We start from the raw sequence: 57,671 nt of genomic DNA, 5'->3' as shown, positions 1-57,671 counted from the left end.
TTCGTTCCGGGCGCGGGCTGGATCACATTCGATCCGACAAACTGCAGCATGGGCAGCGCCAACCTCATCCCGGTGGCCGTGACCCGCGACATCGCCTCGGCCGTTCCGGTTTCGGGGAGTTTCACGGGCGCGACGGACGCCTTCCTGTCGATGGATGTGACAATCGAGGTTGAGGCAATGACCTAACGTCAACCGAGCGCGGCTAAAAGACTGGACCCCTCGCCCCGTGATGGTTTCCTCATCTATTAGGCGCGCTACTCTCTGTTCCGGCACTCTGGCGAGAGGGGATCGTTTCCTGGGAGGGCCGCCACCGAAGCGCGCGAACGGGTAACTGACACGATCTGGCGGACTGCGAACAACTGATAAGGATTGATCATGCTGACGGCGACCACTTCTCCGAGATTTGCCAGAGCACAATGATCAACGATCATGGTCGCAAGGGCCTTCGCCTGGATGAGAGCGACGGACGCTCAGCTCGCCGTAGAATAAGCAATATCATGACAAGGCCGGTTCTGGAGATTTGTTCGCCGTTTTTGATCGAACGTGAGAACTTCAGACGGCGCAACTCATCATGGTTGCTGCGAGCCTAATCGGGCGGCGCGCTACCTAACGGTACGCCGTCGTCTGTCGTCGATGCCGCCAGGCCGTAATCGGCGAACGCTGGCGCATAGCGGCAATCACTGCTCGGCAATCAGCATGATCACATGGCCAAGATGGGTCTCAAGGCTTGGTAGCGTTTCCTTGGCAAATCCCACAAGCGACTGATCATCGCCGGAGCCCGCATAAGTCCTGAACAGACCGACCGCCTCCATATGGGCCTGCGCCTGCATGTCGAGATAAAGCGTATCGAAGTCCTTGCCTTTGGCACCCTGAAGTTGATCGAGCATCTTCTGGTGCTTGGGTGCAAGCTTGACGGGCTCTGTGGTTGCGCCCTTGGCGTCGAGCGTTGCCTTCAGCTTGTCACCGGCCTTTTTGTGGTCGGTGATGATCATGTCGGCCGCCATCTTGATGCCGGCCTGATCGGCGTTTTGCTTCGCCAGTTCGCTGGAACGAATTTCAAACTCGTTCGAACTTGTCACCATCCTGACGAAGGTCGGCTTGTCCATGGCCATCATCGGCACGGCGTCTCCGGCCGGTTTCGCTTTCATCTCCTGCGCCATTAGCGGTTGGACAGTGAGGGTCACGGCGAAAGCCGCGAGCTGTAGGGTTGTCAATTTCATGGATGCGCTCCTTGGCGACTGGTCACTTGCTCTTGGCAAAGGCTTTGAGGAGATCGGCATTCGCGGCGTCGACGGCAGTTTTGGCTTTGTCCACAACCTTGGCCATGCCGAAGAATTCGTGCGTGACGCCGTCGACGTTGATGAGGTTCACGGCGACGCCCGCTGCCTTCATCTTGTCGGCGTAGGCCTGACCCTCGGAACGCAGCGGATCGATCTGCGCCGTGACTACCGTTGCGCCCGGGAGCCCGTTCAAATCACCGCGTCCGACGAGATTGATCCGTGGATCCGACGTCTGGTCCTTGGATTTGAAGACGTTCGCCACGAACCACTCCATGTCGGCCTTGCCGAGCGGCGAAGCGTTGGCGTTCTCCTGGTAGGATGGAGTATTCATGTCGTTGCCAGCGATCGGATAGACGAGGAGCTGGTGCACAGGCATCATGGTTTTCTTTTCCTTCGCCATCAACGCGACATTGGCAGCAAGGTTGGCGCCGGCACTTTCGCCGGCCACCGCGATCCGGCTGGCATCGCCGTTTAGCGTGTGAATATTTTCGACAGTCCAGGTATAGGCCGCCCAAGCGTCGTCATGTTGCGCCGGGAATTTGCTCTCCGGGGCATGATGATAGTCAGCCGATACAACGATTGCTTTGGCGCCAAGTGCCAGGGCACGCGGCGTCGCATCATAGGTGTTGATGTCGGCCACAACCCAGCCGCCGCCGTGGAAATAGAGCACGACCGGGAAAGGGCCCTTGCCCTCGGGAATATAGACGCGCGCCGGCAGGGCTCCGGCGGCATTCGGGATTGCAATGTCCTTGGTTGCGATCTTCGCCTCAGGCAAAGGGGAGATCTTCTTGTCACGCTGAACGGTGCGCGCTGCATCGGCGGCACTTGACTGCGTGCGGGCGTCCATCACGCTCAGTGTGTGCAATGGCTTGGCATCAAGCGCCTTCATCGCGTCGAGTACGGCCTGCATCTGCGGATCGGCCTGGGCCTGTTGAGCTTGGGCCGCGGCGGCGGAGGAGAGCAGAACAACGGCGAGGCCAACGGCCCGGAATTTCATCAATGACACGAACATGGGATTTCCTATCGAAAACGGGGTTGATCCGGCTTGCCGTTTACTGCTTTGGCGGCTCGATCTTCTGCTGATAAAGGCCGACCAGTTCGCCCTTGGCCAGGACATGCCCGGAAGCGGCTGCCAGGAATGCGTCGCGATCGGAGGTCGGCGGAATGTCGAGCATCGAGTCCAGCGCCAGTACCTGGAAATGATAGTGGTGCTCGGCATCCCCTACCGGAGGCTTTTGCCCGAAATAGCCGTGGGTCCCGGAACTGTTGCGCCCCTGCAGAACACCTTCAGGTTCCATAAGGCGGAGTTGCTCTTGCAACCCCTCCGGAAGACTGGTGACGGTCGAAGGAATATTCCACGCGACCCAATGGACGAACGGTTTGATCGGCTTGGAGTCCGGATCTTCCATGATGATCGCATAAGAGACCGCGCCGGGTACCGCATCCCAACGGAGCGCTGGCGACACGCCATCGGCATATTCGCTGTGCTTCATCGGAATGGCACCACCCATGGCAAACGCGGTCGACGAAACTTTGAGCGCGCCCTTAGCGTCCGTCTCGGGCCGGTCCTTTGCCAGAGGCACGCCGACACCTTTGGCAGCCTGCGCTTCCATCACGTCTGCGGGAGCCGCTTTCTGTTCCGTCACCTTCTGGGCACTTCCCGTATAGGCGACGCGATAGATCACGCCATTAGCGTCATCCGCCATCAGCAGCGATCCGTCCTTGGCGACCGCCAGGCCGACCGGGCGGGCGAAATGCGTCTTGCCGCCATCGGTCAGGAAACCGGTGAGAAACGGCTCGATCGATTTCGGCTGGCCGTTTTCGAAGTGGATGCGGACGATCTCGTAACCGGACGCCGGATTGCGGTTCCAGGAACCGCGCATCGTAGCGAATGCATCGCCGGCATATTCCGCCGGGAAAGATGTGCCGCTATAGAACTTCATCTGCATGGGCGCAGCGTGCGCGGTGTAGCCGAGCACCATAGGCACGCTCTGGTCGCGCCACTGTTCTTTCGTCAGGCCACCGACAGGCGTCGACTGCGGGTAGATATCGCCTTTGCCGTAGACGTGCGGCCAGCCGTATTGCTTGCCCTGTTCCAGCTTGTTGAGCTCTTCGGGCTGAACCTCGTCTCCCAGCAGGTCGATGCCATGATCGAGACCCCAGAGTTCGCCGGTCTGACGGTTCCAGTCGAAGCCGATCGTGTTGCGCAGACCTGACGCGAAGATCGTCCGGCTCTTGCCGTCAGGCGTTGCCCGCAGCATCGTTGCGTTCTCCGCATTGCTCTCGTTGCAGGCATTGCAGGTCGAGCCGACGCTGATATAAAGCATGCCGTCTGGGCCGAAGGCCATGACGCGGTTCGGGTGCTGGCCGGAGTCCGGCAGGTCACCGATAATCATCTCCAGCGGACCGAGCGTGCCATCCGGCTTGATGTCGGCGACGAAGACTTCCTTGACGGTCACGAGATAGAGCTTGTTGCCTTTGATCGCCAGGCCGTGGGCCTGGGCGCGCGCCACAACCTGTACCGGCGGCTTATCGGCCCTGCCGTCACCGTCTTCATCCTTCAGCAGCAGCACGTCGCCTTCTTCGCGGCGGCTGACATAGACAAAGCCTTGCTCGGAGACGGCAATAATTCGGCTATTGCCGAGCCCCTGCGCGAACGGTTCGACCGTAAAACCCTCTGGCAGTTTTAGCTGGGCGATCCGGTCGCTGGTCGGCTGCACCTTGTTGGGTTTGAAGACGTTGGTAGTGATCTGGACTTCCGTGCCGTCGCCCTGCTGAGCCATGGCGGCTGTGCAGGCGAGTAGTGCGGCCGCAACAGATGCGGCGCCAAGAAGTCCAGTGTTCATGTAATTTTCCTCCAGGTAGGGTGCGGCTGAAACCTCCGTTGAGCGGATTTGTTCCGTCGTGCTCGCGGCATAGCCGGTCAAAAGTGTATGATCGCTTTCCAATCCGTGGGTTAAGTGGCATTCAACAAACAAGCATCAATTACAAAGTCGGCCTGGGACGTCATCAAGCGTCCGGGCAGACGCCCTTTCGATTTGTGCGAGAACCTCCAGATAAAGCGAAAGGCCGCCCGTACCTCAGTGTATCGCGAGAAATTCCTCGGTCTTCATCAGATCAAGCTGGACGGAGAAGCGATCGCCCAGCACATCGACCGCGGCATCGTGCGTTTCGTCCGCCCCGCTGCAGACAGCGTCGCTCAGCACGATCACATGGAAGCCGAGATCGATGGCGCCGAGCACGGTCGCCAAAACGCAAACATCTGTCTCTCCACCGGTGACGACAACGGTCTCAACGTCTTCCTGCCGCAGGTGGGTGAACAGCCGGCCATCGACCCAGGGCGAGTAGGTCATCTTGTCAAAGATGCGAGCCGGCGGGACCAGCATCTGCAATGATGGCGTTGAGCCGAGCAGTTCCTGGGGGAGATGCTCGCCCGTCATCATCGACCATTTCTGATAATAATCCCTCCAGCTACCGAGCGCGTCGTCGGCGCATTTTGGCGGAATGAAGCGCGTAAAAATCGTCCTTTCGGCGTGGCGCTCAGATACCTCGAGAAGCTGAGGGAGTAGCTTCGCCATCCAGGATACATACCAAGGCGTGTCTTCCGCAAACATCCTTTGGGCATCGACGCATATATGCCGCGAGTTGCCGATTTCCTTCATCTTTACTCCCGTCGATGTCAACGAACCCCAATGGGGTTGGGAAGTTCCGTGTTGCTTATTCGGGAACGTTTTCCTTCAGCTTCTTCAGCCACACCCGCGCATTGCCGTCTGATGGCGCCCGCCAGTCGCCGCGGGGAGTATCTGACATCCTTCGATCGTCTCACCGACTTGCCGAACCGCTCGCGGTTTCTCGAACTGATCGAAGAGGCGCTGCAAACAGGAACGAAATTCTCGGTCCTGAAGATTGGTCTGGACCGTCTGGGCGAGGTGAACGGATCGATGGGCATGGCCGCCGGCGACGCCGTCCTCAAGCAGACGGCCGACCGGATCCGCGAGAGTGTCGGGCGAGATGCGGTCGTTGCCCGGCTCGGAGGCGATGAATTTGGGGTTCTGCTTAAACACGGCATTGATGTTCCAGAGACTGCGGCCATTATCCGTCGGCGTCTCCAGGAGCCATTTACGGTCTTTGGATTCGTCGCCCATCTCGGCGCCAGCATCGGCGGCGTCCTGTGCAATGGGCCAGATCGGTTCGATGATGCCAATGCTGTGCTCAGAGCCGCCCTGCTCGCCCTTCATGAAGCAAAGGTAGGCGGCGGGCAAACCTATGCCCAATTCCGCTCGACGCTCAGCGAGCGCGCCGACGAGCAGCGCCGTCTTGCCGACGATATCCGCCGCGCCTTCACGGCCCGGGAATTCGAGCTTCATTATCAGCCGCAGGTCGATCTGGCGACAGGCCGTATTATCGGCGCGGAGGCTCTCATCCGCTGGCGCCATCCGAAAAAGGGTTGCTGTCACCAGCGGTGTTTCTGCCTGTGCTTGAGATTAGCAGCATCGCCGTCGATGTCGGCCGCTGGATCCTCGACACCGCTTGCGCCTTTGCCGGTGAACTGGCGACCTCCGGCTACCCCGTCAGAATGGGTGTCAATCTGTTCGCCGCCCAACTCCGGGACCAAGCGTTCACTGCTGACGTCCTGAGCGCTCTGGCGAGAAATCGTCTTCCCGCACATTTGCTGGAGCTGGAAATCACCGAGACGACAGTCCTTGGTGTAGACGCGGACACCCTGCAGCCGCTTCAGGCGCTACGGGCGGGTGGCGTCGGCATCGCCTTTGACGACTACGGCACCGGTTTTGCCTCACTCAGCCTGCTCAAGAAATATCCCCTCACCCGACTGAAGATCGACCGGGAGTTCGTTCGCGATATCGAAAAAGACCCCGATGATGCGGCGATCGTCGAAGCGGTGCTCGCGATGGGCAGAAGTTTGCGGCTGGAGGTGATTGCCGAAGGGATGGAGACGCAGGCACAGGCCGACATTCTCAAGCAGCTTAGGTGCTCCGAGGCGCAAGGGTATTTGTTCGGCAAGCCGATGCCGGCGGATGAGTTTCGCAGCCGGATTGCGCGGAAATTGGATGCAAGGGCGCGAGTCGCACCGGTCTGACCAGGCCCCACCTTGCGGATCGCGCTTCGGAAAATTTCGCCGCGCAACGACGCCCCTGGCTTCGCCGAATTCCTGGCGCAGGTTGTCGGCATCGCCCACGCGCGTCAAATGAACTCGGCCGAACGCGTGTCATGGCTGGAAGAGCTTCAGCGCAATCGCTCGAAAGCGCTCGATGCGCCTTCATGGCTGTGGAACAGCGTCGTCGATCTCGTTTCGGCGCACGGGGCAGCCTACCTCCAGTGTTGCCGCAGATACGCTATTGAGGAAAATGCCGCGTAGACTCCGCACGAGACCCTGCCGTTCAAAGCGGACGGCGATCCAGCGGCGTCGGCACCTGACGGAGCTCTATCAGAAAACCTCGACGGAACAACCGCGCTTTCCGCTGGTTAACGGCGTATCAGGCGAACCACTGGCGCTCTGCGCCTTACGTCCTGGAAGTTCTGCCGATCGAAGGTCCTTGCTTGGCCGGATTGAATCGACCTCCGAACAGAGGCCGTCACACTGACATCAGTCAAACCGCGCGGAACATCCGCGTCAACCGCCACAGGAGATCACCATGGCTACCGAAAAAACTCTTAACGACCTCTTCCTGGATACGCTCAAGGATATCTACTTCGCCGAAAAACAGATCTTGAAGGCATTGCCGAAGATGGCGCGCGCCGCACAGTCGGAAGAAGGCAAGGCCGGCTTTCTGCAGCACCGCGACGAGACCCAGGAACAGATCGCTCGCCTCGAACAGGTGTTCGAACTCATCGGCAAGCCGGCTCGCGGCAAGACCTGCGAAGCCATCCAGGGCATACTGGCCGAAGGCGAGGAGATCATGGAGGAGTACAAGGGCACCGTTGCTCTCGACGCCGGTCTCATCTCCTCGGCGCAAGCCGTCGAGCATTACGAGATGGCCCGCTACGGTACATTGGTCGCCTGGGCCAACCAGCTCGGTCTAACTGAGGCCGTGCCACTCCTTCAGGCAACCCTCGATGAGGAAATTGCTACGGATCAGAAGCTGACCCAGCTCGCTGATGCATCTGCGAATCCCAAGGGTAAAGGCAAGAGCGTCAAAGCTGCCTGATCGTTGCCAACGACACGGCCGCCGAAAGGCGGCCGTTCACTTTCAGCTTGGCTTGAGCCTCGCTCACACTCGTTTCGACCAGCGATGCGGAGTGTGAACCTTTTCTTTTGCAACGATCTCAACGACAGAATTCAACCGTGAGAATTGCATTTCCCGCGGATTGGCTGTCTTGGGACCGTGCAGGGAGAGGACGGCCGACAGTATGATCGCCATGCCTAGGCACCGAACCTAGCACCATTGTTGCGATACTCACTCGCGAAAATAAGGAGAAGGCAAATGCGCTTTATACCGACGCTCGTGCATGGCGTGATCGACTATATCGTGGGTTTTATCGTCATCGCGCTGCCATTCGTCCTGGGCCTCCAAGGCGCCACGAGGATGACGTTAATCGCCTTAGGGATCATTGCCATTCTCTATAGCCTCATCACGGACTACGAACTTGGCGTGGTGAGATACCTCAGAATTCGTTTCCACTTGCTGCTGGACATCGTGTTCGCCGTTGCGATGCTGGCCTTGCCGTCACTCCTCGATTTCCCGCCGGACCTCCGGTGGCCCAACTATCTCATCGGCGTAGCCGCGCTCGTCCTGGTAGCGGTCACGGAAATCCGGGCGACCGGGACAGCCGAACACAACGACAACAAGGAGATCATTCAATGAAGGCACTGTGCTGGCACGGCAAAGGCGATATCCGCTGCGACAATGTTCCCGAACCAAAGATCGAAGACGGCCGTGACGTTATCATCAAGATGACGGCCTGCGCGATTTGCGGATCCGATCTTCATCTCATGGACGGCTATATCCCTTTCATGGAAAAGGGCGACATTCTCGGACATGAATTCATGGGCGAAGTCGTCGACGTCGGGCGCGACAATAAAAAGCTCAAAGTCGGCGATCGGGTCGTTGTGCCCTTCACCATCTGCTGCGGCGAGTGCCCGCAATGCCTGAAGGGCAACTGGTCGGTGTGCGAGCGCAGCAACCGCACTGCCGACAACGCGACCAAGGCCTTCGGTTATCCGACGGCTGGCCTCTTCGGATATTCTCACCTCACCGGCGCCTATGCCGGCGGCCAGGCGGAGTATGTTCGCGTTCCCTATGCGGACGTCTCCCCCATCATTATTCCGAACGGCATGAGCGACGAACAGGCGCTGTTCCTCGGCGATATCTTCCCGACAGGCTGGATGGCGGCTGCCAATTGCGAGATCGAACCTTCCGACATCGTCGCGATCTGGGGCTGCGGCCCCGTCGGCCAGTTCTGCATCAAGAGCGCCCTGATGCAAGGCGCAGCCCGCGTCATCGCGATCGACAACGTGCCGGAGCGGCTTGCATTGGCCCAGCAGGCCGGCGCCGAGATCATCAACTTCGATGACGAGGATGCGACCATTCCCGACCGGATCAAGGAGATGACGAACGGTCACGGAGCGGACAAGTGCATCGATGCTGTCGGAGCCGAGTCCCACGCCACCGCTTCGTTCGATGCCGTCATCGACAAGGTCAAGGCGGCGACACTCCTGGGCACTGACCGCCCTCACGCCTTGCGCGCTGCCATCATGGCTTGCCGCCCCGGCGGGATCGTCTCGGTTCCGGGCGTCTATGGCGGCTTCCTCGACAAGATCCCGTTTGGCGCGGCCATGAACAAGGGCTTGACCATCCGAACCGGCCAGACCCACGTTAACCGCTACTCGCTCGACCTCTTGCGCCGCATTGAGGAAGGCGAGATCGACCCGAGCTTCATCATCACCCACCGGGCAAAGCTCGAGGACGGCCCTGCCCTCTACGAAACCTTCCGCGACAAGAAGGACAACTGCATCAAGGTGGTGCTGACCGCATGATTAGACCTCGATGACGTATGACTGCCTCGTGATTGGCGGCGGACCAGCCGGTCTGACCGCCGCCATCTACCTGGCGCGGTTCCACTTGAGCGTGATCGTCCTGGATCACGGTCAGGGCCGCGCGGCTTCCATCCCGATCACCCACAACCACGCCGGTTACCCACAAGGCATAGCCGGGCGCGACCTCGTGCGACAGATGCGGCTCCAGGCCGAACGCTATGGCGCACAGTTTCGGGTCGCCGAGGTGACGTCCCTGGAAAGGAATGGGGACGATTTCATTGCAATGGCGGATGGCGAGCTCGTCGCGGCGCGCGCCGTGTTGCTCGCCACCGGCGTTGTCAACCATCGTCCACCGATGCCGGACGACCTGCACACAGAGGCTCTGCAGAAAGGCTTGATCCGGTACTGCCCGATCTGCGACGGTTTCGAGATCACCGACAAGGATGTCGGCGTTGTCGGTAGCGGCGAACGGGCATTGAACGAAGCGCTGTTCCTGCGGAGCTTTACCAGCCGAGTCACCATGATATCAACGCAAGATACTCACGACCTGAGCCGGGAGCAGTTTGCCACTTTAGCGCGACATGGAATAGAAGTTTTCTTAGGTCCGATCACCGAAATCGAGTTGAAGGAAAACCGGATCATCGTCGGCCTGCCGGGGGCATCCATGACGTTCGAGACGATTTACCCAGCAATGGGATCGGATATCCGGTCGGAGCTTGCAGGAGCACTCGGAGCCAAGCGAACGGAGGTCGGATGCGTCGAGGTCGACCGGCATCAGAGGACAACCATCGCGGGGCTGTATGCGGCTGGTGATGTGGTGCTGGGGCTGGATCAAATCAGCAGCGCCATGGGCCAGGCCTCGGTCGCTGCGACGACGATCCGAAACGACCTGTGCGAACAGCGCATGATGCTGCGAGCTTGACCATGTATGACACAACCGGGCGGACTACGACCCCTTGCTTCCTATCATCTGCTTGGACGGGAGGCGGCGCGAGCTGCTGCACGCGCCAATTCAATCGAGCGCAGCGTCATACAGGACGAGACCTCACGACCGAACGTAAGCCGATCCATCTTCGACTGTCGCTGGTCGACGCACGTATTCGCCATCGCTGGGGACGGCAATGTGATCGAATTCGCGCGCCAGGGTCTGAAGCCCTTCGGTCACGTTCGGCCCCTGCATGGCCCGGCCATGCCCCGTTACGACCAAGTCGGGTCGCAGCGCAGCGAGCGTCTCGACTGACGTCTTGGACTTCGGCCAATCGATTGTGAAATAGCGAGGCGGCCCATGGAGCTCGGGCGTCTGTAGCGCCGTGGCGTAAGCGGATTCCGCTTTCGTGGTGACGAAGGCGTCGCCTGCGATGAGCGTCCGATCCGCGGTGCGCCACAGAGAGATATGCCCAGGCGAATGACCTGGCGTGTGGATCCAGACCCATCCGGGCATGAAGGGTACCGACCCATCCTCTGGAAGAGCATCGAGACGATCAGAGACATTCACGGGTTTGGTAGGCAGCAAGCCCGACAAACTGGCCATCAGGCCACCGCCGACAGATGGATCGCCATCAGGGTAAGCAGCCTCGCCAGTCAGGTAGGGATGTTCGAGGGAGTGCGCGTAGACAGGAACGTCCCATTCGTCAGCGAGGTCTTCGAGCGCACCAACATGATCGAAATGGCCATGCGTGAGGACGATCGCCGCGGGTCTCGCGCCTGCTCCAAACCGGCTTTCGGCGGCGCTCTTGATGGACGATTTGCCGCCGAAAACACCGGCATCAATCAAGACCCACCGACGATCACCCGCATGAGGCTTTCCGAAAAACATCACGTTGACCATGATCGTGCGGAGATAAGCAAGATCGGAGGCGATTTGCCGCGTGCCGTCACCTCGGTCATCCTCCGTAGCACGATCTTTGTCATGGAGGGGAATCTGTTCTGACATCGCGGTATCCATCTCTGAAGAAGCTAATGGACTGCAACCTTGGGACGGGAAGATTGTTCCTCGGCGGGCCAAAGGTTTGCCGGCAGCCACGCGGTCGGTCTCGCGGTCAGTGTACCTTAGGGATCGGGAGCTGTCCGTAGTCGCAGCCGATAATGATGTTATCCTCCCGCCTCGACAATCAACTGTTGAACCTTCACAAAGCATCGCCACGCCTGATGACGCCCGGCGTGGTCGTGCTTAAGACGAGAGATCGAGGTTGCTTGAAGATACGCTGTTCCCTGCCGCAGCGCGCCCTCCAAGGGTTTGGCCTCGTCCTTGCAGTTGATCTCCTTGACTTCCTGGCTGCTGCGGCGGTCGCGGGTTCTACGCAACATCAAACGGCCGCAATGTCCAGATACATATTCGTCACACCGCGATGCCGCGCGAAGGCGGTGAAACCATTGGCGAATTCGCCTGCATTCAGTCGCGGTCAATTATTCTCAACATTACGACGTTTATGGAGCAAGCCCTATGACGGCTTGAATTGTTCTTGAATTCACCAGACCGAAATTCCCGGCCTTTTATCACCAGGCCTGCACGGGCCAAGGTTTCTACCCCAGATCCGAAGCTCGCAAAGCCTGACGAAGCGATATGAGCAATATATGCTTCTTGCACGTGAGACCGCCTAAGCCGGCGACCGCATCGAGGCGGAAAATCTCTATCAAGCATGCGGAACACTTTTATCGCACGGCCGCTTTGCAGAAAGCCGGTCAGCAACAATGAACGTGCAATCGACGTGCCCCACTCCCGAAATCTCGGATGCAAAAGCTTGGCTGAAGATCCTTGCCAAATATCGCACGCCGCACGCAGGTCGCAGCATGTTTGAGTTGGCGGTCACCGCCCTCCCCTTCGCCGCCTTCTGGACACTGACCTGGCTGGCGGTTCATTACGGTTTCTGGTGGGGCTTGATCCTGGTCGTCCCGGCGGCAGGATTCCTGCTGCGGCTGTTCATGATCCAGCACGACTGCGGCCACGGCTCCTTCTTTGCAATACGACGTTTCGATGATTGGACAGGCCGTGTTCTCGGCGTCCTCACGCTGACGCCTTATGACTACTGGCGCAGGGCGCACGCCACCCATCACGCCTCGGCCGGCAATCTTGATGAGCGCGGCGTCGGCGACATCACCACTCTTACCGTGGCGGAATATTATGCACGCTCCCGGTGGGGCCGGATCGGGTATCGCTTCTACCGGCATCCGCTGGTGATGTTTGGCATCGGCCCGGCCTGGCTCTTCCTGTTCCAGCAACGTCTGCCGACGGGCATGATGCGCGACGGCATGCTTCCTTGGATGTCGACGATGGCGACCAACGTCGCGGTCGTTGTGATCGCTGGACTGCTGATCTGGGCAATCGGCCCTTTATCCTTTTTCGTCGTTCACCTGCCAATCGTCCTCCTGGCAGGGTCTGTCGGCGTCTGGCTTTTCTACGTGCAGCATCAATTTGAGGAGACGCACTGGTCGAAAGCGCCGGAATGGCAGTTTCCAAAAGCTGCGTTGCACGGTGCATCCCACTACGATCTGCCGCTTCCACTGCGCTGGCTGACTGGCAATATCGGCATCCACCACGTACACCACCTCTCGAGCAAGGTCCCCTACTATCGCCTGCCCGAGGTCCTTCAAAACCATCCGGAACTCGGTCAAATTGGCAAGATCACGCTGTGGCAAAGCCTGCAATGCGTGAAGCTGGTGCTGTGGGACGAAGAGAGCCGACGGTTGATCTCGTTTCGTCAGGCGGCCGGTATCGCATCTGTTGCGGTACATGCAATCTGAAACTGACACCTAACTTTTGGGCTCGCACACAAATAAATTTGTGCGGCGCAGCATCCGCGCCCATATGAGACCCTCGTGCCCACGACGAGCCAGGGAGACGGATGTGCCGCAACACACGAGTTCACGCCAGCTGATCGAGCTGAGTTCAACAGTATGAGGATATCGACGGCCGGCTTGCGGCTTGGGCTCGCGGCTTCGTCGCTGGCACGCCGACGGATACATTGTCTCTGCTCAAGGACATTAGTCTCGGCATTGCATCCTCCATCTCTTACCAAAGCCGGGAAGAGGAAGGCACACAAACTCGCTGATCACTCTTGACCGGGTTGGGGCTCCTGCAGAGATTTTGCCGTGCTGTTCGTCGAAACGGTCCGCAGCCTCGGCTTTGGTGCCCGGATCGTCTCGGGCTCTCTGTTCAATCCAGACAGTTCACTCACCGGCTCGATGGACGGTGGATCAACCCATGCCTGGGCTGAAGTGTTCGTTCCGGGCGCGGGCTGGATAACATTCGATCCGACAAACCGCAGCATGGGCAGCGCCAACCTCATCCCAGTCGCCGTGACCCGCGACATCTCCCACGCTGTTCCAGTCTCAGGGAGCTTCACAGGCGCGACGGACGCCTTCCTGTCGATGGTTGTGGCCGTAGAAGTCGAAGCAATCGACTCGGCCGCAGCCGCGCGGCTGCAGAACGATTGGATTGAAGTGGCTCAATTCTCGCGTTGTTGGGCTCTGTGCCTGGTCTTGAAAGGAGTCGAACCGTCGACCCCGTCATTTGGCCGATAAGTTCGCGCTGAATTTTCGTATAGGGGGAGCTGCGTGCCCTCGCGAATGGATGATTTGGGGCCGGTTAAAGCACGGCGTGGACGACCGATTTGAAAGCGCTTTGCTGGACGAGTTTTCGCGTAATCGCTGAGTTCTGCACCGCAGACGATCGGAACCGAATTTGCTTTAGAAAAGCCCCCAACAGAAAACTTTGACGAAAGCTCGCTTTACGGCTTCCGTCAGTGGCGACAGGCAACGACAGGCACTTTTAACCATGTAAATCGTCCGTTTTTTAAGGAAACTTGCATATCCTGGGCTACTAAATCAGGGTATCAATCTTGTCGTTCATTGGCCAAATACGCTCCGAGACATCAAAAGCTCACGTCATCGCAGGTACTATAATTGGTACGCTCGCATGCGTGCTGGCGGCGTTGCTTGCTGACTCCTTGAATTTTGCAGAAATGTCGCCGCAACATTTCAGAAGGGCGATCGCAACAGACATTCTCCTGCCCACCATCATTGGCGGCCCATTTTTCTATTTTCTTCTCGAAAAGATCCGGCAGCTTGCCGTCGCAAGGCTCGAACTGCAGCATATGGCAATGACCGACAGCCTGACCTCGGTACTGAACAGAGGTGCCTTCGTGATGCTGGTGGAAGCCTATCTCGAAAAAGCAGAGATGGGATCGCTTCCACAATCGGGCACCTTGCTCATTGTTGATGCCGACCATTTTAAAAACATCAACGACGTTCATGGCCATCAGGCCGGCGACCAAGCACTTAAGCTGATTGCCACAGCAATCAACGGCGCCCTCACAGGGCCAGAGATCGTTGGACGGATAGGGGGCGAAGAGTTTGCTGTCTTTCTCCCGAACGCGCTCCCTGAGAAAGCGTCTGTGACTGCCGAGACCATCAGGCGCAAGATCCGGAGCCTGCCGTTCCCAGACGGTGTGTCTGAAGGCATTCTGTCTGTTAGCATTGGTGGCGCCACGTTCTCGCGCTCAACAACTTATAAGGAATTGTTCAAGTTGGCGGATAGCCGTCTTTACGAAGCCAAAGCCTTAGGTCGGGACCTAGTCAGGTTCGAAGCATGATGTGGGCAGTCTTAGTGTTCAACCAGATTGTATTGACCTGAATACGCGTTTGAAGAGTTAAGCTTATGATACCATCGCCCGAAGATATTCGCCTATCTGCCCTTTATTCGCTTGGGCTCCTCGATACACCCGCCAGCGAAAGCTTCGATCGCATTACGCGAATGGCCAGCCAGATTTTTGATCTCCCTATTGCCGCGATCTCCCTGACCGATACCGATCGCCAGTGGTTCAAATCACGTGTTGGCGTGGAACATCAATCCATACCTCGGGAACGGGCACCATGCGCCGAGGTCGCGGAAAAATCCACTATGCTTGTCATACCCGATATGGCAGAGGATGCTTACTACAGTGAAAGCAATCTCGGAAAGAGCGGCGTGCGTTTCTGTGCTGGGGCACCACTCACGACGCGGGAGGGACATGGACTAGGTGCGCTCTGCGTACTTGGTCTCGAACCTCGCCGCGCGAACGCACGAGAGCTTGCAGCGCTAGAAGATTTGGCGGCCATGGTCATGGCTCAAATCGAACTGCAGCATGCTTATGGGCGTATCGACCCGGTAAGCGGACTTCCAAATCGCACGCAGTTCTTTGAAGATCTCTCTGATCTAATAAAAGAACCAGCAAAGCACCTCGGGCGCCGCGGTATTCTCGTTGACCTTGCTGAAGCGCGTCAACTTGATGACTTGTCGAGGGTGTTAGGGCCGACTCGTATCGATGCAACGGTTCGGGAGGCTGCTCAGCGGCTGAGAGCCGCGATGGATTTTAAAAAAAACCTCTATCATGTCTCGGCCACACAGTTTGCTTTTATCGAAGAGCTGGGAAATTCTGCCACGCATTTCCCCCCAAACCTGGGTGAGTTACTTGCTGAACTGGAAGACGCATCATCTTTCACAATTCTTATGACACCTGCGATCGGTGTGGCGGTTATCGCCTCGGATGATACGCCTGAAGATATTTTGCGCGCGATGAGCAGCGCCGCCCGGGATGCACGCCTTACGCCGACGAAGGTCGAAGTGTATTCGAAGAGCAGCGATGACCGCCACCAGCGGAGTTTTCGCCTGCTGCAGGACTTCGACAATGCTCTCAAAAGTAATGATCAGCTATCACTAGTTTTTCAGCCTCGCGTCAATCTAGCGAATGACCGCTGCATCGGTGCCGAGGTCCTGCTACGCTGGCAGCATCCAGTGTTGGGCAGCATCTCGCCGGGCGAGTTCGCCCCAATCATAGAGCAATCGCCCTACATCACGAAGATGACTGCTTGGGTCGTGGATGCTGCTCTTCGACAATCCAGCCTATGGAAAGCGTCGGGGATCCACATCCCCCTCTCCGTCAATATATCGGCTGCAAATCTGGAAGAAGTCGATTTCGTCCAGAAAATCGTACTCGCTCTTCTCCGTCACGGCATAGTCCCGGAAATGCTCGAGCTCGAGGTTACTGAAAGCGCGATTATGAAAAATGCTGCCAACTGTCTGGCAAAATTGAGCGCACTTTCGGAAGGCGGGATCCGGCTATCGATCGATGACTTCGGGACAGGGTACAGCAGTTTGTCATATCTTCAAAAACTGCCCACCACAGTCGTGAAGATCGACCAGTCGTTCATTCACGATTTGAACCTTGGGCACCGGCAGCGAAATCTAGTTCACTCGATGATCAAGCTTTCCCAAGATCTCGGCTATCAAGTCGTGGCTGAAGGTGTGGAAACTCTTGAAGTAGCGGACATACTCAAAACGATGGGCTGTGATGACGCGCAAGGCTATCTTTTTGCGAAACCGCTGCGGCCTGCCGAATTTGAGAGTTGGTTTTGGTCAGATAGGGGCACAGTATACCGGCCCTTGAAAGCTATATCGTGATGGCTGGCGGACTAGCGAAATCAGCGGCCGGATTGTGAATGGAACTTGGTCGTTTCAAGCTCTAACGGCGCACGCACAGCGGCTTCCGTCGCTATCCAGCTATCGCTAGCGCGTCGACCACAGGATTACTTCTTTTTGTCAGGTCGTTGCGACAGAGCCGATCCGGCTGCCGTCTTATCGTCTTTGCTCGAGCTTCCATTTTTCAAAACATTGGAAGCCGCAGTCCCTGCTTTCTTGCCGGTCTTTTCGTTCTTGGCCATCGTCCCCCCAGACATCCTCAACTCCAGTGTAATGAGCAATATTAGCATATTATTATGCGCCTGCAATGTACAGACCGATGTTCCTTTGAACTGCAGACCACATTTTAAGAGATCAGATCTGTTGATGTGAAAGGATACGAACCGCCCACCGCGCTATTATCACGAGAACCTAACGGCCATCTTCTTCAAACGATTACATAAAGTTCGCCAATAGCCAACGTTGGGTCGGCCACCGAACACTCCGCGGGTTGTTATACCTGTGCGACGATCTCTGTAGTCAGAATCGTCTCGACCGCCGCATAGAGATCAATCGCGGCACTCGGAGCGCGAATGGTCACGATGAGCGAGTATCGCGCCTGCTCGTTGTATCGGTCCAAGTACGGTTTTTCCTTCCACCAACCACCAACTGGAAAGATACCGATGGCGTCACGCTCGGCAAGATCAGCCGCCGTACCGCGCCAAAAATCCGAATGCAGCGATCCGCTGTCGCGGAATGTACCCAGTAGCCAGCTGTCGCCGACATTGACCGGTGTATCTTCTTCCTCGTTTCGGGCAGCCTGGTTAATGCGGGCTCGGAACTCGTCGACGGATTCCGTGGCGGTTTTCATCTGAAAGCGCAATCCGTGCGACGCGTACCTGTGACGCCTGGTCCAGCCACGCTCGCCGGGATTTGGCTCAACGAAATAGGACAGCGTGACCCGGACCTCCACAGGCTCAGCGCCAAAGGCCAGCAACTCCTCCTTTGGCCATGGAAGCAGATGAAGTTTCATATCTCTCGTTTTGACCGATCCACTCCCTTCCCGCTGGAAGGGTCGAATATCGTCCTCGATCATCAACGTCAGGTCGTTACTGGCGGAAAGCAGCGCCCGGCCGAGATCAGGCACGCCGTAACCGTAGCGGCGCAAAATCGCTTGCAATTGCGTTTTGTTGCCGTGGCAGGCCGTGATACGGGCAGCCATCGCAGGTGTCCATTCGGCGGAATGGACCAATAAAGCACGTACAGTCTCAGGCCAGAGCCCCGGCCGGCTGACCATGATCTCTGCTGCGAGCTTGGCAGCTTGAGCGGTTGCGGAACTGGTGTCGCCGATGGTAGAGAAGTGGCGGTTCTCGGGCCGGAAGTGTGTAGTTAGAATACGCAGGTCATCGATCGGCTCACCGGGATTGACGCCGTCATGCGCGAGGTTCCCGCCCTCCATGACAATATCTGGCTTGACCGGCCACTGGCGATCAAAGCTGACGGAGGTCCTGCTCGCCGGAGACAGTTCTCCAGCTGGCGCGATCGGGGCGTAGCCGGCAAAAGCCGCATCGATCACGTCAACTTTGTTGGTGAAGGCCCCTATAGTGATTGCGTTCCAAGCTTGCGCCGGATCGTCCAGCGGCTCGATGTCGTTGCGAACAAGGAGATCCGCAGGGCTTAAATCAACCCGTATGTTTCCAGCCGCTATCAGGATCAACCGCTGTGCATCGGTCTCGAAGCAGAGCTGGTCGATCGATGAAGACCATGATGAGGCCCGCCCACGCGACGGAGCCGTGCTCGTTATCGCATTCGCTACCACCCGACTTCTGTACGGCGCCTGTATTTCAGCTCGGGCAATCGCCTCACCGGTAATCGCGCCGTAGAGAGCCGGTTGGTTTTCATCCGCGTCGCCAGGCGGCAGAATTCTAACACTCTCCAGCCGATATCGTAGCTCGATAGCATCCTGAGTCGCGAGCGGGTCAATCAGATCGTTATAAAGTGCGACACCGGCCATTCGCGTGCCGTGACCTTTCCAGGCGGGGGTGTCGTCGGCGCCCCAGGCAGGATTGATGCTATGCCAATCATCGATAGACAACGCGGGCTCGATCAGAGGATGAGTGCGGCGGACTCCGCTGTCCAAAAGGCATATCGCAACGTCACCGGCGGTTTCCGAAACCTGAACCCGATCAACGAGATCGTCTGTCCAAGCTCTTTGTTCTGCGCCTCCAAGACCTGTAAAAAACGCTGGTGTATCTTTTGCCCGCCGCAACTCAGCAATGGTATCGCTGCGCGCGACGACACGATCCATAGTGACGGTGCTAGCCAGAGCCAAAACGACTTCCCGCTCGGGGAACCGGATGGCGTGCTGGCGCATCTGTATTTCCAAGGCTGCCGCTATGGCTTCAAACTTCTCACGCCTCCCTTCGCGCAACCAGATTTCCCACCATACCGCCAGGTGTTCGTCGGGCGGAAAGAGCGCTGCATCATCGGTGAAGAGAGACCGCGCCGATGCAAGCTGGACGGTTTCGATCCTGGAAATTAGAGGCTCATTTCGAGGCCGTCCTTTGTCCGTGTCCGTCGATCGATACTGCTCAATCTTGTTCAGGAAGTAGTTTTTTGCCCGCTCGGGCACAAATACCGAGGCCTTAACAATACCATCTTCGCCTGCCGATTCGCGGACTGCGACTACCTCCATTTTCTGTTGTCTGTTAGCGAGTTGGTCGATTGCCGCCCCCTCGGAGGCAGGAAGATCAAACTCGAGATAGAAGCCCCGCGTCTCGAACGCTGTCGCCCCGGCCTCGGCAAGCTGCTTCTCTGCCACCGCAACAGCTCCTCCAACTGCCAATGCCAGCGCCTGGGCGTGGGCCTGTCTATTACGTTGAGGCAGCACCGGTGGGTCGATTTTCCGGTTCGGGCGCCGGTAGGGCTCTACCGCGCCATTATCTTTGAGCAGGAAATGCGGGCGCGTGCGTGGTCCGATTGCCATTATGGCCTGTTGCTCGCATCCATGGCTTGAGCAGCATATCGGCGCTCGGCGAGCGCTTCAAGGATGCTCTCACCTGTGACAACTCCGGTATTATCCAAAATGACCGACTTGGCGGCGTCGTTAGCCACGCGCGTAATATCTGCCGGCGAAAGACCGTGTGCAGCGGTCGCAACATCTGCCCACGACAGTTCGGGTGATGCAAAGCGATCGAGCCTGTTACGAAGGATCGCTTCGATGAGTGAGACATTCGGAAGCGTGTATTCGATAACGTCGTCGAAACGACGCAAAAGCGCCCGGTCCAGCAGTTCGGGATGATTGGTCGCTGCGACGATTAAGGCGTGACTTTCATCCTGTTCCACAAATTGCAGGAAGGAATTGAGCACGCGCCGAATTTCTCCGACGTCTTGCCGGTCTCCCCTCTTTGCTCCGATCGCATCAAACTCGTCGAAGAGATATACCCCGCGGGTCGCCGTCATGGCATCGAAAACCAAGCGCAACTTCGACGCGGTCTCGCCCATAAACTTGGTGATCAGGCCGTCCAAGAGAATGGTGAACAGGGGAAGGTGCAGTTCTCCCGCCAAAGCGCTCGCCGTCATCGTCTTGCCGGCGCCCGGCGGACCGACGAGCAAGATCTTGCGGCGGGGCTGAAGTCCGTGGCTAAGCAGGTTCGCCTGCTGCCGCTGTTCAGCTAAAATTCGATCGAGACGTTGACGAAGCGGTTGCGCCAGAACCATATCTGCCAGGCGGATGTCAGGGTAACGGGCGCTCAGCAGACCGGCAAGTTCACCCTTTGGCTGCACCAGTGCGACCGCTCCGCCCGGCCGGCGCATGCTCGGCTCGCGCGTCTTTGCTGTATCAACGAGATCCTTGACCTCCTGCGCCAGCTTACCGTGTCCCTGCCGGGCCTCATGGGCGGCCAACTGTAGAGCGGTCGACAGGAAACGGTCCTCATCGCCGGCGATGTGGCTTTTCAGAAGAGTCACAATGTGGCGAGCGGTGGTCATCGTAATTTGCCGTTTCGTTCTGCTTTTGGCCTATCAGTTGCAGCACAATTTGCAACGCAATTCCCGCATAGATAACAACCAATCCATTACTATACCGTTCCGCAGAGACCTAAGTGACGGCCTATCGGCCCATCCTCATCAGCATTTCGTCCATTCTCTGAAACAACAGGTTTTCGGGTGGATCCCCTGCATCCGCCCCTTCGAGCATGGCGCACAAATCAGAAAGCGTTATGACCATGATGAATTTTCCGTTCTCGCGAAGCTGAGTTTCGGCAAGTTTCAAGGCGTTCTTGTCTGCACCGTTGCGGGCAATCACCACCGCTACCGTCCTCAATCCCCTCGAAAACAGGTACTTTTCGGTGATCTGTATCTCGGACTGAGTGATCTGCTCTTTCGAGTTCTTTGCGTCGAACACAATATAGCGTGTCGAGAAGTCGGATGCGATCATGGACCAGAAAGAGTTACCCTCGCTCTTGATCCGACCCACCAAATCCATGCGATTCAACCCGTCGTCGGTGCGCTGCTGCGCGGTGAGATTCAAGAGGTCTCGACCAAACAACAGTCGAACCGCCTCCTCACTCAGCAACTCAAATTCCCGCCATCCGGCTGTCCCCGGCGTACTCTGACGCAATTTGCTCGCGAGCAAACTACCTTGCCGCAATTCCGGCTCGATCCTGATGGGACCACGGATATTGTCGTCAAGGATCGTCTCTGCAATCAGCTCTTCCAGCCCGTCGGAAAGCTCGTCGATTCCCTCCGCAAGCTCACGCAGCTTGCCGATACCCCAGATTTCAATGCTGGAACTTGGGGTTGAATCTAGTTGCGCAAGTATTTCGTCAGGAAGATCAAGCGTAAGAATGATGATGCCGCGTTCAAAATCCCTCGTCGCTAGAATTTCCTGCATGTGGGAGATGGCGTCGGCGACCCGATGGCGCCAATCGCTTTGCCAACGGAACATCTTGATTTCTATTGCAGTCTCGAGTTTTGTGCCTTTCGGCTGAAATCTTAGATCGGGTACTAAACGAAAGGATTCCCACTCTTCCTGCGAGGACGGGCCTTCATCCGGTTTCAGCAAAGCTGCTTCGCCGATTTCCTGCTGACTCAAGATGGTTTCAACCAGGGCGTCCCAATCCCGCGCTAGATTGTGGGTTTCGATCTGAAGCTCTTTCATTTGTCCCATATGACCCTCCTCGACATCCCTGCCATCAATCCCCGCAGGCACGATCCCTGGACCTCTGAGAATAAGTTACTCTATTATCCTGCTACTCTACCCTTCCTCACAACTTTAGCGGCTCCTCACACATAGAACTTAAACGGCTGGCGCTCCTCGCCCTTCGCCGACCCCATGGTCAAAACGTCCCCAACCATTTTTGCGAAGCGGACAGTTACCGGCAAGCCATCGTTGAAGTTGCAAGAGTTATAGTTGATTTTGGTCAGTCCCATGATGTCAGCAAGAACGTCGTCTACGCTGGGCATCGCGTTCTTGCTGCGCAGCACGGTGATGTGAAGAGGGTTCGGCGTCTCGGGGCCGATATATGTGTCGAGCTGCGGCACATAGCCGTTTGTCCACAAGTACGCTGTCTTTTCGTCCAGGATCAGTGCGGTTCCCCGCAACACGGGGTAGTCGCCGTCGCGGAAGAGCTTGGTTTCTCCGCCAGTGGTTCGGATACGGACACCCACTACGTTGGTCTCAGTCGGAGCTGCCGCCGAAAATGCCGCCCATTCCTCGTCGTTAAAGTAGGTCTGGCCGTGAATGAACAGTTCACGTGGGGGCGCGCCATAATTGTCTTGATATGTCTCAAGGACCATCGAGAGGAGGTTTCTCGCAGCGTCTGGTTTCAGATGGTATTCGTAGTCGCCGGTTTTCCAAGGTCCATTGGCTCCGCGAAACACCACGCCGTCCCCTTCGTTAAGGAACATTTGTGCCGCACAACAGGAATGTCCCTCCGGATCGCTCGGAAGGCTCTTGTAGACCAAACCGAGGTAACAGACACCGGGCCGGCCCCCGGGTAACTTCCAAGGAGGGCGGGGCTGGGTCTTGTAGTAGAGGCCCGTCGCCAAGTTCCAGGCAACGGTCGCGGCATCCTGTGTTTTTCGGACCGGATATCCAGCCTTGTTGATAAAGGCCTCGGGAGCGATCGTTGTTTCACGAAGCAACTGCGTCGGCGCGATTTTGAGAAACTCGGCTTTGATGCGCCGATGAAAATCGGGAACGTCATCGAAAACCTCCTCTGCTTGGAGATCAAGCACCGATGACAACAAGGGTAGATCGGCTTTTTTCTTTTGCCGCCTGCTAAAATCGCCTTTCACCATTGGCAGACCAGTTCGCTTCGCACCTGGGCGACAGCGATCATAGACGATTTCCGGTAGCACCAGGATCCAAACGTCTACAGCACGTTCGTCATTTCTGAGATGCTTTCGCACCCTTTCGACATAGAGCGTGGCAACCTTGCTCACTGCTTCGTTCAGGTTGACGATGCGGCTCGCGCGATCAATCGCGTCAAGCGGAATGGCGAGGCTACTGCAGTCCTCTGGATCGAACGTTATCCCGAACGTCTCTTCCAACCCGGGAAAGTTGGCTAAATGCAGACGGTCAGCTTTTTCACCCTTGCCTGGCGGTGGAACCGCGATCATGTGCTTGAGTTTGGCTCCCCATGTTTTGAAGAACCCAATCCCGTCTGTCGTTCCAACGACGCCGACTCGAACCGGCTGCACTTTCCGAGCCTTGTCATGAGGGCCGTATAGGAACAGTCCGTCCTTGGGGTGTGGGGTTATCTGGCCGGCGGCGAATTCGAGCTGCGGCTCATGGAAATGCGCGACACGCAACTGCTTCTCGGGAAGTCTCATTCATCAACCTCTTCAGGTTCGGGTCTGCCCAAAGTGCTCAAATCAGCTTCGTCGTCATCGTCGGCCAGGGCATCTGGGAGATCTGTGCTCACCGGCGACGTGAAAAGCATTGGTGTAGCTTCAAGGACAACAAAAGCATTCTCCGCAAGCCGCAGACGTATGAATGCAGACTCCCCGGACAACATTTCGAGGAATGCCAGCATACGGCCATACCACTGTTTGTTACGCCAGCCTTTGCAGATGGTTCGACGGAGCCGGTGCTGCTTTCTGGCATCGTCCAGTGACAGTCCCTCTTCCGTGTTGGTGGCGACGGAAAACAACACGCGCGACTTCAGTTTGAAATGGAAGAATGGCTGGAAGGATGGAATCGCCGTGACACCGTAATTCCAGATATGACCCTTTGCCACGTTGCGAAGCATTGACCAGCGACGGCCTTCACCTTGCCGGCCCCACGGAACGCGCTGCCGAATTGCGACCTTGCTGGAAGATGCATGAAATCCGACAGCGTTTGAATAGTGATACTCGACCAATCCCTGATCGCGACAATAAGCGAACCATGCCTTTTTGAACGCGTTGTGAAGGATGTTAGAGGCGACCTGCCGGGTGACGCTCTCCCGTTTTAAGCCATGTTCGACAAAGTCGATTACTGGAATCTCGTGTTTGAGCTTAAAACGGCCAGCCGCGTCGAACTCGCGCTCGACCTCGTCCGTCCCGGCGAAGGTGAAAAAGCCGGTACCTTGTGGAACTGCGAAGTATTCAAAGCCATCGATGGCCCGTTGAAGCAGTCCGCGCTCCACCACACCGCTGGGCTCGTAGAACCGGATCGCGTCCGGCACCTCAGCGATACGCAACCAGTTAGATGTAAGCCTTTCCGGCTCGTCCTTTAGTGGGATCGCACCGCGTCGGCGGAAAATCTCCCAGTTGGGCTGCATCTCAATTCCGGATTTGTCGAAAGGCACATTTTGCCTCCGCAACGTCTCCAGCAAGGCCGCAAGGCCGTCACCCCATCCGCGAACGAAATCCACATAGACGGCGTCTGCCAGCCCCGGAACCTTGTGATAGGGTTGAAGCCGCAGCGGGATCAAAAAGCGCTTGTCTCCCAAAGCTTTTCCAAGATCGCCAGCAATTAGAATATCCTCCTGGACATTGTCGTCGGAGAGGGTAGCGTCCCTGCAGAGAACCAGAACCTTTACGGCGCGGTGTTGAAGTGCTGCGCTTATTTCCTTTCGCCATCGATCACCCGGCTCCAGTGTCAGAAGATCTGTAAACACTTTGTAGCCCTCTGCCTCGAGCTTTGGCGCCAGCCAGAGGGCAAACTCGTCATCGTGCGGGGAAGCCTTGCTTAAGAAAATTACATCGCGCGGGCGAGCACCTTCCGAGACGCGTTCGGTCAAAGGGCTCTTCGGTTGCCCGGCCGCCCCTTCCAACAGATCTGCAAGCGATTGAGGCATCGACCGGGGTCGGGCATGATACTTGTCGAGTGCGGAGGTCAGGATGGTCTCAAGTACCGGCGCGCTCTGCATCCAGAGCTTTTCATGAACTGTCACTAGATCAGGATTCTGACGCAACAGTGCGACGAGATCATCAATACCGAAGATGTCAGCCTCACTTCGGAGCGAAGGACCGATCACATCGCGTAGCGCTGTCTTGTTTGCTGGCGTCAGCGGTTGTGAGGTTGCGAGAATGTACCGCTCCGCCTCCAAGCGGTCGATTGAGGCCCTCTCCTTAACCATCGCACGCTTCAAATCCGAAAACTTTGAGGCTTGGTAATGTTTGGCTTGAAGGATCGTCTTGCCGGACGGGTCGATGTAACGACCATCGATCCCGCCGTCAGGCCCGGCGGCAAATGCCTCAAAGCGCACACCGATGGCGCGCCCGACAAGGTCTCTAACCAGGTTTTCGAAATCGCCGTGGGATAGATTCGCAAAGTTATAGATCATGGCCATAGCATAAGAGGCTTCGGTGCCATCGGGTCAAGTCGAACCCAGTTGTTTACCCAGAGTCGTTTACAGGTTCGTCTGTGTAACAACCTCAGATCGAGAGCAACAATTTGAACTCTCCCCAATGTTATGTCACCAGTTAATCAAGCGAGATAACGGGCATACGCGGACATGATTTCTTCTATAATTCTCGGTGACGATCTGCCGCCTCTTCCTCAAGAACTGCTCGTCGCCAGAGATCGCGGTGACGTGTTGTTTATCGTGGGGGCTGGGGCATCATATCCGCCACCGTCCTCACTGCCGGACTTTGGAGGTCTCGTCGCCGACATTTATGCGGAGGTAGACGCGGCGATGAAGGGGCCACTAGCGGAACTTCGAAAGCCAAAACCCTTGGAATGGAACAAGATACCCGGCATGCTGACACACCAGCAGCGGACAGAGCTGAAGTTTTTTGCCCAGCATGAATATGATGTTGTCCTAGGAATGCTGGAGCGCCGGATCGACGGCGACCCTAGCAGGATGAGCACGTTGCGGCGCGCAGCTCGCAAGGTTCTAGAGCGGACAGTCGAACCCAATTCGTTGCACTCTGCTCTCGTGCGGCTTGGTCAGCGTTTTGGCCAGACATTGCTGGTCACAACAAATTTCGACCGCCTACTCAGCATCGCGGCAAAGAAGGACAAGTATTCCGACGAGGCGTTCGCCCTTGGGGAAATCCCTAATCCCAGTCGTAGCACGGAGTTCGCCGGCATTCTGCATATTCATGGAATGCTGCCGCTCAAGTCTCAGCGGGGTTCCACGTTGATACTCACCGACCAGGACTTTGGGGATGCATACCTCAGACGCCACATCATTACCTCGTTCCTGTATGACGCGGCCCGCATTTTCCATCTCGTGCTGGTCGGCTACAGCGCCAATGACTCGCCCGTCCGCTACCTTCTCAACGCGATTGCCGCAGATGAGCGGCATTTTGTTGATCTGAAACCGCGTTATGCATTCGTTGGATGTGATCCAAGCGATGCACGAACCCCAATCGAGTGGCAGTCGCGTGGTATTACCCCTATTACCTACGACAAGGCGGACAATCACAAAGCGCTTGGCAAGGTCTTGTCGCGCTGGTCAGAGATCATTCCTGACAAACGCAACACCTCTCGAGTCAAGAAGCACCTTGTTTCGATCGCGAAGCTGGATCCGGACACACCCGAAGGGCAGGTCGGGCAGTCATTCATCCGATACTATGTGGGACGGTCGAATCCGACAGAACAGGCGGAACTTAGCAGGCTTCTTGCCTCCAAGGTCGCGTCACCGAAGTGGCTCGCCTTCCTTAATCAACTTGTTCGGGAAACGGCGCGGGGCAGTTAGATGAGAACCGTTAAACTTTCCGATATCGATGCGAGAATTGCACAAAACACCCGCGCCTTCGCGCTAGAGCGATTGACCGATCGTGAATTTCTGGAATGGGCTCGCTTGCTCCGCTCCGATCAAGGAGCCGAACGGGCAGCGTTGCGGGATCTCCTCGACTTCCGGATCAAGGATCTTGCCGAGCCTTACGCCTCTGCCTGGCAATATTTGTTCGAGTTCTGGGATGCGCCATTCGCCGAGACGTCCTACGACCGGCTTCTACTAAAGCGCGATCTGAAGTCCAGGGCCAGTCAAAGCGAGACCGTCAGTCTAATCGTTTCGTCGGTGAGGCCGTGGATCCGGCTGGAAAGCGCTCGAAAATACGAAGCGTTTGGTCATAAGCGCGCGAGGCATCCAAAGACTATTGGCGATATCTTCTGGATTTCCATGGAGGGCGGAGAGCCCCTCACGCCCGATGAAATCGACCTCAAAAATAATGAGGACCGCGATTTCCTGTTTGAACTTGCCCTAGCGCTCAACGCGAGCTTGCTCAGTGGCTTGAACCAGGCCCGGCGTATCGGGATGATTGCAGGAGATGCGGATGCAACAACTTGGCTCGTACATCGGGTTTATTTTGTACCGCCCAACCAATATCCGGAAGGTGGCGGCGAGCCGGATCGCTACAAGAAAGGTTTCGCTCCCACTACGAAACTGTTGTTCGCGACGGTCGAACAACTGGCGAGAATAGATCAAAAAGCAGCCCTGCGCGCTATCTCCTCATGGGATGTCGATCGCTGGAAGCTCTACAAGCGCCTATGGGCGGCGGCCGCGCGAGAAGCCTCTTTAATTAGCGCGTCCGACGTTGCCGAATTCCTTGTGAATCTGGATGACCGTGAGTTTTGGTGGACGGATGCGTTCCCGGAATTCGCTGAGCTCCGCGCACTCCGTTGGTCTTCTCTTCCCGATCTGGTCCGAACGCGGCTGGAGCGGCGTCTGATCAAAGGGGAGCCGCCTGGTCGTTTGATTAAACGGCTCGGCAAGGATGAAGCCTTGGAGGCTGTGACCCGTCGAAGCGCGATAGAGATGCAAAGGATAAAGATCGCCGGAGGGCAACTCTCGGACGACGGAGATAGTTGGTTGCACAACTTTCTTTCTGCGCAAACGGCGCAAGTTCCCATAACCAGCGTGACACAAGGCTTTGATGTAGGGGTCAGAACGGTCTTAGAGGACACGGTTAGTGATCCAACTTTCGACGATATTCCGTCCTCGAGACTGATCGAAGAACTAGCGCGACAGCTCAGCGACGAAGGATGGGACAGCAAGAGCCGAGCCGCCTCGGATTATATCGGCCGCAATCCCGATTTGATCCTCGATCTGCTTTCCGGCGCTGCCTATACGGCAGCGAGAGCGAAGGTTTGGCAGGCATTGGGTTACAGTTTCCGACCAGTGGATATCAATGCGACCCGCCAGACGGCAACGCCGGAAGACATGTCACTTGTCCCAACCGCTCTCAAGATGTGCGCGGTGATCGCTACTACGGACACGAAGATTCTCGATGCGGCTCTGCCTGGTCTCACATCATGGATGAGCACATGGGATCGTTTGCTCAACGGAGAAGACGACTACATTTCCGCGTGGCTGACGCTTTGGCCCATGGCTGTCGTTCAGACCAATAATTCGCCAAAGATCGATACCCCTCTACGCGACCGTTCGTTCTCGACACCGGTAGGCAATCTTGTGGATGGCTTCATTCGTGCCATACCAAATTTCAAATCCGGAACCTTGGCGCGAGAGCCTTGGTCGAATGTGTTGGTCGCTTTAGCGGACGCAACGGGTGAAGCCGCGCTCCAAGCTCGCTACCAACTCATGATGTACTTCGACTATTTCTGGTCAACTGATCAGGACTGGGTGAAAAGGCATCTACTTGCCCCGCTCTTGGATGCGAAGGCGTCCAGCATCGAACTGTGGCAAGCTTTTGCGGAAACAGAGTATTTGCCTGCCCGCGAAGTCCTGGAAGCGGTCGGCTCGCGAATGATCGAAGTGGCAGCAGGTAGTGAGCTTCCTGCTGATATTCGGGGCGCGCTGGCGCAACGGTCGATCTTTGCAACGATCATTGATATGCGCGACGGTCACCCGCCGACGATCCCTTCCGGCCTTATCCAGCAGATGCTGCGGATTGGGGGCGACGACGTCCGGGCTAGGGCCCTTCGGGCAATGAAAAAATATCTGAAGGAACCTGGGGGAACGCCGCAGCCACCAGCCGAGCGTTTCAGCTTGATCAAGGAGCTTTTTGAAAAAGTTTGGCCGAAGGAACTGACGCTATCATCTCCCGCGCTCTCGGACGCACTTGCCGATTTTCCGGCAGCTGCCAGTCAAAGTTTCGCAGACGCCGTCGACCTCATCCTTCCGTACCTTACACCTTTCCAATGCTGGTCGCTTTGGGAATATGGAATACTGGATCGCTCCGAAAACGGTAACGCGATAGGCGGCATCCATACACCGCGAGATGCAGCGGCATTGCTCGCAATCCTAGACAAGACTGTTGGATCAGAAGAAGGCGCGGTTATTCCAAACGGTCTGGACCGAGCTCTACGACACATCTCGGAAAGGAATAGTCGCCTCGAAAACGATGTCCGCTATCAGCGCCTTCTAACGTTGTCGCGCCGCTAGACCAATAGCGTGTCGATAGCCGCCGCATTGGCCTTCTTGGCCGCGTCGATTACGCATACATGGATGGGTGGTAAGAACGACATAAATGTTGCCGATAGTGACGGCTACTTCCTACCGTTGGCAGCACGGCCTTACACCTCATCGCCCTCCGCTTCGACCAAAAGCGACTCATTCCGAACAATCTGCCGGCTGAGCAATCCCGCATCTTCGAGTGCTTCAATGTCCGGCAGATCGCGCAGCGTGTCCATCCCGAATGCCGACAGGAAATGCTGCGTTGTCACATAGGTATAAGGCGCCCCGGGCGTCGGGCTGCGCGGCGCGGACCCGATAAATCCCGACCCACGCAAATTACCGATCATGTCGCGGCTGACTTCCCTGCCAAAAATCTTTCCCAACTCTCCCCGCGTCACTGGCTGAAAATATCCCACCGCCATCAACACCATCGCCTCGAACTCCGATAGGGCTGCAGCCCCTCCCCTTGTCGGCGCCGATGAGGCGCGGATCGTTTCAGCGAACCGCGAACGCGTTCGATGCTGCCAGCCGCCTGCAACCGACACCAGCTCATAGGGTCGGTCACGCAGCTCCTCGATAAGATCATCGACCAGCAAATCGATACTACAGTCTCTTCCCACCACCCGCGCCAGCGTCTCGCGGCTGACCGGCTCGGCCGAGGCAAAAATCACCGCCTCAACCCGCATCATCCATTCCCGCCAGCGCATCTCCGCCGGCAAATCCTCCAACTCCCGATCAAACAAGCGTTCGCTTGCGGCGTTCGCGTTCCTTCGGGGTGGTTTAGCTGCAGGAGATCCGGCCATCGTCACAACCCGAATATTCGGAACGAGGAGCGGCCGGAGAGCTCGCGCACCGCCTCGAAACTTTCCAGACGCTCGAACAGCCGGTTGGCCGCCCACCGGGACAGTTTTGAGCCCGGCGCGGACACCGATACTGCGTCGTTGGTCAGCAATCGGCGGATGACCGGCTCGGCGCCCTTGGTCCGTAGTTTCGGTGCCACCGCCAACAGCCGCGCGGCGCGGCGATCGATCTCGACGGCGGATCGCAGCGCGGCCTCAACACCGTCGACCAGCGCCAGGCAGATCGCCTTCGGATAGGCTGGCTCACCCGGCCGGACGCGACCGCGCCCACCGATGGTGCGGAAAGCCGGACCAAAACGCTCGGGCAACAGTAGCGGCACGGGTGTTGGCCAGTTCAGTTTTCGCGCCAGCACGAACTCGGCAAGGCCAAGGGCCAGCACCTCGGCGTCCGGGCGAACGGCAGAGATCGCCGTTATCAGGTCCGCCACCGCGAAGGGTGCTGCTCGCCCGGACTGATTTGCAGAATCGACCATGTCGGGGATGGAGGCAAGGCTGTCGTCCCAGTTCATCCCCAGCAGTTCGGCGACTTCCCTAACAAAGGGTGTGGTGATCGTCCCGTTTCGATGAGCCAGCATTCGTGTTGCCAGAAACACTTTGCCGGCCGGGCCGGAATCGTCGCCGGCGGCCGTCAGCAAAACCGCGTCACGCAACGCGTGTTCCTCCTCGTTCCGCCCGAGCATCCTAGCGGCGACTGCAGCCGATTTGAGGGCAAGGCGATCGCGCCAGCAGCCAAGCCATGGCGGATCGGCGCGGATCAGATCGTCGAGCGATTTCAGTGCGATACCGGCTCCAAAGGCGGCGTCGGCTTCGGTGAAGTCGTGAACTCGCGGCCGCGCCCAGCTAGGTAGACGAGACGACCAGATCGGGGTCGGTGGAGCAGCGGGCGCGAGCGAATCCATACAGAGCAGCGTAGATCATGTGCGCGGTTTATGCCAGCAATATCGCGCTTAACCGCACGGCATGTCGGCAGCACATAATGTCCGATAATCTTGCATTATCGGACATTATGCTCATTATAGAGATATGGCCCAAATCATCGAGCAAAACACCAAAAATCACGTCGAAGAGACCTCAGCGCCGTCTCTCAGCACGGCGGTTGGGCGTGATGTTTCCGCGCCAGAGGCGTCAGGCGCAAGCCCCCTCCCCTCTCTCGCTGGCGGTGACGAGACACCTGCTCATCTTGCCAGCCTCGCCGATCGCGCTCGTGGCTATGTCCAGGCGGCCAGTTCCGCCAACACGCGCAAGGCCTACGCGGCCGACTGGAAGCATTTTTCGGCGTGGTGCAGGCGCTCCAATCTGGCCCCCCTGCCCCCGCATCCGCAAACCGTCGGACTTTACATCACAGCTTGCGCTTCTGGCACGGCTGAACGGGGTGCAAAAGCGAACTCTGTCTCGACCATCGAACGCCGCCTCTCCTCACTCTCCTGGAACTATGCCCAGCGTGGCCTCTCGCTCGATCGCAAGGACCGGCATATCGCCACCGTGATGGCCGGCATCCGCAACAGCCACGCCAAGCCACCTGTCCAGAAGGAAGCGGTCATGGCTGAGGATATCATTGCCATGGTCGAAACGTTCGATCGCGGCTCCCTGCGCGGCCTACGGGATCGGGCCATGTTGCTCATCGGCTTCGCTGGCGGCCTTCGGCGCTCCGAGATCGTCGGCCTCGACCTGAAGGCCGACCAGACTGAGGACGGTCGCGGTTGGATCGAGATCCTCGACAAGGGTATGCTCCTCACCCTGCGAGGTAAAACCGGATGGCGAGAGGTCGAGGTCGGTCGCGGCTCGGCCGATGCGACCTGCCCGGTCGCCGCAATCGAGACCTGGATCAAGTTCGCCAAGCTAGCTCATGGCCCTCTGTTTCGCCGGGTCACCGGGCAAGGGAAAGCTATCGGCTCGGAGCGGCTGAACGACAAGGAGGTTGCTCGGCTTGTGAAAAGGGCCGCAATGGCTGCCGGCGTTCGCGGCGATCTCAGTGAGATCGAGCGGGCTTTAAAGTTTTCCGGCCATTCCCTTCGCGCGGGCTTGGCCTCCTCCGCTGAAGTCGACGAGCGTTACGTCCAGAAACAGCTTGGTCATGCTTCAGCGGAGATGACACGCAGATATCAGCGCCGGCGGGATCGCTTCCGCGTGAATCTGACTAAGGCATCAGGGCTTTAGTTGGCCCCTCCCCTACTCCGCAGTGAAATCGTAAGAGGAGATTTCAGTGCCGAATTTCTCGCTTAGCGCTTCAATTGAAATCGGGAGCTAAAAGCCACAGCCGGCGTCGAAAGCCGGCCGCATCAGGGCCGTCATACTGATTTTTGAAATATCGTAAGCCATTGATATGATGGTAAACGATCTTTTAAAAGAACGCTATCTGTATATTGTAGTTCGCCACATGGTATGATTATCGGCTGGCGTTATAACCATCGATAGGTAATGCTTATCGGAAGTAAGAAGACCAACTGCTTGACCAACCTCGGAGAGGGCCATATTTTGGTGCCCGAAGCCAAAATTGAGGCCAGCGCCGATGACAACCACTGTCAAGATTTCCGAAGCAAAGACCCATCTGTCCGACCTCCTCGTTCGCGCGGAAGGCGGCGAAGACATCGTGATCGCCCGCGGCAACAATCCCATTATACGACTGGCCCGCGTCGCTAAAGAAACTGATATGCAGCTGCTTCTCGCCGAAGTTCGTGCCGCCCGGCTCAAAACCGCCGCGTCGACGCATGACGAAATCCTCTCCTGGCGCGACGAAGGTCGTCGCTGATGTCGTTTGTCATCGATGCCTCTATGGCGGCGGCTTGGCTGCAGCCGGAAGAGTTTTCCGATGCTGCCGAGGCGGTGATCGCGACAATCGACGCCCCCTGCCCAATTCCGTCACTGTTCTTCTTCGAGATCCGCAACATTCTGGCGATGTCCGAGCGCCGTGGTCGGATTGCTGCCGGCGGTGCGCTGGTCAACATGGAGCGCGTCCGCCGGCTGCCGCTCGATGATGCCGGCATTGGCGGAGACAGTTATGTCCTGTTGCTGTCTGCCAATCACAGTCTGAGCGCATATGACGCAGCTTACCTGGCGCTCGCCCTCAATCGCAGCGTTCCGCTGGCAACGCTCGACCGCAAACTGGCCGCTGCCGCCCGTGAGGAAGGGGTTGCTGTTCTCGGGCCTTTCGCCCATGGCGACTAAGCGACGAGCCGGCGATGTCGTCGATCGCCGCGCTCACGAACTCGATACGATCGCCGCCGTTCTGCCGCTGGAACGGCGTGACGAGTTGGCCGAGGTGCTGACCGATCAGGATGTCGAAACGCTACGCCATCTGGTCAACGAGGGCATGGGTGAAAACACCCTTCGCGCACTCACGTCTGATCTGGCTTATCTGCAGGCCTGGTCGCTGGCTGCGACGGGAACATCACTGCCCTGGCCGGCGCCCGAGGCGCTGCTGTTGAAATTTGTTGCGCATCATCTGTGGGATCCGGCTAAGCGCGAAAACGATCTGGAGCACGGGATGCCGACTGAGGTCGCGCAAAACCTTCGTGAGCAAGGGTTTTTGAAGGTGACCGGTCCGCATGCACCCGACACGGTGCGCCGGCGGCTGGCCACCTGGTCGACGCTGACGAAATGGCGCGGCCTCACCGGTGCCTTCGCCTCCCCTGCCCTCAAGTCTGCGATCCGGCTAGCCGTCCGGGCGACGCCGCGGCCGCGGAAAAGGAAGAGCGCCAAGGCCGTTACCGGCGATGTCCTGGCCAAGATGTTGGCGACCTGTGCGAGCGGCAGCCTGCGCGATCTCCGTGACCGGGCAATCCTGATGGTGGCGTTTGCCTCTGGTGGCCGCCGGCGCAGCGAGATTGCAGGACTGCGCCGGGAGCAGCTGACTGTCCAGCCGCCGATCGTCGTCGCGGACGGCCCTCCCCTTTCCTCTCTTGCCATTCATCTCGGACGAACGAAAACATCCGGTGCAGATCAGGACGAAGTGGTCTATCTCACCGGCAGGCCAGTCGTGGCACTGAATAGCTGGATCGAGGCAGCACGGATCGACAAAGGCTCGGTGTTCCGCAAGGTGGATCGTTGGGGTAATGTGTCGAGGCGGACACTCGATCCGAAATCGGTCAATGATATCGTCAAGCAGCGGGCGGCGATGGCGGGATTAGACAGCGGGGAGTTTTCGGCTCATGGGCTGCGGTCGGGATATCTCACAGAAGCGGCCAATCTCGGCATACCTCTTCCTGAGGCGATGGAGCAATCACGGCATCGATCGGTGCAGCAGGCGTCGAGCTACTACAACAACGCAACGCCGCGGAGCGGCCGAGCGGCGCGACTGCTCTGAATGCGGATTGATGACGTGGGCGAGCATCAAAACGCCGGTGAAGAGACGTGCATATTGCACGAGTCTACCGTATCCGGCGGGTATCTCATGACTAGTTTACCTACTGCTGGTGCGCCGAAATGCGGTTCATTCGCTTCCGTAAGCGATGCCGGAACTTGATACCCTTGTCCGTTGAAGAAAGCACATAACCTGATTCTTTTGACATTGAGAACGGAACGAAATTTTCTACGCGGGAAAGCTGGAAAAAGTCTTCGACTTCTTGAGTTTTGTTAGGTTTGATCAGTAATAGTTTGCAGTAATCCCTTGAGCATAGGGCGACGTTCAGATTGATTACGTCCTCCAATGGATACTTTTTTTCGTTCTCCAGATCCAAGTTTACAATATTGCCATCAGGCATCAGCCAGTAAGTCTCATAGAGACCACAATAGTCAAACTCCGAGATATCTAGAATCAGATCCAGCAGCGTCTCAAGATCACGAAATTTCATTATGAGACATAATTCCCCAAAAAGAACCTCTTTTTACCACCGCCCCCTGACCCGCCCTTTGAAACGATGCCATAAGGCGGTTCGTGCAATTCAGGCGTAGACGTGTTTCTTGTACCATCAGGGTGGATCCTAACCTGCTCTCCCCTCCTATCAGGGTTTTCATAGGTTGTGCCCCGACCGTTACTGGACGGCGTGGAGGACCATCCTCTGCCGGACACCGCCGACAAGGGGCCAAAATAGCCGGTGTCGCTGTCGACCGGCCGCATGTGCGGGCCCGGCCAGACAAACCGGTTGCTTTCCGTCAGCACGATCCACGAGCGTTCGTCGTCGAGCCCCAGGCGCCGTTTGGTCGCCGGCGGGATTTCGATCGCATCGTCCGGATTGCTGGGCGAGCTATGGGTGATCGGCAAGACGCGCACGGCCGGCGTGCCGTCGCCGAGATGCGTAACGATCGCCAGCACCAGCGCCGGGCGATCCTTGTCGCCCTCCTCGCGGCCTTCAACAAACTGCCAGTGCCAGAGACGAGTAGCGAAACACCTAACCGACTTTAGGCTCAGTCGGCAGCATGCTTGCCCGTCAGCAATTCGGCATTGAGAAGATCAAGCGACCCGTCCATCTCCGAAGCCTCGATTGCCGCGAGATCGTCGTCGCCGAGCGCGCTCGTCAGCTCGACGCGCCGGTCGCGTTTTGTCAGCCGCAGATAATCCTCATAGGCGATCAGCACCGTTCGCGGCCGGCCGTTCTTGGTGATGATCACCGGATCGCGGACGGCGGCATCCTGGTAGGCGCCAAAGTTTTTGGAGACTGCGGCAGCCGTGACTGTGGAGGTCATGTCAAAACTCCTTTTTACGAAATATACGGAAATTACGGAAGTTTTGCACGGCCTGGTGCCGTCGGCATGTGCGTCGCCAGTCTGTGCTACGCCGGGCGCTCGTGATTGCCTCCATGTGGAGCGATCATCGCGGATCAGGAAAAGAGAATGCGCGTTTTCGTTGATGTCGATGAAGCCGCCGAGCGGTTCGAGGAATTGATCGAGCTCGCGCTATGACTTCTGGGCGCTCGCAGAGGAAGGACGCGCCAGCGTTCCCCCCGGCGCCAGCTCAAATCATGATGATTTCTACGAGCGACGACTTGGCGCCTGCTCGCGCAGCAAATTGCTGCGTCCTGACTGGCATCTCAGCGAGGCCTAGCGGCCCAGAAGGGCCGCGAAGCTTGCTGCAAATGATAAAATATGGTAACTAATCATAAATCTTACGGATCGGAATTCGCAAAACACTCTGAAGGACATTGAAACGCCAGAACCCTGAAAGGGAGGGTGTGTCGTGGCTTTCTTTCTTTTTCTGTTGGGTTTTAGTTTTGCTGCTGTCGGCCTTTGTCCAGGGCAAACATCCGCCGGGCCGCTGCAGCATGCGGCGTCTCAAGGAAATCTACAGCTGATGACACGTGCGCTTGATGATGGTGCAGATATTTCGGAGCCGAACGATGCGGGCGATCCGGCCCTGGTCGTGGTTTCTCTCAGTGGTCGAACCGAAGCGGTGGCGCTTCTCCTGGCGCGAGGCGCCGATATCAACGTGCGAAACAAGGCCGGCCTGACGGCCCTGCATGCTGCTGCCTATGCCGGGCATCTCGACGTGGTGAAATTGCTCGTGGCTGGGAATGCAGATGCCAACGACAATAAGAATTTCTTCAGCATGTCACCGCTGCATGCCGCGGCTGAAGAGGGCCACAGTGACATTGTGGCTTATCTGCTGGAAAACGGGGCCGATGCCGGGGCCAAGGAAAGAAACGGATACACGCCCCTGACCCAAGCCGGTTGGCGGGGCTATTGGGATGTGGCCGCTTTGTTGATGAAAGCTGGCGCCACCTGTCAGAAGGCCGAGCTCGTGGGAGAGCCACTTTACGACGCGTGCACACGCCGAGAAAAAGAGCGTCCATAGATTGAATAAGGGAGGATGTAAGCATGTCTATCATCAACTTCCGCGCAAGGATAATTCGGCTTGGAATGATCGGTCTGACGGTGATGCCGATCATGATCGGCGGACGGACTGCGGCGGAAGAATTCGTCAATACCGGCTACTTTGGAGATATCGCCATCAAGGGCTATGACCCGGTTGCCTATTTCACCGAGGGCAAGGCCATCGAGGGTGATGAGCAATACTCTCATCGCTGGCTGGGTGCTACCTGGCATTTCGCAAGCGCGGAGCACCGTGACCTGTTCGCCGCCGATCCCGGACGCTACGCCCCCCAATATGGAGGTTATTGCGCCGACGGTGTCTCTTTTGGCACAGTTACGACGAATATCGACCCACGAGCGTGGCGCATCATCGATGACAAGCTCTATATAAGCTACGATCCCGGCGCGGCTGAGGGGATGGAAAGGATTTCGACCAAGGTGGTGGATTCGCAAAAGCACTGGTCCGACGTCCAGAACACGCTGATTTCGGAAAAACTGCACAAGGACTGGCAGCACCCCGGTTCGCGCTAACAGCCGGCCGATCATCTGCTCTCGGAACTGACCGAAAAGACTTGCAACGAGCGCGGCGTGACATGGACAAAGGTCGCGCCGTTCTCATCGTTCTCGTGATTGCGATAAACCTCGCCGCAGACAAGCCTATCAAGGAAGTAACCATCGAATCTTTCGCAGAGCCGGTAGCCCTGAATTTCGAAGACGCCGGTAATGCTGACATTGGCGCTACGGTAGGCGGTTTTTCCGCTTCTGTCGAAATATTGCACGAACTGAGTTCCATTCCTGTTCCTACCGCTCCAGGTTCGACTGTCGATCAGGTTGCGAAGATCCATCTCGGTCAACCTGTCTCTTTCATCTCCTTTGTACCCGAACGGCCATTTTGGGATGCCTGCCGCCTCTAGCGCAGCGAGATGATAGTCCAGTTCCTGCCGCGTCCAGTAGTCGTAAAGATAGCTGTAATAGGTGAGGTTGCTTTCAGGGAAGAGAGTGAGCAGATTGGCCGCCTCCTCTGCCGCACGCACCTTATTGCCACCACTTGCATAGGCGGCCGCAAGGTATTCACGCGCCGGTTCCGTGCGCGGCAGTAGCGGGGCCGCGTTTTCGATCAGGGGAATGGCGCGCTCGTTGTCCCTCGCCATGTAGAAGACAATTCCGCCCAGGAGCTGAAATCCGGCGGCCGGAGACGGGTCGAGGCGCAAGGCGCTTTTGATGTTGGCAAGCCCCTGGTCGCGGTCGCCAGTGTGCACCTGTAGAAGCGCCAGAGTTCCGTAGGCTTCTGCGTCGTTGGGCTGCGCGGCAATCGCCGTTCTGGCTGATTCTAGCGCCTCCGCCTGTCGGCCGTCCACCCATTGCAGCAGCGCCAACACCGTATGAGCTCGGGCGTTAAGCGGATCCAGTTTCAAAGCCTGCCCCGCAGCGTCGTAAGCGATCTTGCGCGCCACGGCGGCCGACCAGAGGAAGTTGTAGTCGTTGCGCCAAACATCCACCGCGACCCTCGCAATCCCGGCATGGGCGCCGGCAAAGCCTGGATCCAGATCGATCGCCTTTTGATAGAAGGACAGGGTGCGGCGATAGCTGTTGACATCGCCATATATCAGACCTTCATGTTCGGCACGCATGTAATGGTCATAGGCTTCCAGGCTTTCGGTCGGCATGCGAGCGAGCTGCGTCTGCTCGCCCCTGCTAAGTTTGATGGAAAGCGCGGATATGATCTTGCCGATTACGTCGTCCTGCACCGCGAACAGGTCCGAATACTGGCGATCGTATCGTTCGCCCCAAAGCGACAATCCCGTCATCGCCTCTATCAACTTCACGTTGATCCTAAGGCGAGCCCCGTCCCGCTGCAGCGTGCCTTCCAGCACATACTGTACCCCGAGTCTGGCTGCGATATCCTGAACGGTGGCAGAAGCGCTACGCACCGCAAACACCGAATGCCGTGCGATGACGAAGACTCCCGAGACCTTGGAAAGTTCAGTGATGAGGTCATCCGTAAGGCCTTCCGCCAAATGATCTTGCGCCTCTTCGCCGCTGACATTGATAAAGGGCAAGACAGCAACGGACGGCTTTTCAGGTAGCGGATAAGCAAGTCGGACCACTGGCTGCTCAAATTGCCGCCCAGACCATGGCTGCCACCATGCAGTAACGGCGACGGCCAACAGACATGAGAAGAAGGCAACCGCCCGCCAGGGATGGGAATGCCAGGGAAGTGAGCGCCACCAGGAAATGTAGCGCAATACGCTACTGCGGGCAACTTCGTCGAGCCGGACATGATACACGCGGACCGGCTCGCCCCCGCCTTTGACCCTGCGTGCGCCGAGCGCTACATAGTCCACTAGTACTTTCGATTTGACCTGTTCGTAGGCGGAGCCGGAAATGGCGATGCCGCCCGGCTCCGCCATCGTCTCGATCCGCTGCGCGATATTGACGCCGTCACCATGGATATCATCGCCTTCCACCAGGATATCACCAATGTTGATGCCGATGCGGAAGGCCATGCGTGCCTCCGGGGAGCCCGAAAATATCCAATCTCCCTTCTGCTTTTGCACCTGGATCGCACATCGTAGCGCATCGACGACGCTGCGGAATTCGACGAGAAGGCCGTCGCCTGTCGTTTTCACGACGCGGCCGCGATGCTCCCTGATCGCTGGCAGGAATAAACCGTGCAGAACGGCCTGGAACTGCGCACGTGTTCGCTCTTCGTCGATCTGGCTAAGCCGCGTGTAGCCAACAACGTCTGCGATCAGGATTGCAGCGAGACGACGTTCCATACATCCTCACAGCGTGTCGACACCCGCTACACCGACATCCACTTGGGGCCGACCTTCTACTGACGATCCCGTTACCATCAGTAGAAAAGCGGTAAGGGATAAAAGGCAATATTAACCGAATTTACGAATTTGGATAACCTCACCGGATACCGATGGAGTAGCCACTCGACTAGTGTGGCGGCTAAGCCAAACGTCTCCGAAACGGGATTTCGGTAAAACGAAGCCGCCATGAAAAGCGTCCTGAGATGCGCCGGTCCGCGGCTTATGGCGGCGACCTGAGCCTGGAGATGATCCATACCCCAGGGCACACGCATGACCGTGTCGCTGTCTGGATCCCGGAACTGCGCACTTGTCTGGCGATCAACGCCGTCGATTTTCCCACTCCGGAAGTCTGGAGCAGCGATCCTGCCGACCTGTGCGCCCTGTGCGCCCTGTGCGCGTCGCTGGCGCGGTGCCGAGATCTGCTTGCTGACCCATGTTGTGCCTGCCGATAGCCAAAGTGCAAACCCGCGAAACGCTGCGCCGTCTGTTCAACGAAAGCATGGGCGAAAATACCCTTCGAGCACTGACATCCGATTTGGCTTATCTTCAAGCCTTGCCGCTGGTGGCCGCGAAAAAATCGGTGCCTTGGCCTGCGCCCGAGGTGTTCCGGTTGACGTTTGTCGCCCATCATCTGTGGGATCCGGCAAAGCGCGAAACCGATCCAGAGCACGGGATGCCAACAGAGGTCGACCAGAACCTCGCGGCCAAGGCTTTCTTAAGGTGACCGCCGCATGCGCCCGATACGGTGCGCCGCCGGCTGACCACCTGGTCGACCCTGACCAAATGGCGCGGGTTTTCCGGCGCCTTCCCCTCCCCTGTCCTCAAGTCGACGATAGGGCTCGCCGTCCGGGCCACGCCGCGGCCGCAGAAACGCAAGAGCTCCAAAGCGGTGACCAGCGACGCGCTGGAAAAGGTGCTCGCGACCTGTTCGACAGGCAATCTGCGCGATGCCCGCGATCGGGCAATCCTGATGGTTGGGTTTGCCTCTGGTGGACGCCGGCGCGACAATATTGCCGGTCTGCGCTACAAGCAATTGACGGTTGAGGCGCCGATCGTCGTTGGTGGCAGCCCTCCCCTCACGGGCCATTCATCTTGGGCGCACCAGAAGATCTGGTTCAAATCACGGCGAGGTTGTCTATCTCACGGGGCGGCCGGTTGAGGCGCTCGATGCTCTGACGACTGCAGCAAAGATCGAGGTGAAGTGTGAGTTCGGAAAAGTCAATCGCTGGCAGCTGATGGAGAATTCCAGTCGGGCCTTCCTCGACGCTATCGGCAAGTTGATGCTGCAGATCTGACACGCTGACGGTAGCAATGTCGTTGAGCCCGTGCTTCCGACCTATGCTGAGAAGTTGCAATATGAGGGATATTTGCGCCGCCAAGGGACAAACGAGGCGGTCCGGGAACTGTCGAAGAAAGGAACATTAATTCGACAGATCGTGAGGCAAATCGGCCATAGCCGGAAGCTCGTTCGCGACGTGTTAAGAGGGCAGCGTCTTGACGTGTTCAGAACACGACCCAGCTCTTTGGATAGTTGGCTGCCCTTGCTCAACGGTCGATAGGAGGAAGGTGCGCGAAACGCTTCGGCACTCTGGCGTGAAATGAAGGCGCAGGGTTTCGAAGGGCAGAGTGGCATTGTCGCGCAATGGGCTCAGCGCCGAAGACTTGCAAAAAAGCTGATCAGAGTGGGCTCGCCAGAACGCCTTCGGCACGGGTCATCGCCAGGCTCATGACCACTGCACGCATTGACCTTGCAAAATCCGAGGCGATTCTCGTGGCGGCAATTAAGGTAAACGTTCCCGAACTTGTCGTTGCCCGCACGGCCACCGGCGAGTTCCAGTCCATGATCTGCTCGAAAAGCGCACGGAAGCTCGACGAATGGCTAGAATCTGCAAGAAGCAGTTTGGTCGGATCGTTCGCCAGCTGCGTTTCAAAAGACCTCGATGCTATCAGAAACGCATTCATATCACCTTGGTCAAATGGGCTGACAGAAGGCCAGATCACGCGTCTGAAGCTCATCAAACGCCAAATGTAAAGACGAGCCAGACTCGATATTCTGCAGGCGCAATCAATCGGCGCAACATAGCCGTGACGCGTCAGTAAAACTGCGTCGCCACCATTTTGAGCCGATTGACATCTGGAACATGTAAGTACCTATTTAGGGACGAATAGGAATGAATTTCCTCGATCAAACCGTTGATTTTCTTGATTTTCTTGATTTTCGCGGGACATATTTGCTGAGTTTCCACAAGAACAAAGTATCAACCGGCCGAACGATCACCTTCGTCTGCAATAATACAGAGCGACATTGCGCAACGAGATTAGCCGCGCTTCAAAGCGAATTGCAGACGTCGCCACCAGATGTGTATTTTCATACCTTTATCAATTCGTTATGCAGCTTTGTCGATGTAATCGGACAGACGTGCCAACAGCCGATTTGCGGTTCTTAAACTTTCAGCGAGAAGCATATGGATTGCCTAAGCTCCAGGTTCGGAACCTGAGACCGGCCTTTCCCTCGCTCCGATTTTGCTATCTTTATATTCCTGCATTCGCACATTCTTCGGGAGGAACTATGCGCGCAGTCTTGAACGAGGTCGAAAAGCGCCGCGCGGAGGCGCGGCTGGGTGGCGGGATCAGGCGGATCGAGGCACAGCATGCCAAGGGCAAGCTGACCGCTCGCGAGCGGATCGAAGTGCTGCTTGACGAAGGCTCGTTCGAAGAATTCGACATGTATGTCACCCATCGCGCGGTCGACTTCGGCATGGCGGATCAGAAGGTCGCCGGTGATGGCGTCGTCACCGGCTGGGGCACGATCAACGGTCGCCAGGTCTATGTCTTTTCCCAGGACTTCACCGTGCTCGGCGGCTCGCTGTCCGAGACCCATGCACAAAAAATCTGCAAGATCATGGATATGGCGGTGCGGGTCGGCGCTCCGGTAATCGGCCTCAATGATTCCGGCGGTGCGCGCATTCAGGAAGGCGTCGCCTCGCTTGCCGGTTATGCGGAAGTATTTCGCCGTAATGCCGAGGCTTCCGGCGTCATACCGCAGATCTCGGTCATCATGGGGCCATGTGCCGGCGGTGCCGTCTATTCGCCGGCGATGACCGATTTCATCTTCATGGTGCGGGATTCCTCCTACATGTTCGTCACCGGTCCCGACGTGGTCAAAACGGTGACGAACGAGATCGTCACGGCCGAGGAACTCGGCGGTGCCGCGACGCATACACAAAAATCATCCGTCGCCGACGCCGCATTCGAAGACGACATCGAGGCATTGGAAGCGGTTCGCCAGCTCTTCGATTTCCTGCCGCTCAACAATCGCGACAAGGTGCCGGTCAGGCCCTTTCACGATGACCCGGCACGGGTCGAGATGCGGCTCGACACGCTGGTGCCCGACAGTCCGACAACCCCTTACGACATCAAGGAATTGATCACGACGCTGGCCGACGAGGGCGATTTTTTCGAGATCCAGCAGGCTTTCGCGAAAAACATCATCACCGGATACATCCGCATCGAAGGCCAGACGGTGGGCGTTGTCGCCAACCAGCCGATGGTTCTGGCCGGCTGCCTGGATATCGATTCATCCCGCAAGGCGGCCCGGTTCGTCCGCTTCTGCGATGCCTTTTCCATCCCGATCCTGACCTTGGTCGATGTCCCGGGCTTCCTTCCTGGCGTGGCGCAGGAATATGGCGGCGTCATCAAGCACGGCGCCAAGCTGCTGTTTGCCTATTCGGAAGCAACCGTGCCGATGGTGACGCTGATCACCCGCAAAGCCTATGGCGGCGCTTATGACGTGATGGCCTCAAAACATATCGGTGCCGATATCAATTATGCCTGGCCGACGGCCGAGATCGCTGTGATGGGTGCCAAGGGCGCGACAGAAATTATCTATCGCTCGGAACTTTCCGATCCCGACAAGATCGCCGCCCGCACGAAGGAATACGAGGAGCGTTTCGCCAATCCCTTCGTCGCGGCTGAACGCGGTTTCATCGACGAAGTCATCATGCCGCATTCGTCTCGACGACGTATCGCCCGCGCCTTCGCCTCGCTGCGCAACAAGCAGGTGACGACGCATTGGAAGAAACACGACACGATACCGCTGTAGAGGCCGGCAACATGTTCAAGAAAATCCTCATCGCCAATCGTGGCGAAATCGCCTGCCGGGTTATCAAGACAGCACAGAAGATGGGCATCGCGACGGTTGCCGTCTATTCGGATGCCGACGCGAACGCCCTGCATGTGTCTATGGCTGACGAAGCCGTGCCTATCGGCCCTGCCCCTTCCAACCAGTCCTATATCGTCATCGAAAAGATCCTCGATGCGATCGCCAGAACCGGCGCCGATGCCGTGCATCCTGGCTATGGCTTTCTCTCGGAAAACGCAGCCTTCGCCGCAGCACTGGAGAAGGCTGGTATCACCTTCATCGGTCCGCCGGTGAAAGCCATCGAGGCGATGGGCGACAAGATCACCTCGAAGAAGATCGCGGCAGAAGCGGGCGTCTCGACCGTGCCCGGCCATATGGACCTGATCGAAGATGCCGAGGAAGCGGTAAGGATCTCTTCCTCTATCGGTTATCCTGTCATGATCAAGGCGTCTGCCGGCGGCGGCGGCAAAGGCATGCGCATCGCCTGGAACGATGCGGATGCACGCGAAGGTTTCCAGTCCTCCCGCAACGAGGCGAAAAATTCCTTCGGCGATGACCGCATCTTCATCGAAAAATTCGTCGATCAGCCACGCCATATAGAGATCCAGGTTCTGGGCGATCAGCACGGCACGACGCTTTATCTCGGCGAGCGCGAATGCTCCATCCAGCGCCGCAACCAGAAGGTCATCGAGGAGGCCCCTTCTCCTTTCCTCGACGAGGCGACCCGCAAGGCTATGGGCGAACAGGCGGTCGCGCTCGCGAAAGCCGTCGGCTATTTCTCTGCCGGGACGGTGGAGTTCATCGTCGATGGCAACCGGAATTTCTATTTTCTCGAGATGAACACCCGCCTGCAGGTGGAACATCCGGTAACCGAACTTGTGACCGGGATCGACCTTGTCGAGCAGATGATACGCATCGCGGCCGGTGAAAAGCTCTCCTTTGAACAGAAGGACGTGGTGCTTAGAGGCTGGGCTATCGAAAGCCGGCTCTACGCCGAAGATCCTTACCGCAACTTCCTGCCTTCGATTGGCCGACTTTCCCGCTACCGGCCGCCGGTGGAGGGGCTTCAGGACAGCGGCGCCATCATCCGAAACGATACCGGTGTCTTCGAGGGTGGCGAGATCTCGATGTATTACGATCCGATGATCGCCAAACTCTGCACATGGGCGGATGATAGAACAGCCGCCATCGATGCCATGAGCACGGCACTGGATGCGTTCGAGGTGGAAGGGATCGGCCACAACCTGCCCTTCCTGTCTGCCGTCATGGGGCAAGACCGTTTTCGCTCCGGTGAACTGACAACCGCCTATATTTCCGAAGAGTTTCCTGATGGCTTTTCCGGCGTCCGGCCGGAGGTCGGCGATGCCCGCAAGCTTACGGTCATCGCAGTTCTGGTCAACCAGGCGCTGGAGGAACGCGCAGCCTGGATTTCCGGCACGCTCTCCAAACGACGCCGCGCCGTGGCGAAGGATTGGGTCGTGACGCTTTCGATCGCGGGGCAGCCGGCACTCGACGAGCCGGTTACGCTCGATGCGGCCGCAGACGGTGCATTCGTGCGGTTCAGCGATGCAAATCCTATCTCTGCGGCAACAGGGTGGCTACCGGGCCAAACTCTGGCGGACTTTCATGTCGGTGGCGAGAGCCTGATGGTGAAGGTCGATCGGGTCGGATCGGCAATCCGGCTGCGCTGGCGCGGCATGGATGTTCTGGCGCGGGTGCGCTCACCGCGGATCGCCGAGCTTGCGAGACTGATGCCGATCAAGGCCCCGCCGGATACGTCGAGAATGCTGCTCTGCCCGATGCCGGGCGTCATCACCTCGATCGCCGTTTCTGCCGGCGATCAGGTGGAGGCCGGCCAGACGCTGGCCACCGTCGAGGCGATGAAGATGGAGAACGTGTTGAAGGCGGAAAGACAGGGGGTCGTCAAACACGTCGCCGCCAAACCTGGCCAAAGCCTTGCCGTGGATGAATTGATCATCGAGTTCGAATGATCGCCGAAAAACAAGTACCGATCGGTCTCTATCGGGCCAGACATGGATCAAAAGTGTCACCTGACACGCAGCTAACGGGGTGTCGGGTGACGTTACCGCCTGTGATCATAACCGCTCATGTCGAGCCCGATGATATCGAACCTTTCGATCGCTTCAGAGAGAAGCACTTTCCGCCCGCTCGCAATTTTCTGAAGGCGCATATCACCGTCTTCCACCACCTCCCCGGCAAGCGGCTCGAAGCCGTCCGCGAGCGTGTGTCCGAGACGATGGCGACAAGAACAAGTTTCTTCGCTGCCGTCAGCGGCCTTCAGCATCTGGGAGCGGGCGTCGCGTTCAAGATTGACAGTCCGGACCTCCAGGAACTGAGAGCCGACCTTGTCCGCCGTTTCGGTTCCTGGCCAGGTCCTCAGGATCTTCAGAAGTTCCGGCCCCACATAACGATCCAGAACAAGGTATCGCGGGAGAAGGCCGATCGACTGTTCTCGGAGCTCAAAGCTACGTTCGAGCCACGATCCATTCGCATTACCGGAATTGATCTATGGAGTTATCTGGGAGGCCCATGGCGTCATGAGAGCTTGCTGAAACTAGCCGAGCGGAAATGCCCGCGATAGAAACCGATACGTCAGGCAACCTCGCCGCACCTCTGACTTCAAGCATCACGAGCGCCCTCCTCCGAAACACGTTCTTGGCATCTCGTAAAAAGCTGAGTTTGCGTCGGAACCGTACACCTTACCAAACATTACCTCACAGTTCGCTCCCTCAGCCTATAAGTGTGACGTCCGATGTTTCATCATATGCCCAACACCAGCAACATACTCAGGTTCGGCCATATCGTGCTTATGGACTTCGGTCCGTCATTCTCGATCCTGGTGTCGATTTTCGCAGTGGGAGCCTGGGCTCTTGGGCTGCAATTGGAGAGCACGTTGAACGAAATTCCGGATTATTAAGGCGAGTTGTAACGAAAAACACCTTCGTCAACGGCATCCGGGCAAACGTCTTCAAATGGAAATCTTTCGCGTATTTGAGCCGTTTCTGCGGCTTCCTAGCGCTTGGTAAAGCTAACGTTACTGATCTCACACGCGATGGCATCCGTAACTCGCTCGATCACATCGATGTCGCTGCCGACACCAAGCACTGCGGATATTTACCAAGCAATCGGCGATTGGAAAAAATCCGTATGATCTGGCTTTGCCGATCATACGGATAATGATGGCGCGTCGCAGTGCGTTCATCGCCGAAATATTGCTGTCAGGAGAAAAAACGGTTTTTCGGGCGAGGGAGCCCCAGATGTTCGCGAAGCGTCGTTCCCTCATAATCCTGGCGGAAGAGGCCGCGCTTTTGCAATTCCGGAACAAGCCTCAGCGTTACATCGTCGAGACCTTGCGGAAGAAAAGGAAAGACGACCGTGAACCCGTCCGACGCTCCCTGCGAAAGCCAGGTCTCCATCTCATCAGCGATTGTTTGCGGTGTTCCCACGAAGGCCAGCCCGGCATAACCGCCATAACGCTGTGCAAGCTGGCGAACAGTGAGGTTTTCTTCCTGCGCCAGACGCACGGCCTGAGCGCGTCCCGTCTTGCTGGCATTGGTCTCAGGAATATCCGGCAGCGGCTGATCAGGATCAAAACCCGAGGCGTCGTGTCCGAGCGCAATGGATAGGGAAGCGATCGCGCTGTCGTAATGCACAAGACTGTCGAGTTTGGCCCGTTTGGCTCGCGCCTCCTCGACCGTGTCACCGATGACGATAAGCGCGGCCGGCAGGATTTTGAGATGTTCCGGCTTGCGATTGAACGCCGCCATTCGGCCCTTTATGTCTGTATAGAGCGTTTTTGCAGCAGCAAGATCACGCGGTGAACAGAAGACGAGTTCGGCAGTTTCGGCGGCAAGCTGGCGACCGGGCTCCGATTGCCCTGCCTGCACGATTACCGGCCACCCCTGAACCGGCCGGGCAATGTTGAGCGGGCCGCGCACGCTTAGCTCATCCCCTTTGTGGTCCAGCACATGCATCTTCTCGGCATCGAAAAAGATGCCGCTTTCCTGATCACGGATGAAGGCATCGTCGGCGAAGCTGTCCCACAGGCCAGTCACAACCTCATAAAACTCCCGTGCCCGCGCATAGCGTTCACCGTGCGCGACATGCTCGTCCAGACCGAAGTTGCGGGCGGAATCGGGGTTGGACGTGGTGACTATATTCCACGCCGCGCGTCCGTTGCTGATATGATCCAGCGAGGCGAAACGACGGGCCACATGATACGGCTCATCGAACGTGGTCGAAGCGGTGGCCGCAAGCCCGATTTTCTCCGTGACCGCGGCCAACGCCGACAGCAGCGTAAAGGGCTCGAACGACGTGACCGTATGGCTGCGCACGAGCGCATCGATCGGCATGTTCAGCACCGCCAGATGATCGGCCATGAAAAATGCATCGAACTTTGCCGCCTCAAGCTTGTGGATGAACGACTTGATATGCGGGAAATTGAAATTGGCATCGGGATAAGCACCAGGATAACGCCATGCCCCCGTATGCAGGCTGACGGGACGCATGAAGGCTGTGAGGTGCAGGGATCTTGCCATGGGGTGCGCTCTCAAAAATGTCGACGAGATCTAAGGTAGGTAGCCGCCTGCCCGCTTCTAAGGAAAGGTTTTGCGCTGTTTACCGGAGAACTGAAAAATATACCTGACCTGACATGACTAACGGCATCTCTGAATCGGCGGTCAGATTGCGCAGTCTGCTGCGGCGAGGATCGTCCCACTCACACGTAATCCTCCTGGTCCTTTTTTTGCTCTCAGGCACATGGTCGCGACAAAACGCCATATCGCCAAACTATATTCTACAAAATAGATAGAAAAAGAACGACCAGTCTTTCTTTGCGTCAGTCTATTCCCCTAGGCTTTCCGGCATGCGGTCTCGAACGGCTTTCGTGCGACCCGCCTTCTGCATCTGGCCGTCAGGGGACACCAATGACCAATTCGAACTTCGGATCCAAACTATCCTTCAGCCGCCGTAAGGCACTCGCCATTTCGGGGGCACTGCTTCTCGGCCCCCTGGTGCCCGAGCTGGAATTTACGCCGTCGGCTTTCGCACAGACCGCCGAACAGACGACGATCACGATTACCGATGAACTGGGACGTGAAGTTACGCTGAAGGCGCCGATAAAGGCCGTCTACACAGACCTCTGGTACCAGACCGAGATTGTCCGGGCGATCGGAGCAGGTGATGCAATCGTCGCAATCGACCAGACATCCAATCCGAAGAAGAATGCGGCAAACAAGGACTATTTTGCCAAGTTTGCCGACTTGCCGGATGCGGGCAACTTCAATGGTCCGAATTGGGAGACCATCGCCACATCAGGCGCAGAAGTCTTTTTCACCCGCCGCAATGCCCCTTGGCAGGACGCGATCGAAAAGCTCAAGCCTTTCGGAATCGAGGTCGTCGTCGTCAGCACCTGGGATCCGAAAGTTCTGCGCGCTCAGCTACCCAACCTGGGCAAGATCTTCGGCGCAGAAAAAGGCGCGGCGGATCTTGCTCAGCTTTATGATGACATCGAGAAACTCCTTGCCGAGCGCTTAAATGGCGTCGAGCCCAAGAAGGTCTATTTCGAGAACAATGCCGATTTCGTCACTTCCCTGCCCGGTTCCGGCTGGCACGACACCATCGTGCTGGGTGGCGGCAAGAACATTTTTGGTGACATAACGATCGCCAATACCGGCAGTGCCTCGGTTCATACCTATACCGTCGATCCTGTCGAGATCATCAACCGCAACCCGGACGTCATCATTCACAACGGCGTGGATGGGCAGGCTTCCGGTTACGCTCCCTGGGATCAGGAACTGCTCGCAGAACAGGTGCAGCGGGTGGTCGATCGACCCGGCTGGAACTCGATCAAGGCCGTGCAGGACAAGAACGTCTTCGTCTTCAACAATTTCTTCTTCTCAGCACTTGGAAAGCAGATCGGTGCGCTCGCGGTTGCCAAATGGCTTTATCCGGATCGCCTCGCCGACGTCGATGTCGATGCGTATTTCGGCAGGTGGCTGAAGGCGCAGGGCGTCGAGGCGCGGCCCGTGGCCGAATACGCCTACAAGCTCGGCGACTAAAGCCTCAAGCGGTGACTGCCCCCTCCCAACCATATTGAGAGAAATGATGAGCTCAGTGCATTCTGATCCTTTGCCACCCACCGCTTCACCAGGCGCCCGGCGATCGGACGATCATTATACCAGTCAGAAGCTAGCGATCGGGCTCGGCGTAGCAGCCGTTGTAATAACCGCGCTTGTCGGCATCCAGATCGGCACCTCGGGTGCGACACTGATCGACGTGCTGCAGACGTTCTGGGCGAAGATCACCGGCACGGTTCCAACCGATCGTGCTTCGCTGCTGATGCACAACGTCATATGGGAGTTGCGTCTGCCGCGTGTATTGCTGGCAATCCTCGGCGGCGCGGCGCTTGCCGTCGCCGGGGTACTCTTCCAAGGCCTGCTGCGCAACCCTCTGGTCAGTCCCTACACACTGGGCATCGCCCCGGCGGCTGCCTTCGGTGCCTCGCTCGCTATTGTCCTCTTCGGCGCCACGGCCGGCAGTGCAGCGGTATCTCTGGTTATCGGTGCGCTGCTGTTTTCCTTCCTCAATACGGCTCTGGTGCTTTCGCTGGCCTCCGCCCGCAACCTGCATCCGACAACCCTCATCCTTGTCGGCATCGCGCTTTCGCAGCTCTTCGGTGCACTCACGGCCTGTATTCAGTATTTTGCCGAAGATGAGGTGCTCGCGGCCATCGTGCGCTGGACATGGGGGTCGGTCAACAATTCGGCCTGGTATCAGGTTCTCGCACTTTTTGTGCTTCTGGCACTCGCCTTTCCCTATATCCGCTTCCGCAGCAGTGCGTTGAATGCCATCGCCTTTGCCGGAGACGATTCCGCTAAGAGCCTTGGCGTCGCCGTCTCGACAGTACGGCTACAGACAATCGCGATTGCAGCAACGCTGACCGCCGTGACCATCGCCTTCACCGGTATTATCGGCTTTGTCGGGCTGGTTGCCCCGCATATCGCAAGACTGGTCGTGGGTGCCAATCACCGGTTCCTCATCGCGTTCTCGGCAATCATCGGCGCGCTGCTTCTGGTCGTCGCCGATGCGGTCGGCAGGCTGGTTATCTCACCGGGCGTCATCCCGGTCGGCATTATCGACGCCTTGGTCGGCGCGCCGATCTTCCTCTACCTCATTCTCACTCGACAAAAGGCAATCGAATGACCCTCAAGATTGACTCACTCGAAGTTGGCTATGGCAAAAGACAAGTCGTTAAAGGTGCAAACCTCAAGGTCGAGAAAGGCGAACTCGTCGGCCTTCTCGGATCCAATGGTTCCGGAAAATCGACGCTGATCAAGACCATTGCCGGGATAAACAGCCACACAAAGGGTTCCATCACCTGGAACGGCGGAACGGACCTGACAAAGCTGGCCCGCAGGGACCTTGCCAAGATCGTCGCCTACGTGCCCCAGTCGATCGGCCTCTCCTTCGGCCTGGATATCAGGGAGGCGGTTCTTCTTGGGCGCACACCCTATTTCGGAACGCGACCGCGTGACGAGGACTGGGTGCATGTGGAGGCCGCCATGCAACGGATGGGTCTAGACGAACTCGGCGACCGCTCAGTAACCGAGCTTTCCGGTGGTCAGGGACAGCGTGTGCTGATCGCCCGTGCGCTTGCTCAGGATCCGGAAATCCTGCTTCTCGACGAGCCTACCAGCGCACTCGACATCCGTTACCAGTGGCAGACGCTGGAGGTCGCTCGGGATGTGACGCGGAAGAAAAATGTCGCTGCGGTGATCGCCATCCACGATCTCAATCAGGCTGCCCGTTTCACAGACCGCGTGGTCTTCCTTCAGGACGGGGTGGTGATCGCGGACGGACCGCCGGCAGATGTCTATTCGCCAGAACTGATCAAACGAGTCTATGGCGTCGATGTCGAACTGTCGGTTCACAAGGGTTTCGTGCAGGTCCATCCGCTTTCAGACCGCGAGCATTCTCACTTGGGTCTGCATTCAACAACGTCTGCTCTCGGCCACAATCATCACCCGGTGAAACACCGCGACTACGCAACGGCCTGATACAATTTTGGAGAATACCAAATGACCAACAAGTGGGCAGGTCGCCAAAGTGAGCGCGGCCAAGGATTGGTTCTCGGCCTTTTGCTTGGTGGCACGGGGCAGACCAAGAAAAAGGGGCGAGAGGGGCTGACTGACAACCTCCTCGATATCGACGCCTATATAGAACAGGCGCAGGAGGCGGAGCGCGGCAAGATACACACCATTTTTCTGGCGGATGCGCTCGTTACCAGCGATACGGCGCCGAAACCCGGTTTGGAACCCGTAACGCTTCTGAGTACACTGGCCGCAAAAACCTCTCGTATCGGCCTTATCGGCTCGATATCGACGTCGTTTACTGAACCCTACAATCTCGCCCGACAGGTTCTGTCGCTCGATCACATCTCCAAGGGCCGAGCCGGCTGGAACCTCGTGACATCGTCGGCAGGAGAAAAGAATTTCGGCAAGGCCCTTCCCGCCCATGACGACCGGTATGCAATCGCCGAAGAATTTGCTGGCGTCGTGCAAGCGCTGTGGGAAAGCTGGGAGCCGGATGCGGTGAGCTATGACGACAACGGTCGTCAGGTCGTTGATGCGGGCAAGGTTCATCGAATCGACTGGAACAGCCGGCATTTTTCGGTCCAGGGCCCGCTCAATGTCTCCCGTAGCCCGCAGGACAAACCTATCCTCGCCCAGGCCGGTTCCTCTGCCGAAGGCAGGCAACTCGGCGCTCGGGTGGCAGACGTCATTTTCACCACAGGCCTGACGGAAACAGATCCGTCGATCGAACTCTACCGGGATTTCAAGGCTCGCGCCTCTGCCTATGGGCGCTCACCGGACTCGATCAAGATCCTTCCCGGCGTCGCTCCCGTGATCGGGTCCACCGACGAAGAAGCCAAGCGCTTCTGGCGAAACGTTGTCGACGAAATCGATTTCGAAGAAGGACGCAAGTCACTCGCCAGCCAGTTCGGCGGCGTCGATTTCGAGGGCATCGCTCTTGATGCGGAGATCCCGCTCGACGATCTGCCGCAGACGGCAGACGTACAGGGGCGTCGCTCGCGTTTCGGTGTTTTCCGAAAACTGGTCGAGAGCGGCAAGGTCCGCACCGTGCGTGATCTTATCATCTATCATTCCAGCGGCGCTGGTCACTGGTTTCCGATCGGCTCGGTCGAGAACATAGCCGACCAGTTGCAGGACCGTTACGAACGGGGCGCAACGGATGGCTTCAACTTCCTCGCCTTCACACTTAAATACGAACTCGGACTTTCGGCAGTAACCGATCACCTAATTCCTGAACTGCAGCGGCGAGGTATATTCCACCACGACTACAGGCACGAGACGCTCAGGCAGAACCTGGGCGTCTGAAACGGGACATGACGAGGAAAAAGATATGACGCGCTATGTAATCATCGGGGCCGGTGCGGTCGGCGCAAGCCTTGCTGCACAGTTCCAGTTGTCCGGCATAAATTACGCACTGGTCGGCCGCGGTGCGCAGATCAGCCATATCAGGCAACACGGCCTCGATTATCAGCGGCCGTCAGGAACGCAGCAGATCAATCTGAACGCTTTTGATCTGGCAGAGCCGCCGGAACTGACGTCGGATGATATCCTGCTGCTGACGGTGAAGTCGCAGGATGCGGCCGGCGCCCTTGCCTTCTGGTCATGGCGAAGCCTGTCGGGCACGACAGCTACGGCAGCAGAGATATTGCCGGTGGTGACGTTCCAGAACGGACTTGCGACCGAAACGGCGGCACTCAGGACCTTTGCTCATGTCTATGGCGCGAGCATCCTGACACCCGCCCGGTTTACCGAAACAGGCACGGTCGTAGTGGGGGGAGATCCTGATGTCGGCGTCGTCACGCTAGGGCGTTTTCAACTTGGCCGGGACCAGACGAGCGACAGAATCGTGGCGGACCTCAACCAGGCGGGCTATCTCGCCGAGGCAAGTACCGACATCCGCCGCTGGAAATCGGCAAAGCTCCTCTACAATGTGAAGAACGTGCTGGAACTGTTTGATGGATCAGCCGACTTGAGGACTTCAATTGGCGATGCTCTGGTCGAAGAGGCTCGACGGGCTCTTCAGGCAGCAGGTTACAAGCTCGCATCGCCTTCCGAGCGAACCATCGATGTTTCAAACTGGAAGGTAGCGAAAAACAGCGGCATTCAACCGGGTCAGCAGTCGACATGGCAAAGTTTTAAACGCGGCGCTTCCAGCGAGGTGGATTTTTTGAATGGAGAAATCGTTCTTCTTGGCCGCCTGCACGATATTCCGACGCCATACAACGAGGCTGTGCAGATACTGGCAGGTAGATTGGAGCAGCAACGTGTTTTTTCCGAAGCACTGCCGCTTGACGCGATCCTGGCAATCGTTGACAACTCCCCACACGAGAGACAGACCGGTCTTGCTGCGGCGAGGTGACGGCGGGCTGCCGATCGCGCGATGATGAAACGACAAATTCGAAGCGATGTTATGAGAGAAGCCATACCTGACCAGATTCTCACCGCAGCCGGAGCGCTTTTCTATCGAGAAGGCATCCGCGCGGTGGGGATAGATCGCATCATAGAAGAAGCCAATGTTGCCAAGGCAACGCTTTATCGGCACTTCCCTTCCAAGGATCATCTTGTCGCGGCCTATCTTCAGGCGCGGCACGACCGGGTCATACGATCGCTGCAGGAAGTTGTGGAGGCGGCAATGGTCCCGCGGGACCAGATCAAGCTGATCTTCGAACGCCTGCATGAAAAGGCGGATAGCCCCGAGTTTCGCGGTTGTGCCTTCGCACTGGCCGTCGCGGAGCATGGCGATTCCGAACGTGTCGTATCCGTCGCGCGAACCCATAAATCGATGGTCAGGGATATTTTTGCAGCGATCATGTCCAAAGCGGGTAGCGGATCGCAACAGACAGCAGCGCATCTTTCCCTTCTTTATGAAGGGGCGCTTGCCACCGTGGCTGTCGGGCGTGACCCGAGCGCGGTTCTCGTTGCCCGCGATTGTGCACTTTCCGTCTTCGACACGGCAGTTCTCACAGATCAGTCCTCCTGAAAGCAGCAGCAGATCATGACAAAGACAATCGATTATTTCTTCAGCATCGGCTCGCCCTGGGCCTATATCGGCCTTGAACCATTTGCCGCATTGGCGAGCGCGCACGGCGCTACGATCAGACCGCACGTCATTCCCCTGATCGAAGACAATGGCGGTATTTACTCGCGCAACCGGCCGGAAGCGCGCCGGGCCTATTGGACAAAGGATTTGAAACGGTGGGCCGCGCTCAGAGGCAAGGTGCTGAACTTCGACAACCGCGGGGCACTCTCCGATCCGGCACCGGCCGGGCTTATGGTCATTGCTGCTATCGAGGCCGGCCAGGACTGGCTCAAGCTGACGAAAGCGCTTCAGGAGGCATTCTGGGGGCGCGGAGAAGATATCGGCAATACCGAAATCCGTCGGGCGATAGCCAATGCCGCCGGCTTTGACGCTGCGGCACTCGACAAACTGGCACAAAGTGAAACCATAGAGGCAATTCGCACCTCTAGTTATGAGACTGCCAAGGCCGCCGGCGTCTTCGGACTTCCGACCTTCCGTTACGAAGACGAACTCTATTGGGGCCAGGATAGCCTGCCGTTCTTAGAAAGCCATCTCAAGGGCGACAAACTGGTCGCCTGATTTCCGCGCCAGCTTCAGCACTTGCGGTAACTGCGGTGCGATCTCGCATACCCGCATGTATTTTCGGAGTTACTCATGTCTGTTTCCCTGCCCGGTTCCCTCGTCTCCACCGATTGGCTGGCCGCACATCTCGATCAGCCGGATCTCGTCATTCTCGACGGGTCGTTCAAGCTGCCGGGTGTCACGCCGATTGCAGCCGAGGATTTTGCCACGAGGCACATTCCCAATGCGCGCTTCTTCGATATCGACAAAATTGCCGACCACGAGACATCGCTGCCGCATATGCTCCCCTCGCCTGAAGCTTTCGAACATTATGCCGCTGATCTTGGCATCTCGAACGACAGTGTTGTCGTGGTCTACGACACGCCCGGCTTGATGTCGGCAGGCCGCGTCTGGTGGACATTGCGAACCTTCGGTCATGACAAGGTCGCGGTTCTCGACGGCGGATTGCGAAAATGGCTCGCACAAGGCCGGCCGGTGACTGAGACAGTTGCTACCTTCCCCAAGGGCGTTTTCCAGGCGCGGTTCCATGCTGAGGCGGTGCGCTCGAAAACACAGGTTCTCGACAATATCGAAAGCAGGGCCGAGCAGGTTATCGATGCCCGATCAGCAGCTCGCTTCACAGCGGCAGAAAAAGAAGCGCGCCCTGGTCTTCGCTCCGGCCACATTCCGGGCAGCATCAACCTGCCGTTCAACGCGCTCACCAACCCCGAAACGGGCGAACTGCTGGATGCCAGCAGCATTGCGAAGGCTTTCGAACAAGCCGGCCTGGATCTTTCCAAACCCGTCACGGCAAGCTGTGGATCTGGCGTGACCGCCGCAGCCCTTGCCTTCGGTCTTCACCTCGCAGGCAAGGATGACGTTGCGATCTACGACGGCGCCTGGACCGAATGGGGCCAGCCCGGCGACACGCCGGTTGTGACCGGAGAGGAGAAATGAGCGCGCTTCCGCTTTCCTTGTCCGAAGCGCTGAGCAATCGTTTTGGCGACCGTTATTCGACGTCGCGGGCCCTGCGTGAACAGCATGGCCGTGGCGAATCCCATCACACGCCGGCCATCCCGGATGCGGTCGTTTTTGCTCAGACGACCGAAGACGTTGCGGAGATCGTGCGGCTATGTGCTGCCGAAGGCGTTCCCATCATTGCCTTCGGGGCCGGAACCTCGCTTGAAGGTCATTTGACGGCAGTGCGTGGCGGTGTTTCTATCGACCTTTCGCGCATGTCGGCGATTACACGCATCAGCCCCGAGGATCTCGATTGCACGATCGAGGCGGGCGTTACACGCGAGCAGTTGAACACTCATCTGCGTGACATGGGCCTGTTCTTCCCGATCGATCCGGGCGCAAACGCCTCGATCGGAGGCATGGCATCAACCCGCGCATCCGGCACCAATGCCGTCCGTTACGGCACCATGCGCGAAAATGTGCTGGGTTTGACGGTCGTGCTGCCCAACGGCCAGATTATCCACACCGGCGGGCGGGCGCGCAAATCGTCTGCCGGTTACGATCTGACCCGGCTTTTTGTCGGCTCCGAAGGCACGCTCGGCATCATCACCGAAGTGACCCTGCGACTTTACGGCATTCCGGAGACAATTTCGGCAGCGCTCTGCTCGTTCGAAAGCGTCGAACAGGCCGTTGCGGCCGCCATTCAGGTGGTTCAGCTCGGCATTCCTGTTGCGCGCATGGAACTTATGGACCGCGGCCTGATCAAGGCCGTCAACGCCTATTCCGGCCTGACGCTGAAGATCGAGGATACGCTCGCCTTCGAATTTCACGGCTCACCGGCTGGCGTGCAGGAACAGGTCGAAATGGTCGCCGCAATCGTCGGGGAAAACGGCGGGCGGGATTTCGAATGGGCGAACGCGGCGGAAGAACGAAACCGTCTCT

48 protein-coding genes and 4 pseudogenes (1 of these 52 running past the window's edge) are annotated in these 57,671 nt (G+C 57.8%); 33 read left to right on the top strand and 19 right to left on the bottom strand.

The features are described 5' to 3' along the window. Positions 1–186: the 3' portion of a transglutaminase family protein gene (locus FHP24_RS26010; RefSeq protein WP_139679164.1), read on the top strand. 684 nt of this gene lie to the left of the window's left edge; 186 of the gene's 870 nt are visible here — the last part of the coding sequence; its start codon lies off the left edge, out of view; it ends in the stop codon at positions 184–186. 491 nt (positions 187–677) lie between these two features. On the opposite strand, the gene FHP24_RS26005 is transcribed toward FHP24_RS26010, so the two are convergent. From FHP24_RS26005 to FHP24_RS25990, 4 genes are all read right to left on the bottom strand, one after another. After that, the gene (locus FHP24_RS26005; protein WP_180356129.1) at positions 678–1,220 is read right to left on the bottom strand and encodes a DUF4142 domain-containing protein; all 543 of its coding nucleotides are present in this window, start codon (positions 1,218–1,220) and stop codon (positions 678–680) included. A 22-nt stretch (positions 1,221–1,242) separates the two neighbouring features. Beyond that, complete coding sequence (locus FHP24_RS26000; protein ID WP_180356128.1) at positions 1,243–2,292, bottom strand: alpha/beta hydrolase; 1,050 nt, start codon at positions 2,290–2,292, stop codon at positions 1,243–1,245. A gap of 40 nt (positions 2,293–2,332) precedes the next feature. Then, entirely contained in the window at positions 2,333–4,126 is a 1,794-nt protein-coding gene (locus FHP24_RS25995; RefSeq protein WP_139679162.1) for a YbhB/YbcL family Raf kinase inhibitor-like protein, read from the bottom strand. A gap of 234 nt (positions 4,127–4,360) precedes the next feature. After that, positions 4,361–4,942, bottom strand: coding sequence for a cysteine hydrolase family protein (locus FHP24_RS25990; protein WP_139679161.1), 582 nt, complete (start codon positions 4,940–4,942; stop codon positions 4,361–4,363). 111 nt (positions 4,943–5,053) lie between these two features. On the opposite strand from FHP24_RS25990, the pseudogene FHP24_RS29460 reads away from it, so the two are divergent. The 6 genes and pseudogenes from FHP24_RS29460 (at position 5,054) to FHP24_RS25955 (ending at position 10,198) form a co-directional block, all read left to right on the top strand. Further along, positions 5,054–6,378 (top strand): annotated as a pseudogene (locus FHP24_RS29460) (putative bifunctional diguanylate cyclase/phosphodiesterase). A 12-nt stretch (positions 6,379–6,390) separates the two neighbouring features. Beyond that, positions 6,391–6,657: a DUF2252 family protein gene (locus tag FHP24_RS25975; protein ID WP_139679158.1), complete on the top strand. Its 267-nt coding sequence runs from the start codon at positions 6,391–6,393 to the stop codon at positions 6,655–6,657. A gap of 277 nt (positions 6,658–6,934) precedes the next feature. Continuing rightward, complete coding sequence (locus FHP24_RS25970) at positions 6,935–7,447, top strand: YciE/YciF ferroxidase family protein (protein ID WP_139679157.1); 513 nt, start codon at positions 6,935–6,937, stop codon at positions 7,445–7,447. Positions 7,448–7,723: 276 nt separating this feature from the next. Next, positions 7,724–8,104, top strand: coding sequence for an SPW repeat domain-containing protein (locus tag FHP24_RS25965; protein ID WP_139679156.1), 381 nt, complete (start codon positions 7,724–7,726; stop codon positions 8,102–8,104). Then, a complete protein-coding gene (locus FHP24_RS25960; protein WP_139679155.1) occupies positions 8,101–9,276 on the top strand; it encodes a zinc-dependent alcohol dehydrogenase in 1,176 nt (391 codons plus the stop codon). Before FHP24_RS25965 ends, FHP24_RS25960 begins: the two co-directional genes overlap by 4 nt. Positions 9,277–9,286: 10 nt before the next feature. After that, positions 9,287–10,198, top strand: coding sequence for an NAD(P)/FAD-dependent oxidoreductase (locus FHP24_RS25955; protein WP_139679154.1), 912 nt, complete (start codon positions 9,287–9,289; stop codon positions 10,196–10,198). Positions 10,199–10,321: 123 nt separating this feature from the next. On the opposite strand, the gene FHP24_RS25950 is transcribed toward FHP24_RS25955, so the two are convergent. Both FHP24_RS25950 and FHP24_RS25945 read right to left on the bottom strand, forming a co-directional pair. Next, positions 10,322–11,209 (bottom strand): MBL fold metallo-hydrolase, encoded by an 888-nt coding sequence (locus tag FHP24_RS25950; RefSeq protein ID WP_139679260.1) that lies wholly within the window; start codon positions 11,207–11,209, stop codon positions 10,322–10,324. Between the two features lie 158 nt (positions 11,210–11,367). After that, positions 11,368–11,583, bottom strand: a complete 216-nt coding sequence (locus tag FHP24_RS25945; protein WP_139679153.1) for a hypothetical protein — start codon at positions 11,581–11,583, stop codon at positions 11,368–11,370. A 384-nt stretch (positions 11,584–11,967) separates the two neighbouring features. Here FHP24_RS25945 and FHP24_RS25940 point away from each other — a divergent pair, with 384 nt between their 5' ends. The 4 genes and pseudogenes from FHP24_RS25940 (at position 11,968) to FHP24_RS25925 (ending at position 16,714) form a co-directional block, all read left to right on the top strand. Then, positions 11,968–13,017, top strand: coding sequence for a fatty acid desaturase (locus FHP24_RS25940; RefSeq protein WP_139679152.1), 1,050 nt, complete (start codon positions 11,968–11,970; stop codon positions 13,015–13,017). Positions 13,018–13,160: 143 nt separating this feature from the next. Continuing rightward, positions 13,161–13,797: pseudogene (locus FHP24_RS25935) on the top strand (transglutaminase-like domain-containing protein); the annotation flags it as partial. Positions 13,798–14,114: 317 nt separating this feature from the next. Next, on the top strand, positions 14,115–14,867 hold the full coding sequence (locus FHP24_RS25930; RefSeq protein ID WP_246091946.1) for a GGDEF domain-containing protein: 753 nt from the start codon (positions 14,115–14,117) through the stop codon (positions 14,865–14,867). A gap of 65 nt (positions 14,868–14,932) precedes the next feature. Beyond that, complete coding sequence (locus tag FHP24_RS25925; protein WP_139679151.1) at positions 14,933–16,714, top strand: putative bifunctional diguanylate cyclase/phosphodiesterase; 1,782 nt, start codon at positions 14,933–14,935, stop codon at positions 16,712–16,714. Between the two features lie 125 nt (positions 16,715–16,839). On the opposite strand, the gene FHP24_RS29275 is transcribed toward FHP24_RS25925, so the two are convergent. The 6 genes from FHP24_RS29275 to FHP24_RS25900 all read right to left on the bottom strand — a co-directional run bounded on the left by FHP24_RS29275 (position 16,840) and on the right by FHP24_RS25900 (position 25,494). After that, positions 16,840–16,974, bottom strand: a complete 135-nt coding sequence (locus FHP24_RS29275) for a hypothetical protein (RefSeq protein ID WP_281287470.1) — start codon at positions 16,972–16,974, stop codon at positions 16,840–16,842. Positions 16,975–17,225: 251 nt separating this feature from the next. Beyond that, entirely contained in the window at positions 17,226–19,697 is a 2,472-nt protein-coding gene (locus tag FHP24_RS25920) for a S8 family peptidase (RefSeq protein WP_139679150.1), read from the bottom strand. Then, positions 19,697–20,701, bottom strand: a complete 1,005-nt coding sequence (locus FHP24_RS25915; protein WP_139679149.1) for an AAA family ATPase — start codon at positions 20,699–20,701, stop codon at positions 19,697–19,699. Before FHP24_RS25915 ends, FHP24_RS25920 begins: the two co-directional genes overlap by 1 nt. A 121-nt stretch (positions 20,702–20,822) precedes the next feature. Beyond that, the gene (locus FHP24_RS25910) at positions 20,823–21,881 is read right to left on the bottom strand and encodes a hypothetical protein (protein WP_139679148.1); all 1,059 of its coding nucleotides are present in this window, start codon (positions 21,879–21,881) and stop codon (positions 20,823–20,825) included. A 116-nt stretch (positions 21,882–21,997) separates the two neighbouring features. Further along, entirely contained in the window at positions 21,998–23,548 is a 1,551-nt protein-coding gene (locus FHP24_RS25905) for an argonaute/piwi family protein (RefSeq protein ID WP_139679147.1), read from the bottom strand. Next, positions 23,545–25,494: a TIR domain-containing protein gene (locus tag FHP24_RS25900; protein WP_246091945.1), complete on the bottom strand. Its 1,950-nt coding sequence runs from the start codon at positions 25,492–25,494 to the stop codon at positions 23,545–23,547. The genes FHP24_RS25905 and FHP24_RS25900 overlap by 4 nt, the downstream gene beginning before the upstream one ends. Before the next feature lie 165 nt (positions 25,495–25,659). On the opposite strand from FHP24_RS25900, the gene FHP24_RS25895 reads away from it, so the two are divergent. After that, on the top strand, positions 25,660–26,847 hold the full coding sequence (locus tag FHP24_RS25895; RefSeq protein WP_139679146.1) for an SIR2 family protein: 1,188 nt from the start codon (positions 25,660–25,662) through the stop codon (positions 26,845–26,847). Further along, on the top strand, positions 26,848–29,496 hold the full coding sequence (locus FHP24_RS25890) for a hypothetical protein (RefSeq protein WP_139679145.1): 2,649 nt from the start codon (positions 26,848–26,850) through the stop codon (positions 29,494–29,496). A gap of 131 nt (positions 29,497–29,627) precedes the next feature. Here FHP24_RS25890 and scpB read toward each other — a convergent pair whose 3' ends face one another. Next, entirely contained in the window at positions 29,628–30,311 is a 684-nt protein-coding gene (gene scpB, locus FHP24_RS25885) for an SMC-Scp complex subunit ScpB (protein WP_139679144.1), read from the bottom strand. Between the two features lie 2 nt (positions 30,312–30,313). Beyond that, positions 30,314–31,267 carry a DUF1403 family protein gene (locus FHP24_RS25880; RefSeq protein ID WP_139679143.1) on the bottom strand — a complete coding sequence of 318 codons (954 nt, stop codon included), beginning with the start codon at positions 31,265–31,267 and terminating at the stop codon, positions 30,314–30,316. A 124-nt stretch (positions 31,268–31,391) separates the two neighbouring features. Between FHP24_RS25880 and FHP24_RS25875 the strand changes: the two genes are divergently transcribed. The 4 genes from FHP24_RS25875 (at position 31,392) to FHP24_RS25860 (ending at position 34,671) form a co-directional block, all read left to right on the top strand. Continuing rightward, positions 31,392–32,525, top strand: coding sequence for a site-specific integrase (locus FHP24_RS25875; RefSeq protein WP_139679142.1), 1,134 nt, complete (start codon positions 31,392–31,394; stop codon positions 32,523–32,525). Between the two features lie 352 nt (positions 32,526–32,877). Further along, on the top strand, positions 32,878–33,117 hold the full coding sequence (locus FHP24_RS25870) for a type II toxin-antitoxin system Phd/YefM family antitoxin (RefSeq protein WP_139679141.1): 240 nt from the start codon (positions 32,878–32,880) through the stop codon (positions 33,115–33,117). Next, positions 33,117–33,533, top strand: coding sequence for a type II toxin-antitoxin system VapC family toxin (locus FHP24_RS25865; protein WP_139679140.1), 417 nt, complete (start codon positions 33,117–33,119; stop codon positions 33,531–33,533). The genes FHP24_RS25870 and FHP24_RS25865 overlap by 1 nt, the downstream gene beginning before the upstream one ends. Next, positions 33,523–34,671 carry a site-specific integrase gene (locus FHP24_RS25860; RefSeq protein WP_139679139.1) on the top strand — a complete coding sequence of 383 codons (1,149 nt, stop codon included), beginning with the start codon at positions 33,523–33,525 and terminating at the stop codon, positions 34,669–34,671. Before FHP24_RS25865 ends, FHP24_RS25860 begins: the two co-directional genes overlap by 11 nt. A 100-nt stretch (positions 34,672–34,771) precedes the next feature. On the opposite strand, the gene FHP24_RS25855 is transcribed toward FHP24_RS25860, so the two are convergent. The 3 genes and pseudogenes from FHP24_RS25855 to FHP24_RS25845 all read right to left on the bottom strand — a co-directional run bounded on the left by FHP24_RS25855 (position 34,772) and on the right by FHP24_RS25845 (position 35,990). After that, on the bottom strand, positions 34,772–35,158 hold the full coding sequence (locus FHP24_RS25855) for a hypothetical protein (RefSeq protein ID WP_139679138.1): 387 nt from the start codon (positions 35,156–35,158) through the stop codon (positions 34,772–34,774). Positions 35,159–35,382: 224 nt separating this feature from the next. Beyond that, positions 35,383–35,695: pseudogene (locus tag FHP24_RS25850) on the bottom strand (plasmid maintenance toxin (PemK-like)); the annotation flags it as partial. Between the two features lie 16 nt (positions 35,696–35,711). Next, the gene (locus FHP24_RS25845; protein WP_139679137.1) at positions 35,712–35,990 is read right to left on the bottom strand and encodes a type II toxin-antitoxin system Phd/YefM family antitoxin; all 279 of its coding nucleotides are present in this window, start codon (positions 35,988–35,990) and stop codon (positions 35,712–35,714) included. A 508-nt stretch (positions 35,991–36,498) separates the two neighbouring features. Here FHP24_RS25845 and FHP24_RS25840 point away from each other — a divergent pair. Both FHP24_RS25840 and FHP24_RS25835 read left to right on the top strand, forming a co-directional pair. After that, complete coding sequence (locus FHP24_RS25840; RefSeq protein WP_246091954.1) at positions 36,499–37,095, top strand: ankyrin repeat domain-containing protein; 597 nt, start codon at positions 36,499–36,501, stop codon at positions 37,093–37,095. A gap of 65 nt (positions 37,096–37,160) precedes the next feature. Next, the gene (locus FHP24_RS25835; RefSeq protein ID WP_139679256.1) at positions 37,161–37,643 is read left to right on the top strand and encodes a YHS domain-containing (seleno)protein; all 483 of its coding nucleotides are present in this window, start codon (positions 37,161–37,163) and stop codon (positions 37,641–37,643) included. 11 nt (positions 37,644–37,654) lie between these two features. On the opposite strand, the gene FHP24_RS25830 is transcribed toward FHP24_RS25835, so the two are convergent. Next, positions 37,655–39,892, bottom strand: a complete 2,238-nt coding sequence (locus FHP24_RS25830) for an adenylate/guanylate cyclase domain-containing protein (RefSeq protein ID WP_139679136.1) — start codon at positions 39,890–39,892, stop codon at positions 37,655–37,657. A gap of 475 nt (positions 39,893–40,367) precedes the next feature. Between FHP24_RS25830 and FHP24_RS29120 the strand changes: the two are divergent. From FHP24_RS29120 to FHP24_RS25800, 5 genes and pseudogenes are all read left to right on the top strand, one after another. Continuing rightward, a pseudogene (locus FHP24_RS29120) lies at positions 40,368–41,163 on the top strand (integrase); the annotation flags it as partial. A gap of 497 nt (positions 41,164–41,660) precedes the next feature. Then, positions 41,661–41,966, top strand: coding sequence for a transposase (locus tag FHP24_RS25815; RefSeq protein ID WP_180356126.1), 306 nt, complete (start codon positions 41,661–41,663; stop codon positions 41,964–41,966). 537 nt (positions 41,967–42,503) lie between these two features. Next, positions 42,504–44,036 (top strand): acyl-CoA carboxylase subunit beta, encoded by a 1,533-nt coding sequence (locus FHP24_RS25810; RefSeq protein WP_139679132.1) that lies wholly within the window; start codon positions 42,504–42,506, stop codon positions 44,034–44,036. 11 nt (positions 44,037–44,047) lie between these two features. After that, the gene (locus tag FHP24_RS25805; RefSeq protein ID WP_139679131.1) at positions 44,048–46,066 is read left to right on the top strand and encodes an acetyl-CoA carboxylase biotin carboxylase subunit; all 2,019 of its coding nucleotides are present in this window, start codon (positions 44,048–44,050) and stop codon (positions 46,064–46,066) included. Continuing rightward, the gene (locus FHP24_RS25800) at positions 46,063–46,677 is read left to right on the top strand and encodes a 2'-5' RNA ligase family protein (RefSeq protein WP_139679130.1); all 615 of its coding nucleotides are present in this window, start codon (positions 46,063–46,065) and stop codon (positions 46,675–46,677) included. The genes FHP24_RS25805 and FHP24_RS25800 overlap by 4 nt, the downstream gene beginning before the upstream one ends. 637 nt (positions 46,678–47,314) lie before the next feature. Here the strand turns inward: FHP24_RS25800 and FHP24_RS25795 are convergent. Then, positions 47,315–48,634: an LLM class flavin-dependent oxidoreductase gene (locus FHP24_RS25795; protein ID WP_139679129.1), complete on the bottom strand. Its 1,320-nt coding sequence runs from the start codon at positions 48,632–48,634 to the stop codon at positions 47,315–47,317. A 387-nt stretch (positions 48,635–49,021) separates the two neighbouring features. On the opposite strand from FHP24_RS25795, the gene FHP24_RS25790 reads away from it, so the two are divergent. The 9 genes from FHP24_RS25790 to FHP24_RS25750 all read left to right on the top strand — a co-directional run. Continuing rightward, a complete protein-coding gene (locus FHP24_RS25790; protein WP_139679128.1) occupies positions 49,022–50,155 on the top strand; it encodes an ABC transporter substrate-binding protein in 1,134 nt (377 codons plus the stop codon). Positions 50,156–50,201: 46 nt separating this feature from the next. Further along, the gene (locus FHP24_RS25785) at positions 50,202–51,299 is read left to right on the top strand and encodes a FecCD family ABC transporter permease (protein WP_139679127.1); all 1,098 of its coding nucleotides are present in this window, start codon (positions 50,202–50,204) and stop codon (positions 51,297–51,299) included. Next, positions 51,296–52,153 (top strand): ABC transporter ATP-binding protein, encoded by an 858-nt coding sequence (locus FHP24_RS25780; RefSeq protein WP_139679126.1) that lies wholly within the window; start codon positions 51,296–51,298, stop codon positions 52,151–52,153. Before FHP24_RS25785 ends, FHP24_RS25780 begins: the two co-directional genes overlap by 4 nt. Before the next feature lie 21 nt (positions 52,154–52,174). Next, complete coding sequence (locus FHP24_RS25775; RefSeq protein ID WP_139679125.1) at positions 52,175–53,494, top strand: NtaA/DmoA family FMN-dependent monooxygenase; 1,320 nt, start codon at positions 52,175–52,177, stop codon at positions 53,492–53,494. A gap of 25 nt (positions 53,495–53,519) precedes the next feature. Beyond that, positions 53,520–54,548, top strand: a complete 1,029-nt coding sequence (locus FHP24_RS25770) for a ketopantoate reductase family protein (protein ID WP_139679124.1) — start codon at positions 53,520–53,522, stop codon at positions 54,546–54,548. 51 nt (positions 54,549–54,599) lie between these two features. Next, the gene (locus tag FHP24_RS25765; protein WP_139679123.1) at positions 54,600–55,169 is read left to right on the top strand and encodes a TetR/AcrR family transcriptional regulator; all 570 of its coding nucleotides are present in this window, start codon (positions 54,600–54,602) and stop codon (positions 55,167–55,169) included. A 15-nt stretch (positions 55,170–55,184) separates the two neighbouring features. Further along, positions 55,185–55,787, top strand: a complete 603-nt coding sequence (locus tag FHP24_RS25760; RefSeq protein ID WP_139679122.1) for a 2-hydroxychromene-2-carboxylate isomerase — start codon at positions 55,185–55,187, stop codon at positions 55,785–55,787. A 75-nt stretch (positions 55,788–55,862) separates the two neighbouring features. Beyond that, complete coding sequence (gene sseA / locus FHP24_RS25755) at positions 55,863–56,726, top strand: 3-mercaptopyruvate sulfurtransferase (protein WP_139679121.1); 864 nt, start codon at positions 55,863–55,865, stop codon at positions 56,724–56,726. Next, a partial coding sequence (locus tag FHP24_RS25750) for an FAD-binding oxidoreductase (protein ID WP_139679120.1) occupies positions 56,723–57,671 on the top strand: 949 nt, incomplete at its 3' end. The genes sseA and FHP24_RS25750, both read left to right, overlap by 4 nt.

It is taken from the genome of Aliirhizobium smilacinae (assembly GCF_006335145.1).
In the GTDB taxonomy this organism is placed as follows: domain Bacteria; phylum Pseudomonadota; class Alphaproteobacteria; order Rhizobiales; family Rhizobiaceae; genus Neorhizobium; species Neorhizobium smilacinae.
The sequence above is the reverse complement of the archived record's forward strand: the minus strand, read 5'-3'. Positions and strand labels throughout refer to the sequence as shown.

Excerpts from the sequence above, each read along its gene's own strand:
- FHP24_RS26005 (WP_180356129.1), bottom strand. The coding sequence starts at position 1,220 with ATGAAATTGACAACCCTACAGCTCGCGGCTTTCGCCGTGACCCTCACT.
- FHP24_RS26000 (WP_180356128.1), bottom strand. The coding sequence starts at position 2,292 with ATGTTCGTGTCATTGATGAAATTCCGGGCCGTTGGCCTCGCCGTTGTT.
- FHP24_RS25995 (WP_139679162.1), bottom strand. The coding sequence starts at position 4,126 with ATGAACACTGGACTTCTTGGCGCCGCATCTGTTGCGGCCGCACTACTC.
- FHP24_RS25990 (WP_139679161.1), bottom strand. The coding sequence starts at position 4,942 with ATGAAGGAAATCGGCAACTCGCGGCATATATGCGTCGATGCCCAAAGG.
- FHP24_RS25970 (WP_139679157.1), top strand. The coding sequence starts at position 6,935 with ATGGCTACCGAAAAAACTCTTAACGACCTCTTCCTGGATACGCTCAAG.
- FHP24_RS25965 (WP_139679156.1), top strand. The coding sequence starts at position 7,724 with ATGCGCTTTATACCGACGCTCGTGCATGGCGTGATCGACTATATCGTG.
- FHP24_RS25960 (WP_139679155.1), top strand. The coding sequence starts at position 8,101 with ATGAAGGCACTGTGCTGGCACGGCAAAGGCGATATCCGCTGCGACAAT.
- FHP24_RS25955 (WP_139679154.1), top strand. The coding sequence starts at position 9,287 with ATGACGTATGACTGCCTCGTGATTGGCGGCGGACCAGCCGGTCTGACC.
- FHP24_RS25950 (WP_139679260.1), bottom strand. The coding sequence starts at position 11,209 with ATGTCAGAACAGATTCCCCTCCATGACAAAGATCGTGCTACGGAGGAT.
- FHP24_RS25945 (WP_139679153.1), bottom strand. The coding sequence starts at position 11,583 with ATGTTGCGTAGAACCCGCGACCGCCGCAGCAGCCAGGAAGTCAAGGAG.
- FHP24_RS25940 (WP_139679152.1), top strand. The coding sequence starts at position 11,968 with ATGAACGTGCAATCGACGTGCCCCACTCCCGAAATCTCGGATGCAAAA.
- FHP24_RS25925 (WP_139679151.1), top strand. The coding sequence starts at position 14,933 with ATGATACCATCGCCCGAAGATATTCGCCTATCTGCCCTTTATTCGCTT.
- FHP24_RS29275 (WP_281287470.1), bottom strand. The coding sequence starts at position 16,974 with ATGGCCAAGAACGAAAAGACCGGCAAGAAAGCAGGGACTGCGGCTTCC.
- FHP24_RS25920 (WP_139679150.1), bottom strand. The coding sequence starts at position 19,697 with ATGGCAATCGGACCACGCACGCGCCCGCATTTCCTGCTCAAAGATAAT.
- FHP24_RS25915 (WP_139679149.1), bottom strand. The coding sequence starts at position 20,701 with ATGACCACCGCTCGCCACATTGTGACTCTTCTGAAAAGCCACATCGCC.
- FHP24_RS25910 (WP_139679148.1), bottom strand. The coding sequence starts at position 21,881 with ATGGGACAAATGAAAGAGCTTCAGATCGAAACCCACAATCTAGCGCGG.
- FHP24_RS25905 (WP_139679147.1), bottom strand. The coding sequence starts at position 23,548 with ATGAGACTTCCCGAGAAGCAGTTGCGTGTCGCGCATTTCCATGAGCCG.
- FHP24_RS25900 (WP_246091945.1), bottom strand. The coding sequence starts at position 25,494 with ATGGCCATGATCTATAACTTTGCGAATCTATCCCACGGCGATTTCGAA.
- FHP24_RS25895 (WP_139679146.1), top strand. The coding sequence starts at position 25,660 with ATGATTTCTTCTATAATTCTCGGTGACGATCTGCCGCCTCTTCCTCAA.
- FHP24_RS25890 (WP_139679145.1), top strand. The coding sequence starts at position 26,848 with ATGAGAACCGTTAAACTTTCCGATATCGATGCGAGAATTGCACAAAAC.
- scpB (WP_139679144.1), bottom strand. The coding sequence starts at position 30,311 with ATGGCCGGATCTCCTGCAGCTAAACCACCCCGAAGGAACGCGAACGCC.
- FHP24_RS25880 (WP_139679143.1), bottom strand. The coding sequence starts at position 31,267 with ATGGATTCGCTCGCGCCCGCTGCTCCACCGACCCCGATCTGGTCGTCT.
- FHP24_RS25875 (WP_139679142.1), top strand. The coding sequence starts at position 31,392 with ATGGCCCAAATCATCGAGCAAAACACCAAAAATCACGTCGAAGAGACC.
- FHP24_RS25870 (WP_139679141.1), top strand. The coding sequence starts at position 32,878 with ATGACAACCACTGTCAAGATTTCCGAAGCAAAGACCCATCTGTCCGAC.
- FHP24_RS25865 (WP_139679140.1), top strand. The coding sequence starts at position 33,117 with ATGTCGTTTGTCATCGATGCCTCTATGGCGGCGGCTTGGCTGCAGCCG.
- FHP24_RS25860 (WP_139679139.1), top strand. The coding sequence starts at position 33,523 with ATGGCGACTAAGCGACGAGCCGGCGATGTCGTCGATCGCCGCGCTCAC.
- FHP24_RS25855 (WP_139679138.1), bottom strand. The coding sequence starts at position 35,158 with ATGAAATTTCGTGATCTTGAGACGCTGCTGGATCTGATTCTAGATATC.
- FHP24_RS25845 (WP_139679137.1), bottom strand. The coding sequence starts at position 35,990 with ATGACCTCCACAGTCACGGCTGCCGCAGTCTCCAAAAACTTTGGCGCC.
- FHP24_RS25835 (WP_139679256.1), top strand. The coding sequence starts at position 37,161 with ATGATCGGTCTGACGGTGATGCCGATCATGATCGGCGGACGGACTGCG.
- FHP24_RS25830 (WP_139679136.1), bottom strand. The coding sequence starts at position 39,892 with ATGGAACGTCGTCTCGCTGCAATCCTGATCGCAGACGTTGTTGGCTAC.
- FHP24_RS25815 (WP_180356126.1), top strand. The coding sequence starts at position 41,661 with ATGACCACTGCACGCATTGACCTTGCAAAATCCGAGGCGATTCTCGTG.
- FHP24_RS25810 (WP_139679132.1), top strand. The coding sequence starts at position 42,504 with ATGCGCGCAGTCTTGAACGAGGTCGAAAAGCGCCGCGCGGAGGCGCGG.
- FHP24_RS25805 (WP_139679131.1), top strand. The coding sequence starts at position 44,048 with ATGTTCAAGAAAATCCTCATCGCCAATCGTGGCGAAATCGCCTGCCGG.
- FHP24_RS25800 (WP_139679130.1), top strand. The coding sequence starts at position 46,063 with ATGATCGCCGAAAAACAAGTACCGATCGGTCTCTATCGGGCCAGACAT.
- FHP24_RS25795 (WP_139679129.1), bottom strand. The coding sequence starts at position 48,634 with ATGGCAAGATCCCTGCACCTCACAGCCTTCATGCGTCCCGTCAGCCTG.
- FHP24_RS25790 (WP_139679128.1), top strand. The coding sequence starts at position 49,022 with ATGACCAATTCGAACTTCGGATCCAAACTATCCTTCAGCCGCCGTAAG.
- FHP24_RS25785 (WP_139679127.1), top strand. The coding sequence starts at position 50,202 with ATGAGCTCAGTGCATTCTGATCCTTTGCCACCCACCGCTTCACCAGGC.
- FHP24_RS25780 (WP_139679126.1), top strand. The coding sequence starts at position 51,296 with ATGACCCTCAAGATTGACTCACTCGAAGTTGGCTATGGCAAAAGACAA.
- FHP24_RS25775 (WP_139679125.1), top strand. The coding sequence starts at position 52,175 with ATGACCAACAAGTGGGCAGGTCGCCAAAGTGAGCGCGGCCAAGGATTG.
- FHP24_RS25770 (WP_139679124.1), top strand. The coding sequence starts at position 53,520 with ATGACGCGCTATGTAATCATCGGGGCCGGTGCGGTCGGCGCAAGCCTT.
- FHP24_RS25765 (WP_139679123.1), top strand. The coding sequence starts at position 54,600 with ATGAGAGAAGCCATACCTGACCAGATTCTCACCGCAGCCGGAGCGCTT.
- FHP24_RS25760 (WP_139679122.1), top strand. The coding sequence starts at position 55,185 with ATGACAAAGACAATCGATTATTTCTTCAGCATCGGCTCGCCCTGGGCC.
- sseA (WP_139679121.1), top strand. The coding sequence starts at position 55,863 with ATGTCTGTTTCCCTGCCCGGTTCCCTCGTCTCCACCGATTGGCTGGCC.